56 protein-coding genes and 1 pseudogene (1 of these 57 running past the window's edge) are annotated in these 57,671 nt (G+C 57.0%); 19 read left to right on the forward strand and 38 right to left on the reverse strand.

The window, feature by feature from the left end:
* Positions 1–396, forward strand: a pseudogene (locus tag IE089_RS15740) (hypothetical protein); the annotation flags it as partial.
* Positions 397–544: 148 nt separating this feature from the next.
* Here the strand turns inward: IE089_RS15740 and IE089_RS14750 are convergent.
* From IE089_RS14750 to IE089_RS14845, 20 genes are all read right to left on the reverse strand, one after another.
* Entirely contained in the window at positions 545–2,290 is a 1,746-nt protein-coding gene (locus tag IE089_RS14750) for a hypothetical protein (RefSeq protein ID WP_189478624.1), read from the reverse strand.
* A gap of 188 nt (positions 2,291–2,478) precedes the next feature.
* Positions 2,479–3,525 (reverse strand): glycosyltransferase, encoded by a 1,047-nt coding sequence (locus IE089_RS14755; protein WP_189478625.1) that lies wholly within the window; start codon positions 3,523–3,525, stop codon positions 2,479–2,481.
* Positions 3,526–3,570: 45 nt separating this feature from the next.
* Positions 3,571–4,518 (reverse strand): hypothetical protein, encoded by a 948-nt coding sequence (locus IE089_RS14760; protein ID WP_189478626.1) that lies wholly within the window; start codon positions 4,516–4,518, stop codon positions 3,571–3,573.
* 39 nt (positions 4,519–4,557) lie between these two features.
* Positions 4,558–5,385, reverse strand: a complete 828-nt coding sequence (locus IE089_RS14765; RefSeq protein WP_189478627.1) for a class I SAM-dependent methyltransferase — start codon at positions 5,383–5,385, stop codon at positions 4,558–4,560.
* The gene (locus tag IE089_RS14770) at positions 5,386–6,183 is read right to left on the reverse strand and encodes a glycosyltransferase family 2 protein (RefSeq protein ID WP_189478628.1); all 798 of its coding nucleotides are present in this window, start codon (positions 6,181–6,183) and stop codon (positions 5,386–5,388) included. It lies immediately after the preceding gene.
* A 206-nt stretch (positions 6,184–6,389) separates the two neighbouring features.
* Complete coding sequence (locus IE089_RS14775) at positions 6,390–7,289, reverse strand: glycosyltransferase family 8 protein (protein ID WP_189478629.1); 900 nt, start codon at positions 7,287–7,289, stop codon at positions 6,390–6,392.
* A gap of 9 nt (positions 7,290–7,298) precedes the next feature.
* Positions 7,299–7,931 (reverse strand): class I SAM-dependent methyltransferase, encoded by a 633-nt coding sequence (locus IE089_RS14780; RefSeq protein ID WP_189478630.1) that lies wholly within the window; start codon positions 7,929–7,931, stop codon positions 7,299–7,301.
* Positions 7,932–7,961: 30 nt separating this feature from the next.
* Positions 7,962–9,287 (reverse strand): flippase, encoded by a 1,326-nt coding sequence (locus IE089_RS14785; protein WP_189478631.1) that lies wholly within the window; start codon positions 9,285–9,287, stop codon positions 7,962–7,964.
* Between the two features lie 45 nt (positions 9,288–9,332).
* Positions 9,333–10,625, reverse strand: coding sequence for an adenylosuccinate synthase (locus IE089_RS14790; protein ID WP_189478632.1), 1,293 nt, complete (start codon positions 10,623–10,625; stop codon positions 9,333–9,335).
* Between the two features lie 20 nt (positions 10,626–10,645).
* Positions 10,646–11,830: an ATP phosphoribosyltransferase regulatory subunit gene (locus tag IE089_RS14795; protein WP_189478633.1), complete on the reverse strand. Its 1,185-nt coding sequence runs from the start codon at positions 11,828–11,830 to the stop codon at positions 10,646–10,648.
* A gap of 10 nt (positions 11,831–11,840) precedes the next feature.
* Positions 11,841–12,032 carry a DUF2065 domain-containing protein gene (locus tag IE089_RS14800; RefSeq protein WP_189478634.1) on the reverse strand — a complete coding sequence of 64 codons (192 nt, stop codon included), beginning with the start codon at positions 12,030–12,032 and terminating at the stop codon, positions 11,841–11,843.
* A 157-nt stretch (positions 12,033–12,189) separates the two neighbouring features.
* Positions 12,190–13,065, reverse strand: coding sequence for a protease modulator HflC (gene hflC, locus IE089_RS14805; protein ID WP_189478635.1), 876 nt, complete (start codon positions 13,063–13,065; stop codon positions 12,190–12,192).
* A 1-nt stretch (position 13,066) separates the two neighbouring features.
* Positions 13,067–14,224: an FtsH protease activity modulator HflK gene (gene hflK, locus IE089_RS14810; RefSeq protein ID WP_189478636.1), complete on the reverse strand. Its 1,158-nt coding sequence runs from the start codon at positions 14,222–14,224 to the stop codon at positions 13,067–13,069.
* A gap of 65 nt (positions 14,225–14,289) precedes the next feature.
* Positions 14,290–15,561: a ribosome rescue GTPase HflX gene (hflX, locus tag IE089_RS14815; protein ID WP_189478697.1), complete on the reverse strand. Its 1,272-nt coding sequence runs from the start codon at positions 15,559–15,561 to the stop codon at positions 14,290–14,292.
* A 56-nt stretch (positions 15,562–15,617) separates the two neighbouring features.
* A complete protein-coding gene (hfq, locus tag IE089_RS14820) occupies positions 15,618–15,866 on the reverse strand; it encodes an RNA chaperone Hfq (RefSeq protein ID WP_189478637.1) in 249 nt (82 codons plus the stop codon).
* Positions 15,867–15,970: 104 nt separating this feature from the next.
* Positions 15,971–16,945 (reverse strand): tRNA (adenosine(37)-N6)-dimethylallyltransferase MiaA, encoded by a 975-nt coding sequence (miaA, locus tag IE089_RS14825; RefSeq protein WP_229802799.1) that lies wholly within the window; start codon positions 16,943–16,945, stop codon positions 15,971–15,973.
* Entirely contained in the window at positions 16,946–18,784 is a 1,839-nt protein-coding gene (gene mutL / locus IE089_RS14830) for a DNA mismatch repair endonuclease MutL (RefSeq protein ID WP_189478638.1), read from the reverse strand.
* 9 nt (positions 18,785–18,793) lie between these two features.
* The gene (locus IE089_RS14835) at positions 18,794–20,101 is read right to left on the reverse strand and encodes an N-acetylmuramoyl-L-alanine amidase (RefSeq protein WP_189478639.1); all 1,308 of its coding nucleotides are present in this window, start codon (positions 20,099–20,101) and stop codon (positions 18,794–18,796) included.
* 49 nt (positions 20,102–20,150) lie between these two features.
* A complete protein-coding gene (tsaE, locus tag IE089_RS14840) occupies positions 20,151–20,612 on the reverse strand; it encodes a tRNA (adenosine(37)-N6)-threonylcarbamoyltransferase complex ATPase subunit type 1 TsaE (protein WP_189478640.1) in 462 nt (153 codons plus the stop codon).
* The gene (locus IE089_RS14845; RefSeq protein ID WP_189478641.1) at positions 20,612–22,096 is read right to left on the reverse strand and encodes an NAD(P)H-hydrate dehydratase; all 1,485 of its coding nucleotides are present in this window, start codon (positions 22,094–22,096) and stop codon (positions 20,612–20,614) included. The genes tsaE and IE089_RS14845 overlap by 1 nt, the downstream gene beginning before the upstream one ends.
* 70 nt (positions 22,097–22,166) lie before the next feature.
* Here IE089_RS14845 and queG point away from each other — a divergent pair, with 70 nt between their 5' ends.
* The 3 genes from queG (at position 22,167) to IE089_RS14860 (ending at position 25,042) form a co-directional block, all read left to right on the forward strand.
* A complete protein-coding gene (queG, locus tag IE089_RS14850; protein ID WP_189478642.1) occupies positions 22,167–23,234 on the forward strand; it encodes a tRNA epoxyqueuosine(34) reductase QueG in 1,068 nt (355 codons plus the stop codon).
* A gap of 67 nt (positions 23,235–23,301) precedes the next feature.
* Positions 23,302–24,162 (forward strand): PP2C family protein-serine/threonine phosphatase, encoded by an 861-nt coding sequence (locus IE089_RS14855; RefSeq protein ID WP_189478643.1) that lies wholly within the window; start codon positions 23,302–23,304, stop codon positions 24,160–24,162.
* Between the two features lie 7 nt (positions 24,163–24,169).
* Complete coding sequence (locus IE089_RS14860) at positions 24,170–25,042, forward strand: serine/threonine-protein kinase (RefSeq protein ID WP_189478644.1); 873 nt, start codon at positions 24,170–24,172, stop codon at positions 25,040–25,042.
* On the opposite strand, the gene IE089_RS14865 is transcribed toward IE089_RS14860, so the two are convergent.
* Both IE089_RS14865 and orn read right to left on the reverse strand, forming a co-directional pair.
* A complete protein-coding gene (locus IE089_RS14865) occupies positions 25,039–25,764 on the reverse strand; it encodes an FHA domain-containing protein (protein ID WP_229802800.1) in 726 nt (241 codons plus the stop codon). The genes IE089_RS14860 and IE089_RS14865 overlap by 4 nt on opposite strands.
* Before the next feature lie 179 nt (positions 25,765–25,943).
* Positions 25,944–26,489, reverse strand: a complete 546-nt coding sequence (orn, locus tag IE089_RS14870; protein WP_189478645.1) for an oligoribonuclease — start codon at positions 26,487–26,489, stop codon at positions 25,944–25,946.
* Between the two features lie 79 nt (positions 26,490–26,568).
* Between orn and rsgA the strand changes: the two genes are divergently transcribed.
* Positions 26,569–27,582 carry a small ribosomal subunit biogenesis GTPase RsgA gene (gene rsgA / locus IE089_RS14875; RefSeq protein WP_189478646.1) on the forward strand — a complete coding sequence of 338 codons (1,014 nt, stop codon included), beginning with the start codon at positions 26,569–26,571 and terminating at the stop codon, positions 27,580–27,582.
* On the opposite strand, the gene asd is transcribed toward rsgA, so the two are convergent.
* The gene (gene asd, locus IE089_RS14880) at positions 27,579–28,430 is read right to left on the reverse strand and encodes an archaetidylserine decarboxylase (protein ID WP_189478647.1); all 852 of its coding nucleotides are present in this window, start codon (positions 28,428–28,430) and stop codon (positions 27,579–27,581) included. The genes rsgA and asd overlap by 4 nt on opposite strands.
* 41 nt (positions 28,431–28,471) lie before the next feature.
* On the opposite strand from asd, the gene IE089_RS14885 reads away from it, so the two are divergent.
* Positions 28,472–29,539: a hypothetical protein gene (locus tag IE089_RS14885; RefSeq protein WP_189478648.1), complete on the forward strand. Its 1,068-nt coding sequence runs from the start codon at positions 28,472–28,474 to the stop codon at positions 29,537–29,539.
* Between the two features lie 16 nt (positions 29,540–29,555).
* Here the strand turns inward: IE089_RS14885 and IE089_RS14890 are convergent, their stop codons facing one another.
* Positions 29,556–30,992 (reverse strand): PhoH family protein, encoded by a 1,437-nt coding sequence (locus IE089_RS14890; RefSeq protein WP_189478649.1) that lies wholly within the window; start codon positions 30,990–30,992, stop codon positions 29,556–29,558.
* A gap of 420 nt (positions 30,993–31,412) precedes the next feature.
* Between IE089_RS14890 and IE089_RS14895 the strand changes: the two genes are divergently transcribed.
* Positions 31,413–33,401, forward strand: a complete 1,989-nt coding sequence (locus IE089_RS14895; RefSeq protein WP_189478650.1) for a VacB/RNase II family 3'-5' exoribonuclease — start codon at positions 31,413–31,415, stop codon at positions 33,399–33,401.
* Positions 33,402–33,478: 77 nt separating this feature from the next.
* On the opposite strand, the gene IE089_RS14900 is transcribed toward IE089_RS14895, so the two are convergent.
* From IE089_RS14900 to IE089_RS14915, 4 genes are all read right to left on the reverse strand, one after another.
* Positions 33,479–33,787, reverse strand: coding sequence for a hypothetical protein (locus IE089_RS14900; RefSeq protein WP_189478651.1), 309 nt, complete (start codon positions 33,785–33,787; stop codon positions 33,479–33,481).
* A 176-nt stretch (positions 33,788–33,963) separates the two neighbouring features.
* Positions 33,964–35,361, reverse strand: coding sequence for an asparagine--tRNA ligase (gene asnS, locus IE089_RS14905; protein WP_189478652.1), 1,398 nt, complete (start codon positions 35,359–35,361; stop codon positions 33,964–33,966).
* A 58-nt stretch (positions 35,362–35,419) separates the two neighbouring features.
* Positions 35,420–35,989, reverse strand: coding sequence for a BPSL1445 family SYLF domain-containing lipoprotein (locus IE089_RS14910; RefSeq protein ID WP_229802801.1), 570 nt, complete (start codon positions 35,987–35,989; stop codon positions 35,420–35,422).
* Positions 35,970–36,929 (reverse strand): SDR family NAD(P)-dependent oxidoreductase, encoded by a 960-nt coding sequence (locus IE089_RS14915; protein ID WP_189478653.1) that lies wholly within the window; start codon positions 36,927–36,929, stop codon positions 35,970–35,972. The genes IE089_RS14910 and IE089_RS14915 overlap by 20 nt, the downstream gene beginning before the upstream one ends.
* A gap of 90 nt (positions 36,930–37,019) precedes the next feature.
* Here IE089_RS14915 and IE089_RS14920 point away from each other — a divergent pair, with 90 nt between their 5' ends.
* The gene (locus tag IE089_RS14920) at positions 37,020–37,403 is read left to right on the forward strand and encodes a PPOX class F420-dependent oxidoreductase (protein ID WP_189478654.1); all 384 of its coding nucleotides are present in this window, start codon (positions 37,020–37,022) and stop codon (positions 37,401–37,403) included.
* Positions 37,404–37,406: 3 nt separating this feature from the next.
* Here the strand turns inward: IE089_RS14920 and IE089_RS14925 are convergent, their stop codons facing one another.
* Complete coding sequence (locus IE089_RS14925) at positions 37,407–38,648, reverse strand: transglutaminase-like domain-containing protein (RefSeq protein ID WP_229802802.1); 1,242 nt, start codon at positions 38,646–38,648, stop codon at positions 37,407–37,409.
* A 77-nt stretch (positions 38,649–38,725) separates the two neighbouring features.
* On the reverse strand, positions 38,726–39,199 hold the full coding sequence (locus IE089_RS14930) for a GAF domain-containing protein (RefSeq protein WP_189478655.1): 474 nt from the start codon (positions 39,197–39,199) through the stop codon (positions 38,726–38,728).
* 101 nt (positions 39,200–39,300) lie between these two features.
* Here IE089_RS14930 and IE089_RS15800 point away from each other — a divergent pair, with 101 nt between their 5' ends.
* A complete protein-coding gene (locus IE089_RS15800; RefSeq protein ID WP_268248009.1) occupies positions 39,301–39,432 on the forward strand; it encodes a hypothetical protein in 132 nt (43 codons plus the stop codon).
* Between the two features lie 33 nt (positions 39,433–39,465).
* Here the strand turns inward: IE089_RS15800 and IE089_RS14935 are convergent, their stop codons facing one another.
* A complete protein-coding gene (locus IE089_RS14935) occupies positions 39,466–40,095 on the reverse strand; it encodes a phosphoadenylyl-sulfate reductase (RefSeq protein ID WP_189478656.1) in 630 nt (209 codons plus the stop codon).
* Between the two features lie 194 nt (positions 40,096–40,289).
* Here IE089_RS14935 and IE089_RS14940 point away from each other — a divergent pair, with 194 nt between their 5' ends.
* Positions 40,290–41,417 carry a nitronate monooxygenase gene (locus tag IE089_RS14940; RefSeq protein ID WP_189478657.1) on the forward strand — a complete coding sequence of 376 codons (1,128 nt, stop codon included), beginning with the start codon at positions 40,290–40,292 and terminating at the stop codon, positions 41,415–41,417.
* Between the two features lie 93 nt (positions 41,418–41,510).
* Here IE089_RS14940 and IE089_RS14945 read toward each other — a convergent pair whose 3' ends face one another.
* Complete coding sequence (locus IE089_RS14945) at positions 41,511–42,314, reverse strand: ParA family protein (RefSeq protein WP_189478658.1); 804 nt, start codon at positions 42,312–42,314, stop codon at positions 41,511–41,513.
* Positions 42,315–42,399: 85 nt separating this feature from the next.
* The gene (locus IE089_RS14950; protein ID WP_189478659.1) at positions 42,400–43,560 is read right to left on the reverse strand and encodes an iron-containing alcohol dehydrogenase; all 1,161 of its coding nucleotides are present in this window, start codon (positions 43,558–43,560) and stop codon (positions 42,400–42,402) included.
* A gap of 140 nt (positions 43,561–43,700) precedes the next feature.
* On the opposite strand from IE089_RS14950, the gene IE089_RS14955 reads away from it, so the two are divergent.
* Entirely contained in the window at positions 43,701–44,309 is a 609-nt protein-coding gene (locus IE089_RS14955) for a DUF924 family protein (protein ID WP_189478660.1), read from the forward strand.
* Positions 44,310–44,326: 17 nt separating this feature from the next.
* On the opposite strand, the gene IE089_RS14960 is transcribed toward IE089_RS14955, so the two are convergent.
* Positions 44,327–44,788 (reverse strand): NUDIX domain-containing protein, encoded by a 462-nt coding sequence (locus IE089_RS14960; RefSeq protein WP_189478661.1) that lies wholly within the window; start codon positions 44,786–44,788, stop codon positions 44,327–44,329.
* Between the two features lie 233 nt (positions 44,789–45,021).
* Here IE089_RS14960 and IE089_RS14965 point away from each other — a divergent pair, with 233 nt between their 5' ends.
* Positions 45,022–46,308 carry a CinA family nicotinamide mononucleotide deamidase-related protein gene (locus IE089_RS14965; protein ID WP_189478662.1) on the forward strand — a complete coding sequence of 429 codons (1,287 nt, stop codon included), beginning with the start codon at positions 45,022–45,024 and terminating at the stop codon, positions 46,306–46,308.
* Here the strand turns inward: IE089_RS14965 and pdxH are convergent.
* A complete protein-coding gene (pdxH, locus tag IE089_RS14970) occupies positions 46,286–46,924 on the reverse strand; it encodes a pyridoxamine 5'-phosphate oxidase (RefSeq protein ID WP_189478663.1) in 639 nt (212 codons plus the stop codon). The two genes, IE089_RS14965 and pdxH, sit on opposite strands and share 23 nt — an antisense overlap.
* 68 nt (positions 46,925–46,992) lie before the next feature.
* Here pdxH and IE089_RS14975 point away from each other — a divergent pair, with 68 nt between their 5' ends.
* Entirely contained in the window at positions 46,993–47,604 is a 612-nt protein-coding gene (locus tag IE089_RS14975) for a GNAT family N-acetyltransferase (protein ID WP_189478664.1), read from the forward strand.
* Between the two features lie 3 nt (positions 47,605–47,607).
* Here the strand turns inward: IE089_RS14975 and IE089_RS14980 are convergent, their stop codons facing one another.
* Both IE089_RS14980 and IE089_RS14985 read right to left on the reverse strand, forming a co-directional pair.
* A complete protein-coding gene (locus tag IE089_RS14980; RefSeq protein WP_189478665.1) occupies positions 47,608–48,162 on the reverse strand; it encodes a DUF4136 domain-containing protein in 555 nt (184 codons plus the stop codon).
* 33 nt (positions 48,163–48,195) lie between these two features.
* Positions 48,196–48,495 (reverse strand): hypothetical protein, encoded by a 300-nt coding sequence (locus tag IE089_RS14985; RefSeq protein WP_189478666.1) that lies wholly within the window; start codon positions 48,493–48,495, stop codon positions 48,196–48,198.
* A gap of 96 nt (positions 48,496–48,591) precedes the next feature.
* Here IE089_RS14985 and ggt point away from each other — a divergent pair, with 96 nt between their 5' ends.
* A complete protein-coding gene (ggt, locus tag IE089_RS14990) occupies positions 48,592–50,340 on the forward strand; it encodes a gamma-glutamyltransferase (protein WP_189478667.1) in 1,749 nt (582 codons plus the stop codon).
* A gap of 94 nt (positions 50,341–50,434) precedes the next feature.
* On the opposite strand, the gene IE089_RS14995 is transcribed toward ggt, so the two are convergent.
* On the reverse strand, positions 50,435–51,229 hold the full coding sequence (locus IE089_RS14995; RefSeq protein WP_189478668.1) for a thioesterase family protein: 795 nt from the start codon (positions 51,227–51,229) through the stop codon (positions 50,435–50,437).
* Positions 51,230–51,374: 145 nt separating this feature from the next.
* Between IE089_RS14995 and IE089_RS15000 the strand changes: the two genes are divergently transcribed.
* The 5 genes in view from IE089_RS15000 to IE089_RS15020 are tightly spaced (at most 28 nt apart) and all read left to right on the forward strand, a layout consistent with a single transcriptional unit that may run on beyond the window.
* Complete coding sequence (locus tag IE089_RS15000; RefSeq protein WP_189478669.1) at positions 51,375–52,781, forward strand: hypothetical protein; 1,407 nt, start codon at positions 51,375–51,377, stop codon at positions 52,779–52,781.
* Complete coding sequence (locus tag IE089_RS15005) at positions 52,762–54,036, forward strand: hypothetical protein (protein WP_189478670.1); 1,275 nt, start codon at positions 52,762–52,764, stop codon at positions 54,034–54,036. The genes IE089_RS15000 and IE089_RS15005 overlap by 20 nt, the downstream gene beginning before the upstream one ends.
* Entirely contained in the window at positions 54,033–55,247 is a 1,215-nt protein-coding gene (locus IE089_RS15010; RefSeq protein ID WP_308428851.1) for a hypothetical protein, read from the forward strand. Before IE089_RS15005 ends, IE089_RS15010 begins: the two co-directional genes overlap by 4 nt.
* Positions 55,248–55,275: 28 nt before the next feature.
* Complete coding sequence (locus IE089_RS15015) at positions 55,276–56,829, forward strand: tetratricopeptide repeat protein (RefSeq protein WP_189478671.1); 1,554 nt, start codon at positions 55,276–55,278, stop codon at positions 56,827–56,829.
* On the forward strand, positions 56,829–57,671 hold the beginning of the coding sequence (locus IE089_RS15020) for a PEGA domain-containing protein (RefSeq protein ID WP_189478672.1). 1,227 nt of this gene lie beyond the right edge of the window; 843 of the gene's 2,070 nt are visible here — the first part of the coding sequence; the start codon lies at positions 56,829–56,831; the stop codon falls past the right edge of the window. Before IE089_RS15015 ends, IE089_RS15020 begins: the two co-directional genes overlap by 1 nt.

Raw genomic sequence — 57,671 nt, forward strand, 5'->3', positions numbered from 1 at the left:
GCAACCGGACCACAGGGTGCAACAGGCGTTGCCGGTCCTACAGGTGCGGCAGGCGTCACCGGTGCGACTGGCGGCTTCAGCCAAGTTTACTTAGCTGGCGAGACGATCGTCTCGGCAGATGATGACGGCAACCGCAGCTTCGCACAGGTGCAAGTGATATGTGACGATGCGGCCGACACTCTTATAAATGTGTCCTATCAAGTGACAGACAATACCGGCACAGCGGGCAATGTGAACGTAAGGGCGGCCATTACCGGTAGCTATCCAGACTTCACAGCTAACCCGCCCAATTGGACAGTGGAAGCAACGTCTACATCGCAAGTGTTCGGTACAGGATTTGGTGGGCCGGGAGTCAATTGGCAATTGCGAGCGTCGGCAGTTTGCGCGCGGCCATGAGTGATGCGAAGCGTGGTTTACCGTCACAAAATATTGGAAGCCATCCGGACTCACATCAGAGTAGTTATGGCCAAGCCCTTGAGGAGTTTTCGTATAGGTGGACATGAGCGCAGATTAACCCCTCTGTGTATGCGTGATTCTGGTGTCCTTAATTTCCTGCTTCAGCACGCGTGAGCTTACAACTGTTCTCAACACCGACGTGATTGTGAGGCTTTAGCAACACCTGCGTATACCTTCGGTAGTACCCCCCAACATACGGCTGCGTCTGCCATGCAGCTACCACTGAGTAGTCTGAAAACTCGACACCCACGCTAGTGAGCACGCTGAAGTCTATTCTGCGTGGCCCCTCAGGCTCCAACAGCACCCAGGACCGAGCAACTCTGTCACAGGACTCAAGTGCAAGGGTTGCCACTGCTAGTCGATGGGATCCTTTATAGCCTCCGATAAACCAAGGTTGGGCAACCGAAGCCGCGCCCAAGTGATATAGCAAACCAGGTGATCGACCACTTAAATCGATCAAAGGGGTACCTGATAGAAAACCAGAACGTATCGCTTTATCGTGCGCTTCTTGTAAATAATCGGCGCTAACGGGTGACAAGAACAGAGGACCGCCTTTTCCCGCCAAAACCACTTCCTCCGCTAAGCCGGCGGAAATTGACGGCTGTCGATACGGCAAACTCAGTGTTTGGTTTAACAAGCCCGCCGTAATAATTTGAGCCCCTAAAATCACCGGGGTGACGAGGTTCCAGCCTCCGTCTCGGTTCACAAGAGGCTGAAAAAGCACAATTGCAGCGAACACCCAGAAAAGTGAGGCTGCTCCAGCCGACCACCAGTAGTTATTATTGCTACCAAAAGCCGCCACCCAAGGGAGGAAGGATAACAGTGCCAGATCGCTCCAGCTGACTACCGCAGAGGTGTTGATGTTCCTCACCAAACGGCCAAGAAGGAGAATAACTACGCTAGTGGCGGGAATCGCCAACATTAACGCCCTGCGATGGAAGCCTTGAAATGATGAGGCATCGAGCCAACCCCCGGCAAAAAGTAGGCAGATGCTACTCATAACGCAGCAGATGATGAGAGATAGACCTGAAAACAACTTCGAGCCCGCAAGTTGCAAGAACACCGCCAGCGAGCAGATGGTAATCACTGCTGCTGCTATCAAGAACTGCGAACTCGTTAGAGCGATGTGATCTATACGCAGCGCCGATATCAGACCATGCCCACCCTCTAGAAGTGTTGCAAGACGCATGCCCTCTGAGATCTTCGCATAGAATTCAATTATTGAAACACCAAACAGATAGGGAGCGATGGCTAGTATTCCGGATGCAACCGCGATCGAAAGAAGCACTCCTCGCGAGTTCCATTTCCCTGACAACCAGAGATAAGTCAACGCAGTGGGTGCAAGCGCAGCTGCCGAACTTGGCTTCGCCAAAAATACGAGTGCACCGGCGAATCCCAAAAGCATGTATGCGTTACTGCATCTTCTTGATAAGCCCTCAAATTTTTCAATCAAGATCAAGGCCACAGCAGCTAGGGTCAGCCCTTGAACAGCAAGAGTGTTGTAGTTAGGCGTGATGAGCCAACCATCAAATAACGCGAACGCAACGGTCGCCGAGGCTGATGCGATAACATGACGCCTTAAACGCGATGTGGCGGACGTAGGTGGATCAAGTGCGATAAGCGAGAGAGCCAGCCAATAAGCCAGTCCGAAGGTGACGCCGATATTCGCAACTCTCAGGAGATGAACGTCGCCCGCAAAAACTGTGTATAGCGGATGCCATACGAAACCAAAGTAACTGACGAGCCAGTCCCAGGCGAACGGGGTCGATATCCAGTTGAGGTAAAAACCTTCGTCGGTGAAGTCAAAGCCATGAGCGCTATAACGAGTCATCACCCACAGTAGCGATAGTGACGAGACAAGCAGAAATACGGGTGGGGCGGCAAAGTGAAGCGGAGGAAACCTCAATCTTCCCCCTTGAACTTAAATTTTATAGCGTATTCAGTCACCAAGAATCCCTCGCCATTAGATGGTAACAGTAACTATATGGGGCTTATATGTTAGGCGCGTTCAAAAAGAGACCATCAGTAATACTTGAGGTTTTCCCTGATGCGGTCTTGATGGCCGCTAGGCGCATTCTCCAGTGCGCGCATACAGAATTCCCTCAGAAGCTCATGCCGTTCACCCGCGTAATACCCCGCCACCGCTAGCGCATCCCATAGCCGCCAATCGTAGATCGTCCTATCAACAAACAAAAGATCACCGTTCGGATCGGTGACTATACGGCGATACAGCATATAAGCGGTGTTGTGCTGCCCTTTGTTACGGTATCGCTCGGCCAGATCGAACAATGCTTCCGCCCTCAAAGGCCTGAATTCAAAGGCGGCGAGGTAGTCGTCGGTAGCGCCTGTCAGCTTCGCGATCTGGTAGTACGACCAGTAAACCTCTTCCTCCCAACCCCCAAGCGCAATGCGCCCACGATAGGCTTCTATCGCCTTATCCTTTTCACCACAGTCCCGATAGCTCTCGCCCAAGTAGAACTGATACCTATTACGCAGGCGTCCGGGATCACCAGCTAACTCTCTCTCAAGAATCGCAGCGTTCTTGGCGTACTTTTCCTTAACATTGTCCCATCGAAAACCATCTTTGTAGTGCCATGCTTTTACGCCATCCAACGTCAACCGAGTTTGTATTCCGTCCGCCGCGGGATAATTGTGCACAACAGATTCAAATCGCCAGCCCAGTTTGTCAGATAGAATGCCCGGTCTAGCAAATGCCCAGTTCTCACTGAAGTAGACCCAGTAACTGATCACATCAGCGTGGGCGGTGATGTGGTCAGACAATCTGCCGCTAATATCGAGAACTTCGTCAGCATCAATGCAGAAATGATAGTCAGCACTACCCTTAGCAGCGTTGATCACAAGCGACCGATTTTGAGCGAAATTCTGCCAAGGATCTCGGAGCAATTGTCCAGGAAGATGCCCAAGCACCTCCTGAACGATTTCTGATGATCGATCGCTACCGTTACAGTTCACTACCCAGGTGTCGATATGGTTGACGACAGACTCAAGGCAGCGGCGGATAACTCGCTCCTCGTTACCAACCACCATATTCAGGCATATGCTGACCATATATGCGTCGCTCCGTTCCCCAGCGGACATCCGTCTGCTTAGTAATCAATCAGCTCTATTACTTGGAGAGCCCACCAGATCTTGAGCTCTTCGCACCCGCCTGCGCTCGGCGAGTGAAGGACGAAGTGCATAGAACAATACTTCCAAAGCCCTAACGACGAAGAATCGTACCCTACCAACGAAACCAAGATAGCGCGTGTGTTCTGTATTCCCTCCAATTATCAGTCTAGGGCATATGAACAATTTACCGCCAGTCGATTTAATGGATTCATTGAAAGGCACATGTTCGCAGATATCGACCCCTGCGTAAGAACCGGCATATCTTGAGTTACGAATGGCTTCCCTGCGATAAAGGGCCAACCCACCAAAAGCACTATCAACGCTAATCCATTCAGAATCCGCTGGTATCGATTTCATTCTTCGATGCAAGGCCCTGTCTAGGGCGGAGAGATGGCTGAACCCTTGCGATTCCAGGCGCGCCACATCTACTCGATAGTCATTCGGGCACCATTCTTTGTGCCTTAGCGCAAAAATATCGTAGTAGTATTCATGATGATTTGCGAACAAGGCGTCCCAACCTACGCCACTCAGTAGCCGCCTCATGTCACCAGAATCAAGGTGTTGCACTACCCCATCAAAGTCGGCTACGCATAGGTGCTTAACGTGGTCGTACCCGGAATAGTCATCTAATTCCTGTAAGTAACGATTACGACACTTAGCTAGCCGACCTGTTCTTGAAGGAAGGCTATCCGCGAGATTTCCAAGCGATACGAAGCGAAAGTTTTCATCTATCTCAGCCAACTCACTTAATAGAACAACCGTATCGTCTGTACTATCCGATTCAACAAGGAAAACACAAACACTCACTCCAAGAAATGCACTTCGCAAAGCGTCGAGGTCTTCGAGCAATGTGCGCATTACGTTTCGAACACATCCGACGATCAACACTGCAGGTTCGTCATTATTGGGGCTGTGCATTTCTTCAAGCTTCAAATGTTCTATGCCTCGTCAGCTCGGGGATATCATCAATATCTACTCTTTCCTGCTGTGGCTTACTTGCGAGTGCCGCTGATGATCTTCGAGTATCAGCGACTCATGCCGCAGCGTTACTAACCATGCGATGGGTTTACTGAGCCAAAGTACCGGCTTCCAGAAAATTCGGTTAATTGGCCGCTCTGTCAATGCGTGATAACTCCGTCCATCAGAAACTACATGCATACCCAGTTCCCGAGCTAACCATTCTAATGTTCGCAATGAGAAAAAGCCGATGTGCTGACCATGCTCTGCTCCCAAGTACCACCAACTTTGTGGGGGAATACTATTTTCAGCTCGTAACTGTGTTGAGAACAGAACGAAGGATGAGATCTTGACCATTTGCCTTATCTCTTCCAGTGGGTTCTCCAGATGCTCGAATACTTCAAAAGCGGTTAGGGCAAGGTGCTCTCGGGACTGTTTGCTGTCGTACTCAAACCCTCTCGCGAACAAGTTGTCTGAATACTTGTCCATCCATCGTGCATCGACACCGCGATCTCGCAGGAGACGGACTAGCACACCCCATCCACCTGCAAAATCGACAGCTTGCTTTTCTCCACCGGCGAAGACGCTCAACACTGCGATCGTGACATCAGTGTTTCTAAGATTTCGCTCCATAATGCCTGTATCGGAGGAATTGATGGGGTGTTCGTAGGCTATGCCCAACCATGTGGGAGTCTCGGTTTGCAGATAATCGCATGTTTGGCACTTGTAATACGCGATCTCAAGATCAAGCAGCGGTCCTTTGAAGACGTATTGAGACTGGGCTCCGCACAGCCGACATTTACACGACACTTTCTCAACAGTATTATCGGACGTTGTGGCCATCTAGTGTTTCCGCGCCTTTTTTCTAAGGCTTTCTAACCACCTGAAAAGTCGAATGCTTAGAGGACGCTTTGAATTGAACATCGTTGCAAAAACATACTCGTCTGCGACTTGAGAGGCCTGCTGTAGCCGGGGAGCCTTGCACTCTCCCATACTTCCAACTGACATATTCGCGAACGCACTGTCTTTAGAAACCGTATGGGTAGCATCAGCTCCGAAACCAATGTTACTCACTAAATTTACTTGCGGAGTCACGACCAAGCCCTTGTTCCACCAGATGGAGGCCGCCCAAGAGTAGTCCCATGTATCAATCTTATTCCCGCGAACACGGTGCAGAATTTTCTCCCAGTATGTCCTTTCCCTTTGATTTGGGTGGAGTGAAGCCCATTCTGCAGAGGACAGAAGCTCGGGCAGGAAAGTCAGATTTCCATCGTATGAACGCCAGGCCCGGCGCCAAGTCGCCCAACCCCATACATGCATGTACTTCGAATAGTAGTAGGTGCTAGCGTCGGGAAGCCAGTCGTTCTGGAAATTATTTCCTGTAATAGCAAACACTTGCTCTACATTACGATATCTCGACAGCATCTGCTCACAAAAGTGAAAGAAGTCCCGACCAGGTATACAGTCGTCTTCAAGTATTATTCCTTCTTCTTCATTATCAAAGAACCAATCGATAGCTGAAGCAACGCCGGCTTTACAACCTAGATTTACCTCACTTATCCGCTTCTCGACTCGGCACGGCCAATCCACTGTCTCGATCTTGCTTCGCACGGTTTCGACGAGCGCTTCCTCACCATCCACGCCTACTCGAGGTCCATCACACGCAAAGTAAATTCTGGAGGGCTTCACATCCCGCAGCGCAGCAATAAGCCTTTCGAGGCAAGTGGGCCTATTGAAAGCAATTATCAAAATTGGCGGGACTAACATTCTTGAGCCAATCTCCGTGTTAATTCACTTGCTTTGATGGAGGGGGAGGTTCTGGTGACTCTGATAACTCGAGCCACTACTCATCTGAAAAGGCCGCTCAACTTTCGTAGTATTCTTTTGAAACTCTCCGGGGCATACCTGCCAAGAAGCGCTTTTAAACCGAAGTCATCGGGCAGAACTGCGCGATAGTCAGTGGTATTTCTAATTTCCCAGTAATCATGTCTGAACGGATGCCGGCTGGAAGTGTGCCAGGGTTTCACGCTACCCGAGAAATGGATGACGGTTGGATCAACCATCGCCGTCTCCAGAGCTTTTCTATCACCACAAGTTAATGATCGTCGGAAGGTTGCGTCAAAGAAAATCGATTGAAAGTTATACTTGGGCGCGATGTGTTTGAACTCCCCCTTCAAAACTAGGTTTAAACCGCATTGGTCGACGAATTCTATCTTCTCCGGGGTCTCCCGAATCTGATCGATGACTGTGCGCGAGAAATTGGATTCACGCATCCCAATAAGATCCATAACCATAACACCAGAGTTGAGGTAGCTCGCATGTGCGGGAAATCCGAGCTGACGAGGCCTGTCCGACCCATAATCGATACAAGCACCCACCAGCGCTCCCTCCAAGTCGATATTGAATAAGTCATCCAAAGGACCTCGCACGATAATATCTGAATCAAGGTACAAGACTCTCTCTACATCTATGAGCTCTGGGATCAAAAGTCTGAAATAGTTTTCCCGCTTAAAATGGTGCGACACTACCAAATCAGACAAAACAGAATCGGCTACCTTTACATCTGTGATCTCTACAGACAAACCAGCCGAAGCATGATTCAAGAATGCGAATAGCGAATTTTCAATGTCGGTATTTAAGATGTAAAAACATAATCTCGATTTAGTTTTTGCAGTCTGCAGAATAGATGCTATCGCGGTGGCAATATGAGCAGCATACGAATGGTTTCCGGCTAAGACGATATACATTGATGCAACCTAAGTCTTCCGCGCTACTGCCAAATAGTTCATTACATCACTTCCCTGCCTTCGTTCGACCTTCATAAAAAACCAGTTAATCAGCGGAACAACCCACCTTGTTACTATCGAGCCAGACAGCTCAGTAGCCAGGCGTCTCCCAATGTTAGCGGCGTTGGTTCCTTGCCTAGTAACTTGAATATCATCAAAGCCAGCCTTTCGCAGTAAATACTCCAGCCCATACTCGGTATACCGAAAAAAGTCTCGCGGCTCTTCATGTAGCTGCTCAGACATTGGTACCGTAATACAGATTGATCCGCCGCCTCTGAGAACCCGATACGCCTCCGAGAGTGCAAGATAGGGTTCTTCGAGATGCTCGAACACCTGAAAGCTGACCACAACGTCGACTGACAGTTCAGCCAGAGGAATGCTGTATGCAGACGCACAAATATCCAGGTGTATGTTCTCTAAGTCCGCATCAATGCCTATATACCTTACTGAACTATCGACTAAACCAGCATATGGCTTAGAACCACAGCCAATATCAAGTAGTGTTGAGCCGGCAGCAACGCAGTTTAAGAATGCTTCAATGTCCGAGGTTAGATAATAGAACTGAAGAAAAAGAGGATTGCTTAGCTTCCTCTCGTCACTCAATGATCGGTGTCTATACATTTAGTAGCACTTTTATTGTTTCGAAGCATTTGAGAGCGGTGCCCGACTACGGAATATGAAATGAAGATGCGCGCCTAACTCATAAACTTTCAAACTCTCATATAAGTATTCGAGTGTGGTACCACGACGGTATAGCAAAATAGCTATGGCTGTAGACAGGCTATACGAAACGAGTGTTGCCCAGGCGGCGCCCGCCGCCCCTGAGTCGGGGATCCATAGGTAGTTCAGAAGCACGTTCAAGAAGGCGCTAAACACTTGAGCGATGAGAACAACCTGAAGACGGTTTTCCAGTAACAACCACCTGCTCCACACCAATCCTATTGCGATCGAAATCCCTGAGAAGGCGTGTATCTGCAAGCAAATCACGGCGCTTGCATAATCATCTCCGAATAGGGTTAGTACAACCTGCTCCGCAAAGAGGAAAAGAAGAGTGGTGCAAACAATGGCAAGCCAAATTACTACTGAATAGAGGGCGATCCACCCCTTCCTGCCTTGCATGCTACTAGCCGCACTTAGTCTTGAAATCGTAGGGAACGCAGAGCCAACAATAATTGTGGGCAGAAAGACCCATAGCTCACTTAATGTGGCGGCAGCAGCATAGACCCCCAATTCCCTTTCATTACTTAGAAAAGGAATCATCAAAAGATCCACTTTCATGGACATGAAGACACAAATGCCGGCAATAAAAGCTGGCCAGCCGTCTTTCAACAAAGATTTAATGACAGTTGAATCTACAGTCAAGTTGATCTTGCCGCCGAGTGAGCGCTTCAAATAAAAAGAGACGAGCAGAGCAGACGTTACGGCAAACTCCAAGATAATCAGATAAACGAAGATCGAGAGAGTTGCCCCGCTTAGAACTGCCAAGAGTTTCAGGATTCCAACGAATATAGCGGATATGCTCGCAGCTATAACCGATAGCCTTGAATTGGTGTTTGCTTCGTTGTAACAGCGCATCACTGCAGCCGGTAGAAACGGAATCACAAACGCTGCCCACAGCCATGGCACAGAAAGAACGTTATCAGCTAATATTCCGATCGAAGCTAAAACCAAAATGGCCAACAGGATTATCGCCGCACCCAGCGCTTGCAATGCTAGCGCAGAGCCCAAAACAGCACCAACCGCTCGTGTTCGCAGAGATAGCTCGCGAACAATAATCCCGTCTAAACCGAGAGAGCAGAGAACGGCGTAGAATGCCGTCACAGCATACACATAGGAATATCGGCCATACTCTTCAGGACCAAGATGCCTGGCCACTAACAACCCCACCACGATACCAAGCAGAACTTTGATAGCCCTTTCTACTAACAACCAAGCGCTATTACGCAGGACTCGGTTCATAGGGCTAAACAGTCATACGAGGAAGGAAGCGGAAAAGATAGGTGCCTAAGCAAACGGCTGTCTAAGCACAATAGTCTCAACCCGATCGGGGCCGGTAGAAATGATATCGATGGGCGCTCCCACCACTTCTTCGATCTTGAGAATGTAGTCGCGCGCTGCTTGCGGTAACGCCTCCAGCGACTTAGCGCCCAGTGTCGAATCCTGCCAGCCCGGCACCATTTCATACACCGGCACCAAGCCTTCGTAATCGTCGGAGTCAACGGGGTTGGGCACCGGGTTGCCGTCCTGATCGGCGTAGCCCACACAAATCTGAATAGTCTCCAAGCCGTCCAGCACATCCAGTTTGGTGAGGCACAAGCCGCTCACCGAGTTGATGTTCACCGCGTTACGCAGGGCGACCGCATCGAACCATCCGCAGCGGCGCGGCCTACCGGTGGTTGCGCCAAATTCGTGGCCTTTCTCGGCGAGGTGGGCGCCGGTCTCATCAAACAGCTCTGTCGGGAATGGCCCTGAGCCCACGCGAGTTGTATATGCCTTGGTAATACCCAACACGTAGTCCAAAAACAGCGGGCCAAAACCTGAACCTGTTGCAGTACCGCCCGCGGTCGTATTGGAGCTGGTCACGAAGGGGTAAGTACCGTGATCAATATCCAGCAGCGAGCCCTGAGCACCCTCAAACAGTATCTTTGCGTTGGTCTGGCGATACTCATGCAGCATGGCGGTGACATCTGCCATCATCGGCAGCAGCTGCTCGCCCATCTTCAGCGTGCTGGCCAGCACCTGATCGACATCCAGCGGTTCTAACTGGTAGTAATGCTTGAGCTGAAAGTTATGGTACTCCATGACCTCGGTGAGCTTACGTGCAAATCGTGCCTCGTTCTGCAAATCGCCCAGACGCAAGCCACGCCTCGCAACCTTGTCTTCGTAGGCCGGGCCAATGCCTCGCCCGGTAGTGCCGATCTTTGCATTGCCACGCTTGGCCTCGCGAGCCTGATCCAGGGCCACGTGATACGGCAAGATTAATGGGCAAGCGGGAGACAGTTTCAGACGCTCTCGCACCGGCACACCGGTTTCTTCCAGCCCCTCAATCTCCTTGAGCAGTGCATCGGGCGCCAAAACAACACCGTTACCAATCAGGCACTGCACTCCATCGCGCAAAATACCCGAGGGTATGAGATGCAGAACGGTTTTCTCGCCGTCGATCACCAAGGTATGACCAGCATTATGGCCGCCTTGAAAGCGCACAACTGCGCTAACCTGCTCAGTCAGCAAATCAACAATCTTACCTTTGCCCTCATCACCCCATTGGGTGCCCAGGACGACGACGTTTTTACTCATGTGGTGTTGCTCGCACTCGATTAATCATTAATGGGCTTCACAACCCATTGTGTATTTTCTGCCACCAGCCGCCGATCGCATCGCGGATCAGCCTCGCTGCCCAGCATATTGATCACTACCTCGCCCTGCGCCCGCAGCGCAGCTACGGCACGAATCAATTCTGCATCGTCTACTGCCGGAGCGCTGATTGCCCCCGGCTGCGCTTGCTCGTCTTGCGTCAACAGCCGAACGACCGCCTTAAGGTCTGTGGCAAAACCGGTTGCGGGTCGGGCGCGGCCAAACACTTCGCCGACATTGTCATAGCGCCCGCCATTGGCCAGAGCCTGACCATGTCCGTCGACATAGGCCGCAAAGACGATCCCTGTGTGATAGTGATAGCCCCTGAGCTCGGCGAGGTCAAAATAGATGCCGATGTCGTTATGTTGGTTTCTGATGATGGCTGCAATCTGCTCGAGGGCACCAATGGCAGTCACCGCAGCAGGGGCCACATCGGCGAACGCCTCTCGCGCTCGCGCCAAAACAGTGTCATCCCCATGCAGTTCTAACAGGGCAAGAATCATTTCTGCACTGTCAGGAGAGACGCGCTCCAGGATCTCTTCCAGATCAGGCTTGGACTTGCGCTGCAGGGCGTCAAACACCTGTTCCTCGGTGGCGTCATCTAATTCCGCAGCCTTTAGCACGGCTTCATAAACGCCAACATGACCAAGATCCAAAGTGAGAGTCTTGTCCGCCTTACACACCCCCGCGGCTCCCAGCGTCGCCAGCATCAGCCCGATCACTTCAGCATCAGCGGCGAGACTGCCATCACCGTAGAGTTCAGCACCCAGCTGAATGGGCGAACGCGAGGCCATGGGCGTCTTGGGCCGCGTGTGGAGTGTAGATCCGGCGTAGCACAGGCGTGTCACTGCATCGCTGCCCAGGCTGTGGGCATCTATGCGAGCCACCTGCGGTGTGATGTCAGCGCGCACGCCCAAGGAGCGCCCACTAAGCTGGTCTGTCATCTTAAAAGTGAGAAGGTCGAGATCCGCGCCCAAGCCAACGAGCAGCGACTCGGTGAATTCCACAAGCGGAGGAATCACCAGCTCGTAACCCCAACTACAGAAGAGGTCCAGCAAATCCCGACGCAGTTGTTCCACACGGGCAGCCTGTCCGGGCAGAACTTCCTCGATGCCATCCGGCAACTGCCAGCGATCAGTGCTCGTCATAACCGGCGTCCTAATTCACCAGATAGAGTAGAAACAAGCCGAACAGCATACTGCCCAACCCAAAATTTCGAATGTGCCTGTCTTCCATTTGCGCGATGGTAGCAATGGCCTGACGCCACCGGCGGGGGCTGAGAAACGGCAGCACGCCTTCGATCACGAAAACCAGTGCGACGGCCACGGGGAGGACATCCCAAAACGTCATAATTGCCCTCTCAAGGAAGCGCCACAAAAAACCGCGGGTCCACGCCCTCCTGCCGGAAGGAGCAAAGCCCACGGTTGACGGATTCTACCACAGGGCGCATGCCCTGCATGGGAATTATTTGGATGCAAATCGGGGCGCCATAGCGCCCCGCTTGTGGCTAGCTGCCGCCTTTCGGATCCTTCAGATAGCGGAAGAACTCAGAGTCAGGCTGAATCAGCAATACATCCCCGGACCCCTGGAAGGCATCCTGATAGGCGCGCAAGCTGCGCGTAAAGGAGTAGAACTCGGGATCCTGATTGAACGAGTCAGCGTAAATGCGTGTCGCCTCTGCATCCCCATCACCACGTATCTGTTCAGCGTCTCGGTAGGCGTTGGCGGAGATGACAGTCACCTCGCGGTCTGCTGCCGCCTGAATACCCTCAGCCAGCTCGCGGCCCTGGGCGCGGTGCTCTCGCGCTTCCTTCTCACGCTCTGCGTTCATACGACGATACACCGACTCCGACACATCGGGCGGCAGGTCGATTTGCTTTACGCGAACGTCTACAACCTCCACGCCCAGCTCGTCTCTCGCAACAACGTCCAGCTGGGCCGTAATGGCCTCCATCAGCTGGTCACGCTCACCGGACACAACCTCCTGAATAGTCCGCACCGCAACCTGGTTGCGAAGGCCGTCGTTGATGCGCTGCGATAACAGGCCCATGGCACGGCTCTCTTCACCGTTTGTCGCGGTATAGAACTTGGCCGTGTCGGCCACGCGAAACTTGGCGTAGGAGTCAACAATGAGTGCTTTCTTCTCCTGCGTGAAGAAACGCTCTGGCTGGGAGTCTACGGTCAGCACCCGGCCGTCGAACTTACGAACGTTGTTCACAAAAGGCACTTTGAAATGGAGGCCCGGCGTGATGTCGGGATCCACAACCTCACCAAAACGCAAGAGTACGCCGCGCTCGGTTTCCTTGATCACATACAGCGAGTTGCTGAGTACAAACAGACCCAACACAGCCACCAGGATGATCGTTACATTACGTCCAGACATATCAACGGCCTCCTCTGCGAGAGTTGCTTGCGGCAGCGTCGCGACGAATCTGCTCGGTAACCGCATCGGTCAGCTCGCGAATGTTGGAGCTGTCGACGCTCAGTCCACCGGCGCTACCGCGCGCCGCCGCGGCACCACCTGCCAGCTTGTCCAACGGCAGGTACATCATGTTGTTACCACCCTCAACATCCACCATAACCTTGCTGGTGTTGCTGAACACGCCCTGCACGGCCTCGAGGTATAAACGCTCTCGGGTGACGTCTGGCGCCTTGCGGTACTCCGCAAGTAGCTTGTTGAAACGGTCGGCCTCACCCTCAGCATTAGCGATGACCTGTTCCTTATACGCGCTGGCCTCCTCAATCTGGCGCTGAGCCGCACCACGCGCCTCGGGCACGATGCCGTTGGCGTAGGCTTGGGCCTCGTTCTTGACCCGCTCTTCGTCTTCTCGCGCCTTGATCACATCGTCAAACGCAGCCTGTACCTGTGACGGCGGCTTGGACTCATCCACGTTCACTTTGCTGATGAGAATACCTGTCTGATACATGTTGATGTATTCCTGCAGGCGCTGCTGAACATCGACCGCTATCTGGGCACGACCTTCTGTAAGAACACGGTCCATGCTGCTGCCACCGACCACATGGCGCAGTGCGCTCTGGGCGGCATGCTGCAGCGAGTTCTCGGGGTCGCGCACTTCCAGCACGAACAGCGTCGGGTCGTCGATCACGTATTGCACCGACAGGCTGACCTCAACGATGTTCTCGTCTTGGGTCAGCATGATCTCGCGGAAGCTCGCGGCACGCACTTTGGTTGTGTTGACCTTGATGACCGTATCGATCAGCGGTGGATTCCACTGCAGACCCGGGCGAACGGTCTCGTGATACTTGCCAAAACGCAGCACAACGGCACGTTCCTGCTCATCAACCTGATAGAAGCCCATCGCGCCCCAAACCAGCAGGCCCACAATGACAATAACACCCAGCATGGCGGCAGAAACGCCGCCGCCAGTGCTCCCGGAGCCACCCGAGCGACCGCCAAACAGCCCCCCCATGCGCTCCTGAAATTTCTTCAGTACTTCATCGAGATCGGGCGGTCCTTGATCACCGCCGCCCCATGGATCGCGTGGCTTGTTGTTGCCGCCACCCGGCTCGTTCCAAGACATACCTAACTCCTGGTAAATAGTCGCGAAATTCTAACAGGTTATACGAATGAAGGGGTTGCTTAGGCCTAAACCGAAGCACGATGCTCGCTGGACATAAGTCGGTCCCAGTCGGCCCTGGGTAATCGCACACTGATATGCGCCAGTCCATCCTCAGAGTGCCTCTCCTGTTCCACGGCACCCAGCTGATACAACGCAGCGCGAAGCTTACCCTGGGATGGTGAGAGCGTGAGCTCTTCGCTCACCATATCGGTGCCAACCAATTCGGCCACCGCATCCAATAACAGCGCCTGACCCTCACCAGTCACTGCACTCAGCCACACGCGCTCAGGTTTGCCGTCGGGGCTTCTGTCGATACGCGGTGCCTGCTCCAACAAGTCGATCTTGTTGTACACCTTCAATTGCGGAATCTTGTCTGCGCCGATCTCGGCCAGCACTTCCTGGACCTGAAACACGGCCTCGTCACGCTCCTCGCTGGCTGCATCAATAACGTGCAGTAGCAAGTCGGCATTGAGGGTTTCTTCCAAGGTTGCCTTGAACGCCTCAACGAGTTTGTGGGGCAAATGAGAGATGAAACCCACGGTGTCTGCCAGGATTATTGGCCCTGCGTGCTCAAGCTCCAGGCGGCGAAGCGTCGGATCCAGCGTGGCGAACAGTTGGTCGGCGGCGTAAACGTCTGACTCGGTAAGGCGATTAAACAATGTGGACTTGCCGGCATTGGTGTAGCCCACCAGCGACACTGTGGGGATTTCTGCACGGCGTCGGGAACGCCGACCCTGATCGCGCTGGCGACGCACTTTCTCCAGTCGCGCCGTAATCGACTTGATGCGGGCGCGTAGCAAGCGACGGTCAGTCTCAAGCTGGGTTTCACCCGGGCCCCTCAGCCCGATACCACCCTTCTGGCGCTCCAAGTGTGTCCAGCCACGTACCAATCGCGTGCTCATGTGCTGGAGCTGCGCCAGCTCCACCTGCAACTTACCCTCATGGGTTCGGGCGCGCTGTGCGAAGATATCGAGGATCAACCCGGTGCGATCCAGCACACGACACTTCAACTCTTGCTCTAGATTCCGCTCCTGACTGGGACTGAGCGCGTGATTGAACATCACGACTTCCGCCTCCCGTGTACGCACTTCATGCGCAATCTCTTCCAACTTGCCGGCACCCACAAAGGTTCGCGGGTGGGGTGTTTCACGCTGCCCCATGACATAGGCCACGGGGTCGCCACCGGCCGACAACACGAGCTCCTCGAATTCCCTGGGGTCTTCGCGCTCACTCTCGCTGTAGAGATTCAGATGGACAAGTACTGCCCGCTCTCCCGAGTCGGGACGATCAAAAAACAAGGCTACCTCGGTCGAACAGGCATTGTGGCGGCCAAGGGCCGCCACAAGTATTCAGATCAGCTACCGGATTCATCTTCCGGCGGATTTTGCATGGGCATGCGGACCACACGGGATGGGACCACCGTGGAAATCGCATGCTTGTAGACCATCTGGCTCACGGTGTTCTTCAATAGCACGACGAATTGATCAAAAGACTCGATCTGCCCCTGCAGTTTGATGCCATTGACCAGATAGATGGAAACGGGAACCCGTTCCTTACGCAGTATATTCAGGTAAGGGTCTTGTAGCGTGTGCCCCTTTGACATAATTAGCTCCTATCAGGCTCAAATCGAGCCAAAAAAAATAAAACTGGCCTCTTACAACGGGCCCTCGGTACGACTGCTATCCAGTATAGGACAGTTTCAGGGACCTAAGTGGGGTTGATACCCAAATACTTCAAGAGCGGATTCACTGGGTCGCCAAATTTCTCTTCACTGTCAGACAACGTGGTGTACACAACGTTCCCTCGCTCATCGGTGTGAATCCACTGAAGATCGGGCCACTGCCTGAGCCACGTGAGTTGTCGTTTAGCGAGTTGCCGGGTTGCGGCGATGCCCTTATCAATAGCCTCGTCCAGTGTGCATCGCCCTGCCAGATGTTCCCATAACTGCCGGTAACCCACCGCGCGAAGGGCCGGGGCCGAATCACCAATATCATCGCGGGCATACAGGGCAGCCACCTCCTCCAAAAAACCCTGACGCATCATGATCTCGAAACGGGCTCGAATCCTGTCATGCAGCACTGATCGTTCTGTGGGCGCAATGGCCAGTTGGAGTGTGCGATACCGATCCAACAGGGGAGCGACCGCGGGCTGGCTCTGCCATTGACTAATAGGGACACCGCTGGCGCGATACACTTCCAGCGCGCGAGAAATTCGCTGGGAGTGATTCGGGTGGATCTGCGCAGCTGCCACCGGGTCAACCGCAGCCAATTGCTGATGCAGCGCAGGCCAGCCAATGGCCTGGGCCTCCTCTTCCAGAGCACGCCGTATATCCTGATCCGCCTCCGGCATGGGCGACAAACCCTGCAGCAGCGCCCTGAAGTACAGCATGGTGCCGCCCACTAGCACCGGCAAGCGTCCGCGGCCAACACTCTCTTCAATGAGCTTCAGGGCATCGGCGGCAAACTCCGCTGCTGAGTAGACCTGCGCAGGATCGCGAATATCTACGAGTGCGTGGGGCAGGTCAGGACGAGCCGCGCCGATGTCCAAACCGGTATAAACCAGTGCGGAATCCACGCTGATCAAATCGCACTCAAGATGTCGAGAAAGGGATTCGGCGAGGGCCGTTTTACCCGAGGCCGTGGGCCCCATAATGCACACGACATCAACGGGAAGCGTGGCCATCTAGCGCCCCCGAAGAAAGAGCTTATCGAGCTCGTCCAGACCCAGTTGAGTCCAGGTTGGTCGCCCATGGTTGCACTGCCCGGAGCGCTCAGTGGCTTCCATGTCGCGCAGTAAGGCGTTCATCTCAGGAATCGTGAGACGGCGATTGGCTCTCACGGAGCCATGGCAGGCCATGGTTGAGAGGATCTCATCCATGTGCGCATCAATGCGATCCGAGCTGCCGTATTCAGCAAGGTCCGCCAATACGTCCCGCAGTAACTGCTCCACATTGGAATCGCGCAGCGCGACGGGCACTTCTCGGATGAGCAAAGACTCCTCGCCGGCAACATCGACCGCAAGGCCAATCGCCGAGAACAGCGACTGATGCTCACTGGCAAGGGCGACCTCGCGTGCGCTCACCGCCACGGCCTGAGGGACTAACAACGGTTGACTACGAATACCTTCCTGAGCTCTAGCCTCCTTGAGCCGCTCGTAAGTAATGCGCTCATGGGCTGCATGCATATCCACCAACACCAGCCCGTGAATGTTTTCTGCCAGAATATAGATGCCCTTCAGTTGCGCCAACGCATAACCCAGCGGCGGTGCCGACTCAGGTGATTCGGACTCGGGCATCGTGGGTGCCGGTGACGACGGATGAACTCCGGCGTAGCTGCGCATCTGTGCCTGCCCCAGGCTGCCAGCGGCCACGCCCGTAGGGCGCATCGAGTAGGCCGGCTCAGCCTCCTGTGTACCCCAGGCCAGGCCACCCTGGCTGCGAATTTCCCCGGTGGTCAGGTCAACGGCACCGCCCTCCGGTAACGCTGCAGCTCCAGGGGACTCCACCTGATCAGCCGGACGCACATCCGCCAGGGCGCGGTGCAAGCTGCTAAAAATGAAGTTGTGCACATCACGGCCGTCCCGGAAACGCACCTCATGCTTGGTGGGATGGACGTTCACATCCACTTTGGCCGGGTCTAGCGACAAGTACAGGACAAACGCCGGATGACGTCCGTGATAGAGCACATCTCGGTAGGCCTGCTTCACCGCATGCGCTATCAGCTTGTCCCGGATAACCCGCCCGTTAACAAAAAAGTATTGAAGGTCCGCCTGGCTGCGGGAGAACGTGGGAAGACCTACCCAGCCCTGCAGTTTGAACTCGGGCAGTTCGCGCTCTATGTAAATCGCCTGTTCCATAAAGGCTGGGCCACAGAGCGACGCCACCCGCCGCTTCTGCTCAGGCTCGTCCAGTGCAGGCCTTAGCTGGTGAATCACACGACCGTTATGCCGCAGGCTAAAAGCCACATCAAAACGCGCCAGCGCCAAGCGCTTAACCACCTCTTCCAAGTGGGAAAACTCGGTTTTTTCCGTGCGCAGGAACTTGCGGCGGGCCGGCGTATTGAAGAACAGGTCGCGCACTTCTACCGTTGTGCCCCTGGGGTGGGCCGCCGGGCGCACCTGGACTTCCATGTCGCGTCCCTCAGACTCTGCCTGCTGCCCTTCGCTGCTGTCATCAGCGGTGTTGGATATGAGGCTGAGCCTTGATACCGAGCCGATACTGGCCAGAGCCTCGCCGCGGAATCCCAGGCTGCTCACGGCCTCGAGGTCTTCAAGGGACGTAATTTTGCTGGTTGCATGGCGCGCCAAGGCCAAGGGTAAATCCTCAGCGGCAATACCCTGGCCATTATCGCGAATGCGTATCAGCTTGGTGCCGCCACTTTCCACATCAATATCGATACGTGTACTACCGGCATCCAGACAGTTTTCCAACAGTTCTTTGACCACGGACGCGGGGCGTTCAACCACCTCGCCGGCGGCGATCTGGTTGGCCAATCTGGTACTGAGCCGCTGTATGCGGGGCATGAAGACCTGCTAAGTTGTCGGGATTTTGAGGCTCTTACCGGCCTGAATGGAGTTGCTGCGGAGGCCGTTGTGGGTCTTGAGCGCGTCTACAGACACGTTAAAGCGCTGAGCGATACCGGACAGTGTATCACCGCGGGCAATCACGTACTGCTCACCCTCCTGCTGCCGTCGCCAGGCCAGCAAGGTACCCGGCGTTGGGTTAGCGCTCCACCAGTCGCGAATACCGTAAAAAATCTGTTTCGCCATACGCCGCTGATAGCTGCGTGTGCCTAGCTTTTTCGCTTCCCCAGGGTTGGAGATAAAGCCAGTCTCCACAAGGATAGACGGGACATCAGGGGATTTAAGGACGGCAAAGCCGGCCTGCTCTACCTGCTTCTTATGCAGGTGGGCAATATCATCCATTCGCCGTAACACCGAGGAGCCGATTTTCAAACTGCTATCCAGAGTGTTGGTCATGGACAGATCAGCCAAGACGCCGGCGAGCACATCGTCTTTGTCAGAAAGGCTGGTGCCGCCCACCAAGTCCGAGGCGTTCTCACGCTGTGCCAGGTGACGGGCCGCCGTACTGGTGGCGCCGCGTAGCGACAAGGCATACACAGATGCGCCGTGGGCCTGCTTGCGATCAAAGGCATCCGCGTGGATGGAGACAAACATATCGGCCTGGCGTTTTCGGGCCAGATCACGTCGCCCCTTCAAGCTGATGTAATAGTCGCCACTGCGAATCAGTGTGGGCTTGAAACCGGGTTCCTTCGCAAACAGCGCATGCAACTCCTTGGCAATGGCCAGAACGACATCTTTCTCCCGCAGCCGCTTGGGCCCAAGAGCGCCAGGATCTTCACCGCCATGACCGGCGTCGATCGCAATCACGAGATCGCGCTTACCATTGGTGGTCGGCCTCGACACTTTCTTCGGTTGCGTGCGCTCACTTTTTTTGTCGTACAGATCCAGCACTAACCGATCATCCGCCTGTTCATTGGCTTTGAGGGCAAAGCTGCGCGGATTAACCGTGGTGCTCATGTCGAGGACGACACGCAGATCGTCGCCGTCGCGCACACCGGAGCGAATATTTTTAATTGGGGTATTGCCAAGCTCCAGGTCATTCAGCGGGGTTTTTAATGCGGTATCGCTGACATCCAGAACGATGCGTGACGGGTTTTCCAGCACGATGAGCTTGTGTGAGGTCGGCGCTGTGAGGTCAAACACAATACGAGTATGGTCAGGTGCTCGCCATAGACGCACATCGCGCACCTCCACCGCACTGGCTGCACTTGCCAATACCAGCGCGATAACCGGCAAGATCCGGATACCCTGTTTCATCTCACTCCCGCCCTGCGTCGATAACGCGAACGATGGTTTTTGGTGGCAACTACCAGGCCATCCCCATGGCCTTCTCCCGCACCGCGCCCCCTGCGTCAGTTTGGGCCTGCAACACGATGCTGCGCCCGTCGCCTTCTCGGCTTATGGTAATCACTAAATCCGCCGGGGGCAAAACCCCATCACCCCGCTGAGGCCACTCAACGAGCAGCAAATTTTGACCATCGAGGTAATCGCGGATACCCATAAATTCCAGTTCTTCAGGATCACCCAGGCGATACAAGTCGAAATGGTAAACGGGAGGACGCGTGTGTTCGTAGGGCTCCACCAGCGTATAAGTAGGGCTTTTCACGGCGCCGTCGTGCCCAAGACCGGTCACGATGCCTCGACTCAACGTGGTTTTACCCATGCCCAGATCGCCCACCAGATGCACAACCAGCCCCGCATGCAGCAGGCCTGCCAACTGCCTGCCAGTTGTAACCATGGCATCCTCACCATTGGCGACAATGCGCATCAGTCCAATAGCTCCCTCATCACCGGTATCAGATCGGTAGCCAACAGGCCTCGCTCGCCGTCCAGCGCGGCAATATCTGCCGCTGCAGAATGCAAGCAAACCCCCAGAGGCGCGGCATCATCGGCCGCGAGGCCCTGGGCGATCAATGCACCCAATACGCCACTAAGCACATCGCCCATACCGCCACTGGCCATGCCAGGATTACCGTAGTCGCACAAGCCAATACCCTTCTGGCTGGCAACCAGCGTGCCATTGCCCTTGAGCACAACCGTCGCGCCCAACTTACTCGTGAGCGCAGTGGCCGCCGCAAATCGATCAGTTTGAATCTCACCGACCGCACAACCCAACAAGCGAGCCGCTTCACCGGGGTGAGGTGTCAACACGCTGTCGGATAAGTCAGCGCTTTGAACATCGCCCGACGCCAACACATTCAACGCATCTGCATCCAGCACGCAGGGCTTTTGCGCTTGCAGCGCGACCTGCAGGCAGGCTTTTGACCACTCGCTTTGCCCAAGACCAGGCCCGACCACAAGCACGTCAGATGCGTCGATGAGTTTACGAACGTCGGTCGCGCCAGCCACACCGTGGGCCATGATTTCGGGGATACGCGCGATGGCCGCTGCAACGTGTTGTTCCCGAGTCGCCAAGCGCACTAACCCGGCACCGCATCGCAACGCCGCCTCGGCAGCCATCAATGACGCTCCACCCATGCCCTCATCGCCGCCAATGACAAGTACCGAGCCACAGTGCCCTTTGTGCGCGGTGGCCGGCCGGGGAGGCAACTCCGCCAGCAGGGTATCAAGATCCAGACGCCAGACGTCCGGCGCCACGCAATCGTGGGCAGTGTCAGGCACTGCCAAATCCGCGAACTCCAGTTCGCCAACACAGTCCGGGCCGTCCAGCGTGAACAGACCGCGCTTTAGGGCAATGAAGGTCACCGTGATATCAGCGGTGACCGCAGAGCCCAGGATTCGACCCGTATCGGCGCAGAGCCCCGAGGGCACGTCCACTGCCAATACAGGCAGCCCGGCGGCATTAACGGCTTCAAAGGCAGATGCGTAAACCGGGCGAACATCACCACCCAGCCCTGTTCCTAGCATCGCATCCACCAGAATGCCGTCGCCCTCCAAACAGCCGTCAACGTAGGGAACAGAAGGCACACCTGCATCCAGTGCCAGATCGCGAGCCTTGCGAGCATCGCTCTGTATCTTTTGGCTATCACCCAGCTCAAGCACCTGTACGGGTATTCCTCGCTGATGGAGGCGGTGTGCGATCAAGTAACCATCGCCCCCGTTATTGCCTGTGCCGCACAGCACCTGAACCCGCGAGGGCTGACCCCAAACTGCAGTCATCACTTCACAACATGCCTGAGCCGCTCGCGCCATGAGGATCGACCCGGGGATACCACAGCCCTCTATGGCAGCGGCATCCATTGCCCGTGTTTGAGCGGCAGTGAACAAGGGTTCTAACAACGCAGTTTTCATAACGGCAGTATACCCTCAAGCCGCCGGCTTTCTGGCACACTTACGCCCAGTGAATGCCAAGACCCACGCTATGCCCCCCGAACTGTCGCAGCAAGAACTCTCGGCCCTGCGCGCCCAGTTGAACGACTGGGCTTCAGAGCTTGGCTTTCAACAACTGGGCGTGACTTCCATTGATCTGGGAGAGCATGAGGAGTATCTGCAGCGGTGGCTGGCAGCGGGTTACCACGGCTCCATGGACTACATGGCGGCGCATGGGACCAAGCGAAGCCGTCCCGAGGAATTGCTGCATGGCACCTGCGCCGTGCTGTCTGTGCGTATGGATTACGTCACACACGATACCCAGCCCCTAACGGTACTAGACTCGCCCGAGCGTGCGTATGTGTCACGCTACGCCCTGGGAAGGGATTACCACAAGCTCATTCGTAACCGCCTGGCCGCTTTGGCTAAGCGGATCGCGAAGGAAGCCGGCGGTGGGCAATACCGGGCCTTTGTCGACAGTGCACCGGTGCTCGAGCGGGCTATTGCAGAACGAGCCGGTCTGGGGTGGATCGCCAAGAACACCATGCTCATTAACGACAAAGCCGGCTCCTGGTTCTTTCTGGGGGAAATCTACACAGATCTGCCTTTGCCCACCGACCCACCACAGCACAGCAAGCACTGCGGCAGCTGTACCGCCTGTCTAGAGATCTGTCCCACACAGGCCTTCACAGGTCCGTTTGAGCTTGATGCCAGACGCTGTATTTCCTATCTCACCATTGAGCACAAGGGCAGCATCGACCCAGAACTGCGACCATTAATGGGCAACCGGGTATTCGGTTGCGATGACTGCCAGCTGGTGTGCCCATGGAACAAGTTCGCCCAGCTCACCAACGAGTCAGATTTTGCGCCGCGGCACGGTCTGGACTCCGCAGATTTGGTCAGCCTGTTCTTGTGGGACGAGGCCACCTTTCTCAAGAACACCGAGGGATCTGCCATACGCCGCATCGGCCATGAACGCTGGCTCAGGAACCTCGCCGTGGCACTCGGGAATGGTCCCCCAAGCCAATCCGCGCGCGAGGCACTGGCAAGCCGAGCCGACCACCCCTCGGAGTTAGTACGCGAACACGTCGTCTGGGCATTGGCGCAATTCAAGGCTTGAAGCGAAAACACGCTTTTGGGTTACACTGATTCCATCGCCGAGGAACGGTGAACGCACAGGAACACGGATGACACAGTTTGCTGCCAGTACCCACCCGGGTCTGAAACGCGACCACAATGAAGACTGCTATGACGCCTCACCCGAGTTAGGCTTATGGTTAGTCGCGGATGGCGTCGGGGGACATGCCCACGGCGAGGTCGCCAGCGGCATCGTCAAAGAGACTGTCAAATCAGCGGTGGCAAGCGGCAAGTCGCTAACCGATGCCATCACCAAATCGCACCAGGCCATACTGAAAGAAATAGACCGGCGCGCCGACGGCAGCAACATGGGATCCACCGTGGTTGTACTGCACCTGCAAGGCAGTGATTTCGACCTTGCCTGGGTAGGCGACAGTCGCGCATACCTTTACCGTGACGATGGGCTGGAGCAGCTGTCTCGTGATCACAACCCGGTCAGCGAAATGCTGCGCCAGGGCATTCTCACGCCTGAGCAGGCCGCGGTGCACCCCGAGCGGCACGTCCTTAGCCAATCCCTGGGTGTCTCCTCCAACGTGGTCGTGAACCCGGACTCAGCGAGCGGAACGCTTGCCGCTGGGGAACAGATCATTCTTTGCAGCGACGGCCTCTCTGACGAACTCACAGATGCCGGCATCGCGGCCATTATGGCGCGCGAAGCAACACCACAGGCTCAGGTTGATGCGTTGATCCACGGCGCACTGAATGCCGGTGGCAGTGACAATGTCACGGTGGTCGTGGTGGGCACACCCTCAGCAAGACCCGCGGCACCGCACGGCGGCATCGATCTTGAAACCACACAGAACATCGGGCACGCAGTGGCCACGAACAAAACCGAACGCGTGAGCCACACCGGCAAAGTGTGGCTGCTGGTTGGTGCGTTGCTGCTACTTGGGCTGTGGTTACTGCTATGAGCAGGCAGTGACGAACAAGGCGGAGACGCTGGGTCGATTCACACTGCTGCACCATCTGGACGATGGCGGCAGCTCTGACGTTTACCGGGCACACAGCGATGAGCTGGGCACCGTTGCACTAAAACTGCTGAAACCCGCCGCCAGAGAAAACCCTGATGAAGTAGAGCGCTTCCTTCGGGAAGGGCATCTGCTGGAAGAACTCTCCCACCCGGCGCTTCCGAACGTCGTCGATGTCGGGGTCGAGGAAGATACCCCCTACATCGCCATGACGCTGCTCCAGGGACAACCTTTGGATGCGTATTTGCAGGCCAAAGGAAAACTGGACAGCCAACGGGTGCTGGCCATCGCTGAAGATATTGCCGCCGCACTGGTGGTTGTGCATACCAGCAATACGGTGCATCGGGACTTGAAACCCCACAATATTTTCATCTGCGACGATGACGAACGTGCGGTGCTAATGGACTTCGGTGTCGCACGACCCATGAATCATCGTACGGAAAACCGCGCCACCCCGCGCTATATGTCACCCGAACAAGCCAGCGGCATGACGCTCGATGGCCGCTCAGACCTGTTTTCACTGGGCGCGATCCTCTACGAATTGCTCAGCGGCTCACCGCCTTTTCCCGGTAAAACGCTGGATGCATTGATAGAGCAGGTTCGGACTCATCACCCTGCCCCGCTGTCAGATGCGGGGGCAGCACAACCCATCGTCGAAAAGCTACTGCGCAAACAGCCAGCGAAACGCTACCGCTCAGCGGGCACGCTGCTGCGGGATATTCGAAAAGCACGCGCCAAAGCCCAGCGCCAACCTCTGAAGAAGCTGGAGGTGGTGGCGCTAATCGCGTTGGGAATCGGCGTGATTGCCTGGCTGGTCAGCTAGCGGTCGTCGTCGACCGCAGGGGCCTGAATAAAGGTGGTCTTGTTAGCGGCATCGAGCTCCGAGCGGCGAGCGGAAAACATTTCCGTGACACGGAAAATGATGTCGTGGAATCGCAGCTCATCTTCATTGCGCAGTGCCTGACGCTTGCTGATTGCCTTGCCGTTCACCACGGTCCCGTTTGCTGAACCCAGGTCTTCCACGTACAGCTGGTCATCCACCATACTCAGGCGTGCGTGCTGACGAGATACATGCGGGCTGACCACGGCGAGGTCACATTCGAGAGAACGGCCCAAGACGATGTCCTTGGTAACACCGAAGCTCAGTCCCGCCAGCGGGCCTGTTTCCGCCGTTAGCGTCCACTGATAACCCGGCTCACTGTCGCCCTTACGAAAATAGTGAGTGACACCCCCGGTGCGCCTATCATTAATTGGCGGAATGTTGGCCAGGACACGACGCTCTACAAAGGAAGTGGTGCGAACAATCCCCTGCGGCGTAATCTGAAAAAACCAGGCCAAGGCAAAGTTCACGGGGAAGCCAATGACAGCACCGTAAAGAAAGTAGCGGGATCCGAGGTCGGCATCGAAGCCCAATGCCGGAAACAGAATGTCACCCACCTGCAGGGCACCCCAGCAGACAAGGATATACAGGATACACGTGCGCGTGACCTTTCGACGCTTTAGCTCTCGAAAGAACGACCAGGATTCTTCAGGTGATGCTTCCATAACTCCCACAGTCTAGCTCCGAGGAGTCATTATTCAACTCCAGATAGGCAGCGATAGAGACGGCGGGGCATTACCGGCAATCTGACCGATGCTACCCGCTCCCTGGGTAAATGCCCCGCCGTCAATAAGACTTACAAGAGGGCGGCGGAATAGTTGGAAACTTTTTTTACTTTTTCTTCTCAGCCCATATTCAGGAAGTGTTTACGGTAGTAGCGCATCTCCGCGATAGACTCTCGAATATCGTCCAGAGCAAGGTGAGTGCCGGTTTTGGTGAACCCCGTCTCTAGCTCAGGTCGCCAGCGCTGCATCAGAATTTTCAAGGTGCTCACATCCAGATTGCGGTAGTGAAAGTACGCTTCCAGCCTGGGTAAATGCCGCGCCATGAAGCGTCTATCCTGGCAAATGGTATTGCCACACATCGGCGAGGCGCCTGCCGGCACCCAATGCGAGAGAAAAGCGATGGTGTCCTCGGTTGCATCGCCTTCATCGGCATCACTGGCACGCACGCGATCGACCAGCCCTGAGCGATTGTGGTGCGTCGTGTTCCACTCATCCATGCCCTCCAGAACTGCGTCCGGCTGGTGGATAGCGATCACAGGGCCTTCTGCCAGGGTATTCAGGTCACTGTCCGTCACAATCGTGGCGATCTCTATAACCACGTCTTGATCCGGATTCAGACCGGTCATCTCCAGATCTACCCAGATGAGGTTGCTCGGATTCTGCATGATGTCGTCCTGCTGCGATGGCCAGTGCAGTGTAACAAATGCCTCGACAGTACGACCCGCCGACTTCGATAATGTCTGTATGAGTAAACGTAAGCTCAGCCGGCGTCAGGCCTGGCGAGTCAACAAAATTCAGGAAGAACGAGCCAAGCGTGCCGAGCAGCGGCAGGCGCGGGCAGAGCAAGCTTTGGGCGCGGGCGAATTAGGGCCGGAGCAAAATGGGCTTGTTGTCGCCCACTTTGGCACCCAAGTTGCCGTTGAGGACGAAGATGGCACCGTGCTGCGCTGTCATGTTCGCGCTAACGTGCAGACACTGGTCACCGGCGACGCAGTTGTATGGTGCCGTGGCGAGCCCACAGGCGTCATCGTTGCCCGCTTGCCGCGCCGCGGTGAACTTTGCCGCCCGGACCCACATGGCGCACTGAAACCGGTGGCGGCGAACATTGACCAGATCATTATCGTGTTCGCGGCACTGCCCCAGCCCCACGCAAACCTCATCGATCGCTATCTGGTGGCCTCAGCGATCTCCGGCAGCGAGCCAATCCTGTTGCTCAATAAAACCGACCTGCTGGAAGAAGATGCCGAGTTAGCAAGAAGTATGGAGGCACTGGTGTCGCCCTACGAGTCACTGGGCTATCGGGTACTTCGCAGTGCTATTGGTAGCAGTGGCATGACAGACTTGGAAAGCGCGCTCGCTGACCGTATCAGTGTGTTTGTAGGCCAATCCGGTGTAGGTAAGTCATCCATCATCAATCGGTTACTGCCCGAGGCGGGGCTACGCGTGGGGGCGCTATCAGAGGCTCGTGCCAAAGGCACTCATACCACCACGACAGCACAGCTACTACACATGCCCAGCGGGGGCAGCCTGATTGACTCCCCTGGAATTCGGGAATTTGGTCTTTGGCACATGAGCCGCGCAGAGGTTGAGCAGGGCTTTGTCGAGTTTAAACCCCACCTGGGTCACTGCCGATTCCGCGACTGCACCCATGAGCACGAGCCCGGGTGCGCCATACTCGCCGCCGCCGAACGCGGCAATATCAGCCCGCAGCGACTGGACAGCTATCGCCGAATCGTCGCTAGCCTGGAAGGCGCCTAGCCCTGACGCTGGGCCAAAGGTTGGCCCAACACCGTAGCCGTGCCCGGCTGGTAATCTGCGAGCCAGTCAACGGCACCTTCAGGGAACAGCAAAATCACTGTGGACCCCAGTTTGAAGCGCCCCATCTCTTCACCCTGCGCCAGAGTTACGGGCTCGGGTAGCGCCGAATAGTCTTTCGTCTGGGGTACCTTCAGTGGCGGGGCCACCTGGCCATCCCACACGGTCTCGATACCTGCAACCACCATCGCGCCAACCAACACCATTGCCATTGGACCCAGGGCGGTGTCGAAATAACAGACCAGCCGCTCGTTACGCGCAAAAAGCCGATCAACATTCTCTGCCGTGGTGCCATTCACGGAAAACAGTTTGCCCGGCACATAGCAGCTGGCTGTGAGTGTGCCCGACACGGGCATGTGCACACGGTGATAGTCCCGCGGCGACAGGTAAATAGTGGCGAAGTTGCCATCAGTGAACTGTGCTGTGCGGGTTTCGTCACCGGCAAGCAAGTCACTGACGGTATAAGTCCGGCCTTTGGCTTGCAATACGCTGCCGTCGGTAATCGTTCCAATCTGGCTCACTGCACCATCCGCGGGATGGACCACATCGGCTTCGGCAATAGGCCGCATGCCGGGCTTTAACTCGCGGGTGAAAAAGTCATTGAAGTTAACGTAGTCCTGCGCCCGTTCGTGTACAGCCTGATGCAGTTGCACATCAAAGTGGCGCACAAACTGTTCTATCACCCAGTTTTTCAGCCAAAGGGGGTAACGCAACTCCGCCAGCCAGCCGGTGAAGCGGGATAGCAGTTGCTGCGGCACAACATGTTGAAACAAGATAAACAGCGATTCCATGGCGCGTAGTGTATCCTCTGCTGAGACAAAGGAAAGCGCGCATGCCAACCCACAGGTCGCATCACCTGCTGCCAGTTATTGCGCTGGCAAGCCTTGCCGTCGCAATGCCGGGGCGTTGCGAGCAGACTGCGGCCGCTCCCGAGCAGAGCCCCTCGTCCACCACCATTGCACCGGTCTCCAGTGAGGCGCTGGAAGATACACTGGGTGCCTGGGAACCCACTGTACCCGATCCCAACGAATTCGATGAACAGCCTGCTGTGAACTGGGTGGACGACAGCCATGCCTACATGGCCAATCAGGCTCAGTCCCTGACCGAATGGATGGACGAGTTTTTTGGCGACCCTGAGTACAATCTGGAACAGGCGGAGTCACTGCTACGACTGGAACTCATCGACGACTGGGAAACCGAAGACGGCCACGACTTCAAGATACGGCTGCGTGGCAAGGTGCAGCTCCCCAAAATCTCTAGGCGCTTGAACCTGGTGTTTAGCGGCGAGGAATCGGATCTGGACGATGAAGAAGACAGGCGAGTAGACGACGAGATCGGGCTGCAGTACGAGGTGAGGGAAGGTAGCCGAAGCCGGCTGGATCTCACCATGGGCATCTCTGGTAGCAAGCCCAAGCCGGGCATCAAGTACCGCAACGAGGGCCCTATCGATGATAAGCACAGTTATCGCTTTATTGAGCGGGTCCAGTACTCGGACAAGGAAAAGTTCTTCACCATCACTCAGGGCGACTTGAACAGGGTCATCGACGACAACAACATTCTTCGGTGGAGTAATCGCGCCATCTGGGGCGAACGCACAGACGGGGTGGAATGGCGCACCCGGCTGAGCCTGCGACAGCGCCTGGACCCCGAAGCTCGCCGGCCGATTGCACTGAACTATTTCGCCGCCATCAGTGGTGAGACCGAACCCAGTAGCTACGTTAAAAACTACCGGCTGGGCGTGTTGTGGCGGCGACAGGTCTACCGCGATTATCTCTTTGTTGAGCTGGAGCCGGCGTACAATTACCGGCGCAAGGAGTTCGAGGATAACCGGCGCAGCGTATGGAGCATGGTGGTGAGACTTGAGATCGCGTTACAGCGCGATCTCATTCGCAAGCGCTAGTCCAACACGGCAAGCGCTAGAGGTTTTCCTCCGCAAAAGCTGCCAATCGGGAGCGAACGATTCCATTCACATGCATCATGCCCGCATGCGGGTAGGCCTTGGTTTTCTCGACTAGATAGGTGAGGCCTGATGTCAGAGGCGAGATGTACTTATTGTCGATCTGCGCAAGGTTACCCAACACAACAATCTTGGAGTCTGCCCCCACACGGCTGATCACCGATTTGAGCTGAAACTGGGTTAAGCCCTGACTCTCGTCAATGATGATGTAGGCATTGTTGAACGAGCGACCCCGCATGAAGTTCAACGACTTGAATTGAATATTCGCGCGCTCCTTCACGTAGTCGATACTGCCATGGCAGGATTCATCCGTGCCGTGCAGTATCTCCAGGTTGTCGTCGAAGGCGGCCAGCCAGGGCGCCATCTTCTCTTCCTCGGTACCCGGCAGGAACCCGATATCCTCCGCGATCGGTGGCGTCGATCTGGCCACAATGAGTTTGTTGTATTTCTTCTGCTCGAGAATGGCATGTAAACCGTATGACAGCGCCAGCAGGGTTTTGCCCGAACCGGCGGGTCCTGTCATGACCGTCATGTCTACGCTGTCATCCGCCAGAAGCGCCATCGCCATGGCCTGCTCCAGGTTCCGCGGCGTCAAACCCCAGAACTGACGGTGCATCAGGTTGTCGCGGCTGTCGCAGCGCAGGTAGACGAAATCCTGATCCACGCGTTTAACGAAGGCCATGAATTCCTGATCGTCATACAGGAACATGTTGGGATAGGCCTGCGGCAGCGAACGGCGCGGAATCCGGTGGAGCGTGCAGTCCCCCTCCCTGAGCGTATCGACTTCGGAGATGGTCGACCAGAAATCACCCTCAATGTGTTCGTAGCCTTTTGCGAGCAGGTCGATATCGTCGAGCACGCGGTCGCGGCGATAGTCTTCAACACGCTGCAGACCTGAACCCTTGGCCTTGATGCGCATGTTGATATCTTTGGTGACCAGGCAAACAAAGGCCTCCGGGCTTTCCGCCTGCAGCTTCAACGCCACATTGATAATTCGGTTGTCATTGGCCTGATCCTGCGTGGCATCCAGAAATGGCACCTCACTGTCATCGGTCAGTAGCTGATCGGGGTAAATCGCCAGGGTCCCCAGCGGGCCCTCGGCCACTGACCCGGGCACCTCCACACCGGCCTGAATCTCCTGGGGTGACGCCGCGTCAACGACTTTGTCGATCATGTTAATGGCGATCCGGGCCTCTCGGCTGACCGTTTTATCGTGGCGATCTTTAATATGGTCCAGTTCTTCCAGCACGGTCATGGGAATAACGACCTGATGCTCGTTGAAGGCGGTAATAGCGGTGGGGTCATGCAGGAGCACGTTCGTATCCAGAACGTAGATTTTCTTAACGACGGGTTTCAGGGTGGTTTTTTCTACGCGCAGGGTAGAGCCTGATTCCATAAAGCAATCCTCGTGGGGCTGGGGTGTGGGAGCTGTGTGTCTCGATGATGACGCCAGCTAACGGCGTCCGGTCTTGCGATGTCCCCGACTCTGGCGGCCGGCTGGATTTTAGGGGTTAGGCTGCTCGAGGCCTCAGTCATTGGCGGCCTGATGATTGCGAGGCAGCGTGGGGGCGCCACCGCTAAAATGACCTGTGCGGCAAGCGCTGGGCGCCTTACTGCACATGGCGAAACCTGTATGAATCAACCGTCCTTCCGTACCTGATTCAACAATTGCACGCCTTGATTATTAAGGCGGCATTGGCGCCGTGTCAACGCCCTCTGTCTATAAGTTTTGCGCTGCGGTTTTTCGACTGACACGGGATAGTAATTCCGTTAGAGTTACACGCTTGTCTGCCTATTTTTCCAAGCTGTAACCATCATGCTCGACCAGAATGCCCTGACTCAACTCAAGGGCTTGAAAACCCAAATGGAAGCCGAAAAAGAGCGCGCCGAAGCCGTTATCAAAGGCACTCAGGCGCGCTACGGCTTTGCGGTTCTTGACGATGGTCGCGAGATCTTTGTCCCACCTGATGAGATGCTAAAGGTCTTCCCGGACGACCGGGTCAAGGTGTGCATCCGCCCGACCAAAGACAACAAAACCGTTGCCGATGTTGAAAAGCTTGTCGACAGCGCCCTGAGCGAGTTCACGGGACGCTGTATACGAAAAGGCAAAGCCGTCTTCGTCCAGCCCGACCTCAGCAACATGAGCCGGTGGCTGTTCCTACCACCCCACGCGCGTAACGGGGTCAAGGAAGGCGACTACGTTCGCTGTGCAATCCTGCGCCATCCCATTCGGGACGGTAAACCGCAGGCCAAAATCCTGGAGGTGCTAGGCGATGACAGCACACCCGGCATCGAGAACATGTACACCGCCGCCAAATACCAGTTGCCTGGCGAATGGCCAGCTGCCGCACGCAAAGCACTGGATGAGCGCATTGCAAGTTTTAACCCACTGGAAACCGGAGCGCGCCGCGACCTCACAGATCTTGAGTTTGTGTCCATTGATGCGGCAAGAACGCAGGATATCGACGACGCGCTTTACGCCGATATCAGCAGCGACGGCTGGACCCTGTATGTAGCCATTGCCGACCCCACCGCCTACATCACGCCGGACTCGCCCCTGCTGCAAGACATCGCGGCACGGGCAACGTCGGTTTATTTCCACGGTGACCAGCTACCTATGCTGCCGGAGCCACTGAGCCAGGATACCTGCGCGCTGACAGAGGGTGACGACAGACCTGCTCTGGTGTGCAAAATCTCCGTGAGCGACGCTGGCGAAGTCGGTGACTTTGAATTCATGGAAGCAACCATTCGCTCCAGAGCGAAGCTGTCGTATTACGCGGTCGACAAATACCTGAATGGTCAGGCCGATGACCTGATGAGCCACGCCACACCGCTGGAAGCCCTGCTTCAGGTGTATCGGGCGCTGCGCAGCCACCGGGAGACCCGCGAGTTAGTGATGGAAGACCGTCGCGAATACCGCTGGGTGCTGGGCGATGACAAGCAAATTGAGTCGGTGGAGCCCAGCGAGAAACTATTGTCACAGCGCCTGGTGGAAGAATGCATGGTGGCCACCAATCGCTGCGCTGCCAAGTTCCTGGCGAACAATGGCGCCAGCGGCCCGTTCGTAAGACACCCCGGATTCCGCAAGGACCGTATCGAAGAGACGCGGAAATTCCTGCAGATGCATGTGCCCGAACTGTTAACACAGGATTTGACGAGCGTAGCGGGCTACCGCGCCATCATGAAAGCGCTGACCGCCAGCGGGGCCGCCCTGCCCTTACGCTCCATGGTGAACCGCTTGCTCACGCGCGCCGAGTTAAGCACCGAACCGGGTCCGCATATGGGCATGGCCTTGGCCGGTTACACCAATTGCACGTCACCACTGCGCAAGCTGGTTGACTTCATGGTACATCTGCAGATCAAAGCGATTTTGCACAGCCAGCCCGCCAGCCTGTGTCAGGCAGCAGACACGCAGGCACTGGCTCAAAAGCTCGCTAATTGCCGAGCCGCCACCCAGGAGGCCGAGCGTTGGCTTGCCAGTCGCTACATTAAGCGTCTGGCGGACGGTGGCACTACGCGCTTCACTGGCATCGTCGCTCACATTAACAGCTCAGGTTTTACACTGAAGCTGGATGACAACGGGCTGGAAGGGTTGGTCGATCTTCGAAAGGACCCCGAGAAGTTCAGTTACGACAAGTGGACCGCCAGTCTCACCAGCACCACTCGTCGCTTCCAGTTAGAGCAGACCGTCGAGGTCGACTTCAAGGGCATAGATGACAGCGGTAATCACACAGTACTGTTTGAACTAGTCCCGGGGTGCGGCCTCAAACCGGCAAAGGTAGAAGCCAAGAAAGCTAGCGAATAAGTCGCAGCATGGCGCGGGGCCAATGCCCTACATGGTGCGTCTCTTTTGCTAATGCGTATATTGGATGTTTAGCAGACTCACCAACGGCGTGCTGACTGTGCCCCGGCCGAGTGCATGGGGAACAGGGTTACTGAGCGCGCCATACTGGCTTGGACGCGCGCCACCAGCCCTATCATCTCCCGGACACCCAGTGCTCGCAGGTACACGCCCATATCCTTTTGGCTATCCAGGCTAACATTGCTGTCGGTACGCCTAAGCGCCTCTATGATCATGAGCTCCTGACCACTGTAGTCGTTAGCCTCGCCAAAAATCAGCTTGGTGAAGGTGTCTACTATCGCCAGCTCTGTGGGCGCATCCTGCGAAAACTGACCTGTGTAGCGCTTCATTGCTGTGCCTCGCGGCCCTGTTTGGGGGGCCATCACTGATATCCCTACTTTTAGTATGGGTGATACCTGAGGCTGAACTGTACAAAAAATAGGCAATTTTTCACAAAAACGGCGGAAAGGCGTGATGAGGGGGCCGAATGGCCGGCTTACAGCCCCCTTGTCGGGCAAAAAACGACTTAGAAGTGCGCGTTGCCGGGTGTCCTCGGGAAGGGAATGGCATCGCGCACATTCTCCATGCCAGTGACATAATTGAGCAGGCGCTCAAAACCCAGGCCAAAGCCGGCATGCGGTACCGTGCCGTAGCGGCGCAGATCGCGATACCACCACAGCTCTTCCTTGAGGTGCTCATCCATTCGAGCTTCCAGCACATCCAGGCGCTCTTCGCGCTGGCTGCCGCCGATGATTTCCCCAATGCCCGGCGCCAGCACATCCATAGCTGCTACCGTACGCTCATCATCGTTCAAGCGCATATAGAACGCCTTGATGTCCTTGGGATAGTTCATAACAACAACAGGACGCCCGATGTGTTTTTCAGACAGGTATCGCTCGTGCTCGGATTGAAGGTCCGCACCCCAACTCACGGGGTACTCAAAGGACTCCCCGCAGTTTTCCAGAATCTTGATCGCATCGGTGTAATCGATGCGCTCGAAGCGGTTATCGATCACGGCCCGCAGGCGATCAATCACCGTTTTGTCGATACGCTGCTGGAAAAACGCCATGTCATCTTCGCGCTCGTCCAGTACGCGCTGCAGCACGTGCTGCAGTAAGTCTTCCGCGAGCTGTGCATCATCGTTCAGGTCAGCGAAGGCGATTTCCGGCTCCACCATCCAGAACTCAGCGAGGTGGCGACTGGTATTGGAGTTCTCAGCACGGAACGTCGGCCCGAAGGTGTATACCTTGCTCATGGCCAGGCAGTGAGACTCCACCTCCAACTGGCCCGACACGGTCAAAAACGCCTCGGAACCGAAAAAGTCCTGTTCATAGTCCACACCGCCACCGGGCGCCTGCGGCAGATTTGTCATGTCCAGGGTGCTGACCCGAAAGAGCTCTCCCGCCCCCTCGCAGTCACTGCCTGTGATGATGGGCGTGTTCACCCAGTAAAACTGGTTGTCGTGAAAATAGTTATGGATGGCATTTGCCAGCGTGTTGCGCACGCGCGTGATCGCACCGAAGGTATTCGTGCGCACTCGCAGGTGCGCCTGAGTGCGCAGGTACTCGAAGGTATGGCGCTTCTTCGCGATCGGGTAGCTCTCGGCATCGTCCACCCAGCCCACAACCTCCACAGTCGCGGCCTGTATCTCTACGTTTTGGCCTTTGCCCTGAGACTCGACCAGTTGCCCGGTAACCACGACGGCGCAGCCCGTGGTGAGCTTTAGAATTTCACTTTCGTAGTTGTCCAACGTGTTGGGAACGACGGCCTGAATCGCGTCAAAGCAGGTGCCGTCATGTACCGCGAGAAATGAGATACCCGCTTTGGAATCGCGCTTGCTGCGCAACCAGCCGCGCACGGTCACAGTTTTATCGACGGCAACTTCGCCTTTCAGCAGTGCCGATACAGTCGAAATAGAGGTCATAGGAGAACCCGGTCCTGTCCCATCAAAATGCAGGCGCGGAGGATACCGAAAGCCCGGATCATCGCGCAATGCGCGTGATCTTTCCGCCCTCAAGGGTAAGGTTGTACATCAGCCCCTTGTTGGAGAAGACAAAGCCAATAACGGGGGCCGCCAGCTGCCGCGTATCCAGCTTACCGCCAGCACCTGACTGAATAATGGCAACGCTGCCGTCCACACCGACTTCCCAGCCCTGGCTATTGCGAAAATTCACCAGCGCCTCATCGGTCATGAACAGTAGCACTTCCGATTTATACTGCGCACCCAGTTGTAAGCCGAAGGAGGCGCCGGCAGTTGCGTAGTAAGCCACTGGCTCATCATCCACCAGCAGCACGCCCTCGCCATACTGTCCGCCCACGCCGAACCCCATTTTTACAACATCAGGAAACACCAGCACCCCCTTGGCCTTCCCCAGTAGGTCTTCGGCAGAGGCATTGTGAGCTAAGAGGCGCTCCAGTGCCTGGGCGCTCTTGCTATCGATGGCCTCGCGGGAGTCTGCCATCGCTGCGGTGCAAACCAGCAGCAGCACGGTGCCTAAGCACAACAACAGCCACCGGCTGGTCACAGGCGAGCTATAGATCAAAGCGCTCACCCACCAACTGCTCGCTCAGTGACCACAATTTCTCCGCCGCCTGGGCATCCAAAGCATAAGCCTCCACCCCACCCTCTAACTGGGTTTCCTGCCCGGGTTGGGCCACTTCTCCGATATGGCAGTCTTCCAGGTACAGACCACCCTGCCCGTCCAACTCGGCCGCCGTGGCTGCCCATACGCTGGTAGCGGCCCCCTGCGGAATCGTCTTGAAGCGCATTTCCTTGCCTTCGGGCTGGTTACTCATCAGCAAGTCGAAATCGCTCTGATCCATGTAGCGACTGAGTTCCGTCATGATGACGCCCGGATGGACGGCATAGGCATGGATTCCGCGTTCCGCCAGTCGCGCCTCCAAGGCAACCGTAAACAGGGCATTACAGGTTTTTGATTGTCCGTAGGCTTGCCACTTATCGTAATCACGCTGCTGGTAATTCGGGTCGTCAAAATCGATGTTCGCAAACCGGTGCCCGGCAGAGCTCAGGTTTACAATCCGTGCATGCGCACCTGCCAGTAATGCGGGCATCAGCAAGCAGGTGAGCAGGAAATGCCCAACATGGTTGGTGCCAAACTGCATCTCAAGCCCCTGCGCCGTACGCTGCAAGGGCGGGGCCATCACGCCCGCATTATTGATCAACGTGGTAATCGCCGGCAGGCGCGCTATCAGGTCTGCGGCGCAAGCGCGGATCGAATCAAAATCGGCAAGATCTACAATCCCCGTCTCGATGGTGCCCGCCAGGTCCTCCGCCTGCAGGCCCTCTGCTGCGGCAGCCAGCTTCTTCGCGTCGCGCCCAAGCATGATCACTTTTGCTCCCGCAGAGGCTAGGGCACGGCTGGTTTCAATACCCAGCCCGGCAGATGCGCCTGTGACCACAGCCGTCATCGCGCTCAAATCTTGCCCGGCCACAATATCTGTGGTGCTGGTATCGAACCCCAATGTTGCCATTCCATTTCTCCAAGGCGATCGCTGACGCTTGACAGCATAGCCCGTTTGAGCGCGAATGTGTGCCACGGTTGAACCACGGTAATTGGCATAATGAATGACGAGATCGAATTCATGGAGGGCGGTGCCTACTTCAGTCTGGCAACCCGCAAACGCTCCGGAGACTTTGTGCCCACACCGGTCTGGTTCGCTCCCGCTGGCGGCAGTTATTACGTGTTTTCGGCCGGCAATGCCGGAAAGGTGAAACGCCTGCGTAACTTCGCGGAGGCCCGGGTAGCCGCCTGTACCGTGACCGGCAGCCTTACCGGCCCCTGGCATGAAGCTTCCGCTGAGCTGCTAACAGACCCGGCCGACCAATCAACGGCGCTGGCAGCATTGCGCAACAAGTACGGTTGGCAGATGACACTGGGGGATGTGTTATCTCACCTCACGGGCAAGTATCGTAAGCGCGCCTACATTCGGGTGACACTAGCCTAGGGCTCACTCGTTCACGGTTGCAGCGGCCTCCATTTCACGCTGCACGGCCTCCAGCTGGATGCGGTACCCCTGAACGTCGGTGAGATAGGTAGCCGCCTTCATGGCCTGCTCAATGTAATCACTGGCCGAAGCCAGATCGCCCAGCTCATAACGAATCAACCCAGCGCCGTACAGTAATTGCGCATCCCCGGGAAGTAGCTCCAGAGCTTCGTCATAATGACCCCGGGCACTGACCCAGTCGCCACTCTCGGCGGCGGTATCGCCGAGCCAGCTGTGGTAATACGGGTTTGCCTGACGGTAGCGATCGACGCGATCGACCCAATAACTTCGCTCGGACTCCCGCCCCATTTGATCGTACAGAATCACAAGATTATTCATGGCCGACCGGTCTCCACCGCTATGCGACAGGGCCCTGAAATAAGCGCGCTCCGCCGCCTCAAACTGGCCGCTTCGCCGGTAGGTTGCGCCCAGATTCACCCATAACTGGCCCATAGCAGGACTGAGCTGTAGGGCCTTCACTAAATGCAGCCAGGCTGTACTGACTTCATCATTGGACAGGGCGTCCATCGCAAGGTTGTTGTGATAAAGCGCGACGGCGTCTTCATCCCGCAGGGTGCGCGAGCCAGCTATGTCCTGCGACTCCAATGGGTCAATATCAACCATATAGCGGTCGCCCCGGCGCGTCTTAACCAGCACATTGACATGCAGCCGAACCGCCACTCTGTCCCCCATCCGCGTCCACTGGGGTCTGACCTCCAGCCACTGGTAACGGGCATCCAAGCCCGCCTCTCTGGCGAGGGCCACGAACATATGCGCGTAAGACAGGCAGTTGGCTGAGCCCTGTGCAAACACCTGCTGGGCGCTGCCCTCGGCAAAGGCGTCATAGCGCATATCCAGAATGCCGGGGCTCTTAACAGCCTGATGGAGGTTTACCAGGCGACCTCTCTCACTGGCCCGTTCACCACTGTAGGTCGCCACGAAACTACGCATGTCATCATTCAGCGCCAGCAGATCAGGCGCATCCAGCGTCGCCTCTGCATCTTCCAAGGTGAACAGTTGACCATCAATCTGCAGGGGCTCGACATGACCCAGGGAGGCCGCGCCAAAGGGATGACCGGCACAACCGGCGAGCAGCACAAACAGACTCAACGCGACCGCCTGTGCGGCCCGCGGGTTTACCCTAAAGGGCTCTGCATGGCGCGCCTTGGTAGACCACGCCAGCATTGACTGCAGCGTCGCGTGCATTGCTCGTGCCTCAGCATCTCAATATGCCGACGACACCAGTATAGCGGGTTAACCCGCCGGTCATCAGGGTAGCGGCGTCAGCCGAACTGTTGCTGGCAGAACTCTGCGGCGAGGCGCTCCAGGAAAACCACATCATCAGCATCAAAGCGCTCGGGCGTGGGGCTATCCACATCCAGCACCCCCACAATGCGCTCACCATCGCGCAGCGGTACTACAACCTCAGAGCGGGAGCGTATATCACAGGCGATGTGCCCGGGGAATGCGTGCACGTCGGGGACACATTGGGTGACCCCCGTTTCTACCACGGTTCCACAGACACCGCGCCCTATCGGGATGCGCACGCAGGCTGGCCTACCCTGAAAGGGGCCAAGGACTAACTCATCTCCCTTGAGGAAATAAAAGCCCAGCCAATTGATATCCGATAACTGCTCGGCCACCAGTGCAGAGAAGTTCGCAGCATTGGCGACCAGATCGGTCTCGCCTGCCATCAGCCCACGCAATGCGGACAGCGTGTCGTCAAGACTCATCGGGTGCTCACTGGCCTGAAACATTCATCTCTCCTATTGGGTGGATTTGATACACAGCAATGCGGCAACTCCTGTGCTGATACAGGATGCACAGGCGCAAACAAACTAACAATGAGGAGCACAACATGACACAGCACATACTGGAACAGGACACGCTGGAAGACCGACAGACCTCGCAGCGCCTGGGTATCGTTATCGCGGGGTTCGTTGTGGCTACCGCCGTTATGGCCGTCATCATCACGGCGGTAATGGGCTAAGCCTTACTGTCCCAAACCGAATGACGCTGCGGCTCAGGCCGCAGTGTGCAGACCACACTCCCTACCATCAAAGACTTTGGTGGGGTCGAAGTAATGCCGGCACGTTGGCAGCTTGTGCGCTTCCATGTAGGCATCGACCTGATCATCGCTCCAGTAGAATATAGGCGCCACTTTCACGATGCCACGGTTATCTATTGAGACCGTGTCTAGCGTCTTGCGATGCTCTGTTTCTTCCCGGCGGATGCCTGTCAACCAGAAGTCAGGTTTAAACTCTGCCAGTGCCCTGTCGAATGGCTCAAGCTTGACCTGCCGGGTGAACTGGGTGTGCCGCTCTTCGTCATCCACCGTGGGAATACCGCCCATGATGGCATTGCGGCGCTCCGAGGTCATAAGTGGCGAGTAAACGTGGATGTTCAGCCCCAAATCGTTGATCAAGCGCTCTGCTACGACATAGGTGTCTCGCAGGTTGTAGCCCGTGTCCACCCAAATCGTGGGCACATCCGGGTCAACCTGACTCACCAGATGCAACATCACCGCTGCATTACGACCCATGCTGGTTGTTGCAATGGTTTTACCGCCCTGCGCCAGAGCCCAACGCACGACGTCCGGCGCAGCGGCATCGCGCAGCGCCTCGTTCGCTTGTTGCAAATCCAGTTCAGGCACGGTGTCCTCCTCAGTTGAAGTTCGGAACTTTAAAGACTAAAAAGCTGCCTCACAAATAACGATGTTGCATATGGTTATGCACAGCCGAGTTCCATTGGCTGTCATAAAGCGCCAGTTTCCATGGCACTGCGCTGCCATTGTTCCTCTTGTGTCCGCCGTAAATACTCTGCTCTTCACTGACCAAGGAGAAACCCATGGCAAACGACCTCTGTGAAAAGCTGGGTATCGACTACCCGATTTTTGCGTTCACCCATTGTCGCGACGTGGTAGTCGCCGTCAGTAAAGCCGGCGGCATCGGCGTGCTTGGCGCGGTGGGCTTCAGCCCGGAGCAGCTTAAGGAAGAACTGGATTGGATCGACGAGCACATCGGCGACAAATCCTACGGTGTCGACGTAGTGATACCCCAGAAGTATGAGGGCATGGGCGAAATGAGCCCCGAGGAAATGGAGGCGCAACTCTGGAAAATGGTGCCCCAGGAGCACATGGATTTTGCCCAGAAGCTACTGGCCGATGCGGGCGTCCCGGAGTGGCCAGACGGCACTAATACAATGGGACTGATGGGCTGGACCGAGGCAACCGCCACACCCCTTCTGGAGGAAGCGCTCAAGCGACCCCAGTGCCGCATGATTGCCAATGCACTGGGCACTCCGCCGGCGGACAAAATCAAAATGGTGCAGGATTCGGGCCGCTTGATCGGAGCGCTGTGCGGCAAGGTTAAGCAGGCTGTTGCGCATAAAGAGGCAGGGCTGGATTTTGTGATCGCACAGGGCGGAGAAGGCGGCGGTCACACCGGCGACGTTGGCTCCGTCGTTTTGTGGCCGCAGATTGTGGATGCACTGGGCGATACTCCCATGCTGGCCGCGGGCGGCATCGGTAACGGACGCCAAATCGCCGCGGCAATGGCCATGGGTGCAGCCGGTGTCTGGACCGGTTCGCTTTGGCTGACGGTCGAGGAGGCGCATACGCAGCCGGCACAGAAAAAGTCGCTACTGGAAGCTACCAGCGAAGACACGATTCGCTCAAGGTCCTGGACTGGCAAAACCTGCCGCATGCTGAAAAACGAATGGACCGAGGCCTGGGAGCGAGAAGATACGCCCAACCCATTGGGCATGCCGCTCCAAGGCATGGTGACGTCCGATGGCATGCGCCGCACATCCACCTATGCCGATGTCGGCGACTGCCAGAAAGTGGCCTTCAATCCCTGTGGTCAGGTCATCGGCCAGATCAATGAGGTGGAATCCTGCCGCCAGGTGATTTACCGGCTGCTGGATGAGTACGTGGACGCGGCTTCGAAAGCCGGCGGTATGCTACCGGAGGTCTAACACCTGTCGCAGCGCATCCGCCTATGCACGGGTGCGCTGCAACCATTCCTCAAAAAGGCGAAGGCCCATTGAGGCCAAAGAAACGACAGCCGTCTACTTGCGCGCTCGCCGGCGCAAACCCTTCTCCAGTTCCGCGTGCAGATCAAGGTATTGAGTGGTTAGATTATGGCTGGGCGCCAGGTCTACCAGAGGCCGATGCTCCCGGTGCGACTCTTTCATCTTCACCGAAGTGTTTAGGAAGGTCTTGAGTACCGGATAGCCCTCATCCTTCAATTCGGCAACCAACTCGCCCGGGAGTCTGGCCTGGCTATTGAACTGGTTGATAACCACACCTTCAATTGAAAGATCGGGGTTATGGTCTTCCTGCAGTTCGTCAATGTTATCTGTCAGCGCGTACAGGCTCTGGCGGGCGAAGCTATCGCAGTCGAAAGGAATAAGTACGGTGTCCGCGGCGATCAAAGCGGACTTGGAGTAGAAGTTGAAGTTGGGCGGCGTATCGATGTACACCCGATCGTATTCTTCATCGAGCTTCGTCAGCGCATCGCGCAGTTTGTAGATTTTGTAGCGCGACTCCAGTTCCTTCTCCATATCGGACAGCGCCGGGCTGGCCGGCATCAGAAACAGGTTTTCGTAGGGTGTCTCCCAGACAAAAGAGTCCGGGTTCTGGCGCATTTTGCGTGAGCCAACGGTCTGCTTGAACAAGCCGGCAACGCCCTGGGCCTCGGCGGGAAAGGCATCCGCATCGATCTCGCCTACCAGGTAGTGGGTGGTATTGCCCTGCACATCCAGATCAATCACCAGCGTGCGAAGGCCCTGGGATGCACTGATTGCAGCAAGATTACAGGTGATGCTGGTCTTGCCAACACCGCCCTTCTGGTTGAACACCACACGCTTCATTTACGCACTACCTATCAACTGGGCCGGGGGCAGCGAGTGTAAACAAAGCCAGAATCCAATGTAAGCAATTCCCGACCAGGACACGTCAGGCGGCCCAGACCCGCTCATACAGCGCAACGATATCAGCGGCCTCGGGAATTCTGGGGTTGTTCGCCGGCGAACCCGAGGCCAGGGCCTGCTCGGCCATCACAGGCAGTGCTTCAAACCAGGCAGCCTCCTCAATGCCATACGCTTTGGGGCCCGGCACCGACAGATCGCTGCACAGCGCGCGCAGCCCATGTACCAACTTCTCGCAGGCGGTATCGTCGTTGTCAGCGGTGGTGGCCATGCCCATATGGCGGGCACAGGTTGCGTAGCGTTCTGTGGCAGCAGGCACAGTCCATGCCGTAACCTCGGGCAGCAACATGGCATTACTGAGGCCATGCGGCACATGGTAGAACGCACCGATGGGGCGGCTCATACCATGAATCAACGTGACGGATGCGTTGGCAAAGGCCATACCTCCCTGGGTTGCAGCCAGCATCATGGCTTCTCTGGCCTCACAATTGTCCGGCTGCTCGCAGGCTGTCCTCAGGTGGGTAGCTATGGTGGTCATCGCTGTTAGGGCGATGCTGTCGGTAAATGGGTTAGCACGCCGGCTGACGTAGGCTTCAAGGGCATGGCACAAGCTGTCTATCCCGGTATCTGCCGTCAGCCGGTAGGGCATGGAAAGTGTCAGCTCATAATCAACCAGCGCAGCCACAGGCATCATTCCCAGACCCATGCACAACATTTTCTCGCCGGTTTCCGTATCAGTGATCACCGCAGCACGCGTGGCCTCAGAGCCGGTGCCAGCGGTCGTTGGAATCGCCAAAACCGGCAACCCGCTGTCCACCACAGCAGGCACTTTGTAGTCCCGCATCTTGCCGCCGTGAACGCCCAACACCGCAACGGCCTTGGCGGTATCCAGTGAGCTACCGCCACCCAGAGCCACCACCGAGTCATGATTGCCTGCATCCAGAACCGTCAACGCCGCCTGAACACTGTCAGTGGTTGGGTCCGGGACGCAGTCCGAGAAGATGCTATGAGCAAGACCCGCCGCGTCCAAGTCATCGATTAACAGCCCCGCGTAGCCGCACTGCACCATAAAGGGATCAGTCACCACCAATGGACGGCTGAGGCCTAGGGACTTCAAGATTTGTGCGATTTCACGGCTGGCGCCCGCACCCACGCGGAGCACTCTGGGCAAATTGATATTGGCTGTCACAGGTCTCTCCCGATAGAGCGCTGTTGATAGACTGCGCCGCAATTACTGCGCGCTGCGGCGACGAACTTTATCACAGGCATACCGTGTCGCGCGGGACCGTGTCAGACTGCAGGTTGATACTTCCTTTTGACATCCCTGCCATGGCGACCGAACCATTACAAACAGCACCGATACAGGCCATTCATGACTTCTGGTTTGGGCCGCTGTCAGATCAGGGATTCGCAGCTCCCGAAAAGCACAACCTCTGGTTTACTACGAGCGATGACACCGACGCTCACTGTCGGAATAACTTCGGTACGTGGGTGGATCAGGCGCTGGCGGGGGCGCTCGATCACTGGCAAAGCAGTGCCGCAGGCCGGGTAGCGCTGGTGCTGCTACTGGACCAGTTCACCCGGAACATTTATCGCGATACACCGAAAGCCTTCGCTGGCGATCCCGCTGCTCGCTTGCTCAGTAAAGCCGCACTGGATGACGATGAGTGGCAGGGCCTGCCAAGCATCCACAAGGTCTTCCTCCTGATGCCCCTGGAGCACAGCGAGTCAATCGCTGACCAAGCCCTGTGCGTAGAGCAGTTCACCGCCATCACCCAAACCAACGAGCACCCCCAAATCGCGAATTTTCTGCGCTATGCCCAGGCGCACAAGGATGTCATTCAGCGGTTTGGACGCTTTCCCCATCGCAACGCCATTCTGGGCAGGCCCTGCACCGCCGAAGAATTGTCGTATCTGGAGACAAACAGCGGCTTTTAAACCCGCAGCAGCGACGCCTACGATTCCTTGACTACCATCTCGCGCAAATAGCGATCCGGGGTCATCTGGGTTTCCCAAACATCAAATCGACCGGTTTCGAGGTCATCGTAGGCTTGCCTAATCGCGTCGTTAACCTCTGGGTAGGCGACGTCCTCCCACGGGCACTCATGGCGATCGTAAAAGGCAGCCGCCAATGACTCTGGCCCGGGATTCACCGCGCCACTGTCCACGGTGGCCCTGAAACCCAGAAATACCTGATCAATGAAGGTGATCGTGCCCGTCATGTATAGGCTCATGGCATCAGGGTCTACCAAAACACCCGCCTCTTCGCGCAGCTCCCGAGCTGCGCCTGCGGCCAGTGCTTCACCCGATTCCAGAAACCCGCCCGGGATCGCCCAGCGCCCGCGTTTGGGCTCGATGGCTCGTTGAACCCAGAGCAGTTTCTGGCCCCAGGCAACAAAGCTGGTTACTACCACCATAGGATGCTGGTAGCGCGGCTGTTCACAGGTGGGGCAGTACCAGTGATTACGCGGCTCACCCGCAACAGTATGCGTGGTAACGGCGGATCCGCACTGGGAGCAAAAACGCATAATGTATTAGGAGCGCTCGCGTAGGGCGTTGAATTCCCAACATAGCATTTTGCGGGTGCCGGGGCATAGGCGCTATGCTTTGCGCCTCGCACACGCAAGATCAAGCCTGCTAGGAATCGCGCATGGATATACAGCTGTTATTGACCGGAAACGAGATCATGAGCGGCGACACCGTCGATTCGAATTCGGCGATGATGGCTCAGCGTCTGGCGAGCCTTGGCCTGACTGTGCAGCGCAAAATCACTGTGGGCGACGATAGCGCATTACTGGAGCGAGAGCTGGCGAACATGACGCGCGAGGCGGATCTGGTAATCGTCAATGGTGGCCTTGGGCCCACCATTGACGATCTCACGGCGGAGATCCTCGCGACGGTGGCGGACCTTCCCATTGCTGAGCATCCTGAGGCGCTGGCACACCTGGAGCAATGGTGTGCCAAACGAAATCTCACGCTCAACGCCGCCAACCGCAAGCAAGCCCTGTTGCCTGCCGGTTGCACACTGATTCCTAATGAAACCGGCAGCGCAGTGGGCTTCAGCCTGGAGGTCAATGACTGCCTGGTGCTTTGTACACCCGGCGTACCCAGTGAACTCTCACACATGCTCGAGCACGTTTTGGATCTACTGCGCCAGCGTCTCGGCAACCCGCAGCAGCACAACATCTTGCGCCTGCAGACCTTTGGCCTGGGGGAGTCCAGTGCCCAGCAGATAATCTCTGACGGCGTTCCAGACTGGCCACCGGCTGTCGACCTTGGGTTCCGCGCTGGAGCACCCCAGATGGAGATTAAACTCACGGTCACCAACGATGATGATCTGGCGCTGCAGCAGGCCTGCAGGCACCAGCTGGAGGATTTGTTTGGCGATCACATCATTGGCGAGGGCGACACCCTGCTGGCGGAGCGGGTGCTTGAGCTACTGGTTGAACGGGGCAAAACGTTGGCCACCGCCGAGTCCTGCACAGGCGGGCTGATTGCTTCCATGTTGACGCGTATCGCCGGCTCATCTCGTGGTTTTCACGCGGGCTTCGTCACCTATGACAATGACATCAAGCACCGCGTGCTAGGCGTGCCCGAGGCATTATTGGAAGAGCACGGCGCCGTTAGCGAACCGGTGGTGGTGGCGATGGCAGAAGGCGCGATGCAGCGTGCTGGCGCCGACTACAGCATCGCGGTCTCAGGTATTGCAGGACCCGGTGGCGGCAGCAACGAAAAACCCGTGGGCACCGTTTGGCTGGCTTGGGGCAGCCCGGAAAACATTGAGACCTGCTGCCTTAACTGGCCGGTAGAGCGCACTCTGTTCCAAACCATGGTTGCCGCTGCCGGACTGGATATGATTCGGCGCACACTGCTGGGGCTCGATTCGCAGCCTCGCTACTTCGACCAGCGCCGGGTCAGGGCTGGAGCTGCTCAATAGCCCAGCCACCCTCGCCGTTGGCGGTGTACAGGAACCGATCGTGAAGGCGATGCTCACCACCCTGCCAGAACTCGATACGCTCAGGGCGCACCCGGTAGCCACCCCAAAAATCCGGCATGGGAATATCACCGTCGGAGAATTTACGTTTGATCGCCTGAAACTGTTCTTCCAGCAATGCACGCGTTGATACCGGCCGGCTTTGGCGCGATGCCCAGGCCGCTATCTGGCTGTCCCGTGGTCGGCTGAGGAAGTAAGCGGTTGATTCCGCTAGCGTCATTTTACGGGCGGTGCCGGCAACGATCACCTGGCGATCGAGGGCATTCCAGGGAAACAGCAGGGATACGCGAGGATTACTGGCAATAGCCTGGGCTTTGGCGCTGCCTAGATTGGTGTAAAACACGAAGCCCTCTGCAGATAGCCCCTTGAGCAGCACAATACGCTGCCAGGGCATGCCGCTGGCATCCACGGTACCAAGGGCCATGGCCGTAGGGTCATCCAGCCCGGCATCCACCGCCTGCTGCAACCACTGTTCGAACTGCTGAAAGGGGCATTCGTTAAGCATGTCCCGGCGCAGACCGCCGGCTACATACTCTCGCCTGTATTGCTCGTATCGCACCTGAAATCCCTGCTAGTCTTCCCGTTAATGGTAGTGATCACCGCCAGTACACGCAAAAGGAACCGGCCATGCATACCGCACCTCACATTCGCGAGGCTACGCCTGAGGACTTGGACTTACTGGTTGATACGCTCAGTGACGCCTTTCACGATGACCCGGTAATGAACTGGGTGATCCCCGAGCGGTCGCTGTATGCGGACTTTTTCCGGATCATCATTCGCGATCTTTACTTCCCAAAGGGCATCATCCACCTGGATGACAAAGGCCGCGGTGCAGCGCTCTGGCTGCCTCCCGGTATCGCCTTCGAGATCCCGCCGCGCCTGGGTATGCTCTCGCTGGTCGTACGTTTAGTATTGAAACGTGGGTTTGGCACCCTGATACGGATGCGGGACCAGGGCGCGCTGTTTGATACACATCACCCAACGTCACCGCACTACTACCTGCAATTTATCGGCTGTCGCCGAGATGCCCAGGGCATGGGTGTGGGTTCGTCGCTGCTCAAGCAGGGCACTCGGCTTGTCGACGCTGAGGGCATGCCGGCCTACCTGGAGAGTTCGAACGAACTGAATGTGCCGCTGTATCAGCGGCACAGGTTCGAGGTGACTACGCAAGATAGAGTGAGCGGCGATGGGCCTCAGGTGTGGTTTATGTGGCGCGAGGCCTCACAACCCGACTCCTAGCACTCAATAAGGCGGGAAGTCCGCGAAGATTGCGCTGGCTGCCTCACGCCGATTTTGGGCCGACTTCTCGGGGTCCGGCTGCGACTTCAAGCGAGATTCGATCACTGCTCGCCAGACCGAGCGATTCCGCACAGGGTCGATCATATCCACAATGAGGGTACCCTGCGTGTATTGGCGCACGGAGACATCTGAAACATTGGGCCCGCAGCGCCAGCAATTGTAGTAGCTGGCCGAGTTGTAACTGCGTACGTCGGTTTTCTCCTGCGTGACCAGGTGCCAGATCATGTACAGATCTGCGTCCTTGTTGTCTCCGACCACCCGAATGCCCTTGCGCTCCAGCTCATCGGAGAGCGCCTCATCAATGCGATCGACCTGCATGTCTGATATCCGCACAGAATTTACTGTGGTTCGATCAAAGGGCTGAATCGCCACTTTGTCGACATTACGGAAATCAAACGACTGGTCGAAATCAGTCGTGGCGGTGAGCGGGCTTGCACATCCGCTGAGCACGGCAACGCTGGCCGCAATGATCACCGCAAGAACGGAACGTACACTCATAATCAAACTCCAAAAATCTGCGTGCCATTATAGTCAATCGTGGGTTGACGGATACACCGGCGCGCGCTGCATGAACACCGGAATCTCGGGGAAGGGGTGCATTTCGGTCCACGCCTCCCCAAGCCGCTGCTCCAAGGACTCGCCCATTTCGCGCGCATGTATAACGCTCATTTGCGATTGCAGGCCAGTCACAGTGTCCTGGCCCAAGAGCAGCAAGGCCTCCATCAATCCCTCAGCACGCAATTGCATGGCTGGCGACACATCGTCACCTGCCGCCGCGCGGCGAAACATTTCAAGTAGCCTGCGCTCCCACTCTTTTTTCACCGGGGACATAGCCTCACACTCCATTGGCAGTTGATCGGGCGCCGATAGCCGCACAGCGGTGCTTGCGTTACATTGCCCACACGCTTTTTAAAGGAACCCACGCCGATGTCAATTCGTCACCTGCGATCGCTGTTGATTCCCGCTCTGCTAATGGGGCTCACCACAATAGTCAGCGCCCAGCCGGCATCGGATGCCCAGCCGCCCATCATCAACTATGACAACAGATTTCTGCCAATTGCTGCAAAAGACGGCATGGTCGTGGGTCCCGAGCGTCTGGCATCAGAGGTCGGCCGGGATATCCTGGCGCAGGGCGGAAATGCGGTGGATGCGGCGGTTGCCACCGGTTTTGCGCTCGCCGTGACCTATCCCCGTGCGGGCAATCTGGCAGGCGGTGGTTTCATGCTGATTCATCTGGCGGACGAAAATCGCCAGACCCTGATCGACTACCGTGAAACTGCGCCTGCAACAGCTTCACGAGATCTTTTTCTGAATGAGGATGGCGAAGTAGACCGCATGCGGGAGTACTTCAGCCACCAGTCTGCCGGCACGCCAGGCTCCGTCGCCGGCTTGATTTACGCGCAAGAGAAGTACGGCACGCTGCCGCTAAAAAAGGTCCTGCAGCCCGCCATCGCCCTGGCAAAAAACGGCTTCCCTGTGTCCTTCGCGCTTAACTTTGAGTTCAATGCACGCGCAGAGCGCCTGAAACAGAACGAAGAAGCGAAGCGCTTGTTTTTTACACCCGCCGGCGAAACCTATGCCATCGGCGACAACTTTGTGCAGAGTGATCTGGCCTGGACTCTCGGACAAATCGCGGAGCGAGGCCACGACGGTTTTTACAAGGGTGAAGTTGCTGAAAAGATCGTGGCTGAAATGGAGGCCGGCGACGGGCTTATTAGCCTTGAGGACCTTGCCAACTATAAAGTTGTGGAGCGCACCCCCGTCACAGGCACTTTTCGCGATTACACCGTGGTCTCGACCCCACCGCCCTCTTCCGGTGGTTTACACATCATTCAGATTTTGAACTTGCTCGAGCCCTATGCGCTCAAAGACATGGGCCATAACAGTGCCGCCTACCTGCATGTGCTCACTGAAAGCATGAAACGCGCCTACGCGGATCGCAGCCGTTTCCTGGGCGACCCGGATTACGTGGACGTACCGGTAGCCGCACTGACTGACAAAGGCTATGCCGATCGCCTGCGCGAAGGTATCAACGAAGAGCGCGCCACACCGGCGAAAGACATTGTGCCCGGGGCTTCACTGCACGAAGAAAGCTCAGACACAACGCACTACACGGTAGCGGATGCGGCCGGCAATGTCGTATCCAACACCTACACGCTGAATTTCAGCTTCGGTTCCCACATTGCCGTGCCCGGGACCGGCATGCTGCTCAACAACGAAATGGCAGACTTTGCCGCCAGCCCCGGCAACGCCAATGCCTACGGCTTGGTGGGAGGTGAAGCCAACAGCATTATGGGCGGCAAGCGCCCCCTGTCATCCATGAGCCCAACCATGGTGTTCAAGGATGGCAAGGTGTGGCTGGCCACCGGCAGCCCCGGCGGCAGCCTCATCATCACCACCGTTCTGCAAACCATATTGAACGCCATGGTATTTGACGTAAATGTCGCCACCGCAGCAGCCTGGCCTCGAGTGCATCACCAGTGGCTCCCTGACAAACTGCGCATCGAGCAGGGTGTCAGCAAAGACACTGTGCGTCTGCTGGAAAGCATGGGGCACACGGTAGAGGTGGGTAGCCGGACACTGGGCCGCACCCAGTCGATAATGCTGGAAGACGGCTGGCTGTTTGGTGCGACCGATACCCGTCGCCACGGTGGTTATGTCGCGGGAGACCGCTGAGTCTTCGAAACTCACGCCAGCACGGGGGCGCGTTGTCGAAGGCACAGCGCCAAATCTCGTGCTGTCGCTTCGTGAATCCCTACGAACGTGAAAATCAGGCGCTTCGCGGTATTCTGACTTTGGCGGTCTGACGGCTGATAGCCACCAAGCGGCCCTCGCTATCCCAGTATTCTCCGTCCTCCTCGACCACTCCGTTAGTCGCATGACGGGAGTACAGCCTGGCCTGCACGGGGCCGGGTGCGGGCTTGGCCCGCACCTGCACTGTCAGTTCTACCGTCGGTACCCAGCCGACAAGTCCTACCACACTGAACGCGGGCGGGGGGAAAGCATCGGCGAACATCAACAGGCTGATAGGGTCGGGATTAGCGCCATCCTTATGGCGAATCCAGCCACGGAATTCACCGCTGCCGGAAGGTTCGCCGCCCTGAAAGACCTCGACGCCATCCAACAGTCGCAAATCCACATTCTGCCGGAACTCAAGGCCGCTATCCGCGCCAATCTCACAGTCTTCAAAACGCGGGAATTCGGGGCGCTCCTTCCCTACCCAACTGGGTCCAGACAGTGTGTCGAGGTCTGTGTAAACGGCCGTCGCCAGTACCTTGAGCTCACCATCCTGAGTTAGGCGGGCTGTGGCGTGGCTGGTGTTTCGGCTGCTGCGCAAGGGTTCAATACTAATCTCGGCATCCCCCAAAACTGTGGGGGCGAGGTAAAACGCATTGATCACCATAGGATCGCCGTGGACCAGGGCCTCAGACAGAGCGCGACCAATGATGGACAGCACATAGCCGCCATTGGGCACAGCGCCGATGCGCCACCCCTTGTGCAACTTCGCCTGCCATTGATTGTCCGACGTCTGTATGACCGCCGTGTCCTGCTCAAACTTACTCATGGTGTTACTGACCTCTGGTTTCGCGCGACGCAGTGTAAAGCCAATACTCCGCTAGATGCGTATTTTGGTAATGAAATTGCATCTGTTTATACTCACTCGGGTGGCTGTCAGACGCCTCTAAAACGAACTAACACGCGCTGAAAACATGTCGACATCATCGCAGTCACGCAAACGACTACATCTGCCCGGCCTAATTCCTGGCCTCATCGTGTTGGCTCTCAGCCACGAGACCTGGGCACAGGATAGCGCTGCGACCGTTACAGCGGAGGACATTCCGCTAGAGAGCGAACAAGCACCGATAGTGAGTGGGCAGGAATCCAACGACACTATCGGACAGACAAGCACCGCACCGGACCTTGACGACCCCCAAACTGCTGACACCCAGCCAGGGCCAGACGAGCCGGCACCGGCGCTTTCTGAGGCCGAGCAAGCGCAGGTGATCGCCGATAGCGTGGCAGTCAGTCAATATCGCGACGTGATAGACACGCTCGAAGTCGAGGGCGGTGCCTATGCGCAACAGTTACCCGAGCAGTTACTGGGATTAGGGCTCTCCCTTCAACAGCAGGGCAGGCACCCGGAGGCCATAGACGCCTTTAAGCGAGGTGTACACCTGTCGCGCATCAATGATGGGCTCTATGGCGCCGGACAGTTGCCATTGCTGGAAGCGCAAATCACCAGCCACGTCGCCCAGGGGGAATTTGAAGAGGCCGACGAGCGCCAAACCTACCTTTACCGCGTGCAACGCCGCACCATGGGGGTGGGCGATGCGCGTGTGAATGCTCTCATGCAACAGGCGCAATGGCAGCGCCAGGCCTATGAACTGGGGCTGAGTGAATACGGTTTCACCCGACTGCTGGCCATGTGGGATCTGTATCGCCAGGCACTCACAGATATCGCTGACCGGGAGGGTGAAAACTCGCCCAAGCTGCTCGAACCACTGTACGGCATGCTCCGTTCCCAATACCTGATTGCCGGGTTCTCCGGCGAGATGGCGTCAGGGGGCTTCACCAGTGAAGCCTTCGGCGCACGTCAGGAAGAGAACCGCTTCAACGCCTACAAGACCAGCGCCTACAAGCGTGGGCAGTCAGTGATCAATGCGATCTACAACCTTAACCAGCAGAACAGCGACGGCAATAAACTGCAGTCTGCGCGCGATCTGCGCATGCTGGGTGATTGGCAGTTCTGGCACGGGCGCAAAGACGGCGCATTGACGACGTATCGCACAGCGATCATGGAACTTGCTGAGCGCGACGATGCCCAAGAACAGACACAGCGCCTGTTTGGCAACGCTGAACCCCTGCCAAATTTGGCGGGTGTAAGGGCACTACCCGACACGGGCAGCCCAGAACAGGCCGATTTGCTGCTAGAATTTGGTGTGACAGCAGGCGGGCGAGTTGTGGATCTGGACAGGGTCGACGAGGGCCCGGAGTCATCCAAGATTAACCGCTTGATGCGCCAGCTACGCAACACCCGGTTCCGCCCACGATTTGAGGAGGGTGAGCCGGTAGACAGTGAGATCACCGGGTGGGCCTATGACACGTCAACATGGTAAGGCGATTTTTGATTCACGCAGCGCATTGAAGCTTGCGCTTGCCGTGAGCGCCTGCGCAGCGCTGACCGGGTGCCCTAGCGCCAGCAACCCGACAACTCCGCAGCCGCCCACACCCCCCAGTCCCAGCAGCTCGTCCAGCAGCTCTTCGTCAAGCTCCAGCAGCCAGAGCCAGAGCCAGAGCCAGAGCCAGAGCCAAAGTAAAAGCCAGTCGTCTCAGCAGTCAAGCCAGAGCCAAAGCTCCTCGCAGCAATCGAGTCAGGGGGGGCAGCAGTCAAGCCAGGGCCAACAACAGGCCAGCAGCGGCCAACCTCAGGGCAGCCAGTCACCCTCGGGCGCTTCATCGGCATCCGATAGTCAAAGCGGCAATCCGCCCGGTAGCGATCAACCCTCGGGTAATGAGGGGATGGGTGAGTTTCCACAAGGGGAGTTCCCCAACTCTGGAGATGGGCAGGAACAACAAACAGCCGAGGGCGGGGCCGCTGGAGATCCCAGCTTTGAATCCGGCCAGAGCGGTAGCGAAGATGCCGGCTCGGGTGGCGAGCCGGGATTTGAAGAGGTTGCCGGTGCAGCCGGTGAAGAACCAGGCTTTGGCGACGGCGCCGGCGGGTCTGATGCACTGCCTGATATGCGCGATGAACCCAGCTTTGAAGAGATTCTGGGCGCGATGGAAGACGCCATGGGCGAGGCCAGTGGCCAACAGGGACAAGGCAATCCCGGCGGCCAGCAAGGCCAGCAAGGCCAGCAAGGCCAGCAAGGCCAGCAAGGCCAGCAAGGCCAGTATGCGGGCGGCTTTCCAGGCGGCAACAGCCAGTCTGGCGGCAACGGCCCCCTGACACCGGCCGAGCAGGTAGCCATTCTCGACTCCCGTCTGGAGAGCAGTACGGGCGAGTTCGACGCCATGATTCTTGAAGAGCAGGCAGCCCAGCGCCAGGCTGCGCGAGAGCGTCCGGTGCCCACACAGCAAGAGCAAGCGGAGCAAGGCGGCGGTGGAAGCGGCTTTGGTGGTGATAGCCCCTACGCCAGCAACACCCCCGGCGATGGCGGCTACAGCGGTGGCGGCGGCATTGGTGGTGCTGCGCGCGGTGGCTCTGCACCCCAGAATCCGGCGAAATACCCCCCGCCCTCAGACATACCCTCGGGCGATGATGACGACGTTGTAGCGAGGCAGCTTCGAGAAGCAGCAACCCGCGAACCAGACCCAGCAGTGCGAGAAAAGTTGTGGGATGAGTATCGTAAGTACAAGGGCATTAAATGATGAGGCGAACGCTGCACTGCATTGTTGGCCTGGCCCTGGCTCTGACCCTCACCGGCTGCGTTAACCACACGGTAAAAAGCACCTCGGTTCCCGCCATCGAAACTGCCAGCACGGCGGTGCCGGAAGGTCAGTTACTGGACGTCGGTATCGCCGTGTTCGACCCGGGTTTGGACGATTACGATGAAGGGCAGCAGATCTACCCGGAGGTACGCAAGGCCGAAGCCCGGTACATGCCCAACCTGCTTGCAGAGGCCATGCAAAACAGCGGTGCCTGGGGTGCCGTGAGGGTGATGCCCGGCGAAGCGTCCATCACTGACCTGGTGGTCGAGGGCACGATCCTGGCCTCCAATGGTGAAGAGCTGCAATTAATGATCACCGCGACCGACTCCACCGGTCGTGTATGGCTAAATCGAAAGTACACCGGTAATGCCAGTCGCTACGCGTACAACAGCACAACCCGTACCGTTTACGACCCCTTCCAGGCGGTCTACAACACCATCGCTAATGACCTGTTAAAACAGCAGGAAGCGTTGGCAGGGCAGGACCGCGAGAAAATACGAACAGTGACCGAGCTGCTGTTTGCTCAGGACTTTTCCGAGGAAGCCTTTGCCGGCTATCTGAACAAATCACGTCGAGGTGAATACCAGATTCAGCGCCTGCCGGCAGAGGAAGACCCCATGTTGGAGCGGGTCAGGAGCATCCGAGAGCGCGATCTGGTTTTTATCGATACGCTGCAGGACTATTACGGCAGCTTTAACGGGCAGATGTACGGTCCCTATCAAGAGTGGCGCAAACTGAGCTACGAAGAAACCATCGCCCTGCAGGAGCTGCGTGCGGAAAGCACGCGTCGGCTGATCGCTGGCGGCATTGCTGTGCTGGCCGGCGTAGCAGCCGCCGGCGGCGGTGACTCAGCGACGCGCACCGCGGGCAATGTAGCGGTGATTGGCGGCGGCTATCTGCTCAAAAGTGGCCTTGAAAAGCGCGCTGAAGCAGAGATTCATGTTCAGGCCCTGGAAGAACTGGGACTTTCGCTGGAGGCTGAAATCACGCCCTCTGTGATCGAGCTGGAAGATCGTACTGTCATGCTCAGCGGCAATGTTGAAGACCAATATGACCAGTGGCGTGAGCTGCTCGCTGAGATTTATCGCGCCGAGATCGGCGAGCTGGCACTGCCGGAGGCCAATCAGGCCGACAATTCTTCCGCGCAGTAGGCAGTACGGCAGAAACCCAAGGACACGCATGTCTCCCGACAACAACCCTGTCAAACCGACGCCGTTTGAGGCCATTCCTGCAGCCGCGCCCACAGGTAGCGCTCAGGAAGGCAGTACCACCGCAGCTGATAAGTCACCGCCGGCCTGGGTTGTCCCCGCATTGGGCGCGCTTGTGGTGCTTGCCTTGGTTGTCGTGTTCCTGCTCCCGTCGTTGGTTGAGCCACGCTCTGCGTCCAGTCCGGCAACTGAAACAGAAAGCGCCAGTACAGAGCAAGACAGCGCGACCCCGCCGTCCAGCAGCAACAAACCCAAAACGCCCGTCGAGGAAGCGTCGCCGTGGTCGGATGCGCAACTGGCCAGACTCCGTAAGGAGGCGCAGGAGGTGCTCGGGGAGCTGCTGGACGTACAGGCGCGCCTCGAGGAGCGCGGCGTCGAGCAGTGGGCGCCGGAGCCTTTTCAATCAGCATTAGCCAGTGCACAGGCAGCCGACGAGCTCTACAAGACGCGAGAATTTGAACAGGCAACGCAAGGCTACCGCGAGGCTTTGGCTGCGCTGCAGGCACTGGGAAACGGCATTCCTGACGCGCTTGCCGCGCAACAGTCCGCGGCACTCGATGCCATTGAAGCGCTGGAACCTGAGGCCGCGGAGCAGGCATTAACCCTCGCTGAGCTGTTAGGGCCTGGCGATACAACCAACGCTGGCCTTCAGGCAAGGGTCAGTGTCTTGCCTCAGTTGATTGAGAGCATACAAACCGCGCAAGCTGCAGAGGCCGACGGTGACCTTGTGCAGGCGCTATCAGAATTAGACACTGCAGTTGGACTGGACGGCCAGCACACCTACGCGGCACAGGAGCAGACACGCGTCAGCCAGGCACTGCTTACGCGTAACTTTAACGACGCCATGAGCGACGGCTACACGGCCCTGGATGAGGGGCGCTTCGACACCGCACGCAAGGCATTCAATCGCGCCGCCGGGCTGGTTCCCGGTTCATCAGAAGCAGCGACCGCACTGGCAGAAGTAGCCAGTGCGCAGACCGCGAGCCGCCTCACCCGTTTAAGAGCCAGCGGAGAACGCGCTGAAAACAGTGAATCCTGGGCAGACGCGGTAAAAGCCTATGAGGAAGCACTGGCCATTGATAGCAACCTACTCTATGCCATCGAGGGCTTGCAGCGGGCCCAACCGCGAGCCCGACTGGACAAGCAGTTCCGCACGGCCTTGGAAGACCCCAACCGACTGTCTGACATCAATGTCGCAAATGCGACACAACAGCTGCTCGATCAGGCCAAGCGCCTGTCACCGCGCGGCCCGATACTGGCGCAGCAGATCAGCGGATTGGAGCAGGCGCTGGCAAAGGCAAACACTGAACTGCCCGTTACCCTTCGGTCCGATGGGGCAACACAGGTCACTGTGTTTAAAGTGGCGCGGCTGGGGACCTTTAATGAGCGACAGCTGTCGCTGCGCCCCGGCACCTATACCGCCGTAGGCACGCGAACCGGCTACCGCGACGTCAGGCGCACCTTCACTCTGAGCCACAACGGCGGCAACGACCCCATATTGATTGCCTGCACTGAGCCAATTTGATGAGGCAACCCTCCAAGGATCAAAGCGGGGCTATCGCGCCCAGCGCCTTCCAGCCCCTGTCAGACGCCAGTGCTGCGCCAAAAAAGCGGCAGAGCCCGCTGCGCTGGGGCGCGGGTCTGATCGCACTGGCCTTTCTGTTAGTGATGGGTTTTCTGTTCACGTCCCACTCGGTGCAAGTGACGGTCATCGCGACCAGCGAACCCGACATCAGTATCGATGGCCTGGCGGTCCCTTTTGGCAGCCGCTATCTGATGCGTCCCGGTGACTACGGATTGACCGTCAATGCGCCCGGCTATTACCCCTTTGCCGAGACGGTTAGCGTCACACGCGAGGATGTACAGGTATTCGAGGTGGTTATGCAGCCGCTACCGGGGCGGCTCACTATTTCGAGCGTGCCGGAGGGCGCACGTGTTCTCATCGACGGCGAGTCCATCGGGCGTACGCCCCTGGATCAGGCAAAGGTCGATGCGGGCGAGCACGAACTCACCCTTGAGGCTGAACGCTACCAGACGCTGACCATGGCGCTGGATGTCGAGGGCCGGGATCGCCAGCAACAGCTTTCGCTGTCGTTGGAACCTGACTGGGCTGAAGTGACGGTCGCGACCGCGCCAGCTGGCGCCACCCTATTGCTCGATGGCGAGCCTTCGGGAACAACCCCAGCGACGCTGGAGATCTTGTCGGGCGAACGGCAGTTGATGCTGCAGTTGGCAACTTACAGCGATGCAGTCATCGATCTATCGGTCGTAGCCGGGCAGCCACAGGATCTGGGTACGCTGACACTGGATCCGGCGGAGGGTCTGTTGCAGGTGAGCAGCAACCCCAGCGGGGCCAACGTGACGCTC

The sequence above is a fragment of the Parahalioglobus pacificus genome, assembly GCF_014652275.1.
In the GTDB taxonomy this organism is placed as follows: domain Bacteria; phylum Pseudomonadota; class Gammaproteobacteria; order Pseudomonadales; family Halieaceae; genus Parahalioglobus; species Parahalioglobus pacificus.

Bases quoted from the DNA above. Each gene is read 5' to 3' on its own strand.
- IE089_RS14925 (WP_229802802.1), bottom strand. From the start codon at position 38,648: ATGCACGCGACGCTGCAGTCAATGCTGGCGTGGTCTACCAAGGCGCGC.
- IE089_RS15000 (WP_189478669.1), top strand. From the start codon at position 51,375: ATGTCGACATCATCGCAGTCACGCAAACGACTACATCTGCCCGGCCTA.
- IE089_RS14920 (WP_189478654.1), top strand. From the start codon at position 37,020: ATGAATGACGAGATCGAATTCATGGAGGGCGGTGCCTACTTCAGTCTG.
- asnS (WP_189478652.1), bottom strand. From the start codon at position 35,361: ATGACCTCTATTTCGACTGTATCGGCACTGCTGAAAGGCGAAGTTGCC.
- IE089_RS14890 (WP_189478649.1), bottom strand. From the start codon at position 30,992: ATGGAATCAGGCTCTACCCTGCGCGTAGAAAAAACCACCCTGAAACCC.
- IE089_RS14795 (WP_189478633.1), bottom strand. From the start codon at position 11,830: ATGACGAGCACTGATCGCTGGCAGTTGCCGGATGGCATCGAGGAAGTT.
- IE089_RS14775 (WP_189478629.1), bottom strand. From the start codon at position 7,289: ATGTATATCGTCTTAGCCGGAAACCATTCGTATGCTGCTCATATTGCC.
- rsgA (WP_189478646.1), top strand. From the start codon at position 26,569: ATGAGTAAACGTAAGCTCAGCCGGCGTCAGGCCTGGCGAGTCAACAAA.
- IE089_RS14960 (WP_189478661.1), bottom strand. From the start codon at position 44,788: ATGGTGGTAGTAACCAGCTTTGTTGCCTGGGGCCAGAAACTGCTCTGG.
- hflC (WP_189478635.1), bottom strand. From the start codon at position 13,065: ATGTCTGGACGTAATGTAACGATCATCCTGGTGGCTGTGTTGGGTCTG.
- IE089_RS14945 (WP_189478658.1), bottom strand. From the start codon at position 42,314: ATGAAGCGTGTGGTGTTCAACCAGAAGGGCGGTGTTGGCAAGACCAGC.
- hflK (WP_189478636.1), bottom strand. From the start codon at position 14,224: ATGTCTTGGAACGAGCCGGGTGGCGGCAACAACAAGCCACGCGATCCA.
- IE089_RS14885 (WP_189478648.1), top strand. From the start codon at position 28,472: ATGCCAACCCACAGGTCGCATCACCTGCTGCCAGTTATTGCGCTGGCA.
- mutL (WP_189478638.1), bottom strand. From the start codon at position 18,784: ATGCCCCGCATACAGCGGCTCAGTACCAGATTGGCCAACCAGATCGCC.
- IE089_RS14965 (WP_189478662.1), top strand. From the start codon at position 45,022: ATGGATATACAGCTGTTATTGACCGGAAACGAGATCATGAGCGGCGAC.
- IE089_RS14975 (WP_189478664.1), top strand. From the start codon at position 46,993: ATGCATACCGCACCTCACATTCGCGAGGCTACGCCTGAGGACTTGGAC.
- IE089_RS15015 (WP_189478671.1), top strand. From the start codon at position 55,276: ATGTCTCCCGACAACAACCCTGTCAAACCGACGCCGTTTGAGGCCATT.
- IE089_RS14790 (WP_189478632.1), bottom strand. From the start codon at position 10,625: ATGAGTAAAAACGTCGTCGTCCTGGGCACCCAATGGGGTGATGAGGGC.
- IE089_RS14930 (WP_189478655.1), bottom strand. From the start codon at position 39,199: ATGTTTCAGGCCAGTGAGCACCCGATGAGTCTTGACGACACGCTGTCC.
- miaA (WP_229802799.1), bottom strand. From the start codon at position 16,945: ATGGCCACGCTTCCCGTTGATGTCGTGTGCATTATGGGGCCCACGGCC.
- IE089_RS14985 (WP_189478666.1), bottom strand. From the start codon at position 48,495: ATGTCCCCGGTGAAAAAAGAGTGGGAGCGCAGGCTACTTGAAATGTTT.
- hfq (WP_189478637.1), bottom strand. From the start codon at position 15,866: ATGTCAAAGGGGCACACGCTACAAGACCCTTACCTGAATATACTGCGT.
- IE089_RS14855 (WP_189478643.1), top strand. From the start codon at position 23,302: ATGACACAGTTTGCTGCCAGTACCCACCCGGGTCTGAAACGCGACCAC.
- IE089_RS14835 (WP_189478639.1), bottom strand. From the start codon at position 20,101: ATGAAACAGGGTATCCGGATCTTGCCGGTTATCGCGCTGGTATTGGCA.
- ggt (WP_189478667.1), top strand. From the start codon at position 48,592: ATGTCAATTCGTCACCTGCGATCGCTGTTGATTCCCGCTCTGCTAATG.
- IE089_RS15800 (WP_268248009.1), top strand. From the start codon at position 39,301: ATGACACAGCACATACTGGAACAGGACACGCTGGAAGACCGACAGACC.
- tsaE (WP_189478640.1), bottom strand. From the start codon at position 20,612: ATGCGCATTGTCGCCAATGGTGAGGATGCCATGGTTACAACTGGCAGG.
- IE089_RS14995 (WP_189478668.1), bottom strand. From the start codon at position 51,229: ATGAGTAAGTTTGAGCAGGACACGGCGGTCATACAGACGTCGGACAAT.
- IE089_RS14865 (WP_229802800.1), bottom strand. From the start codon at position 25,764: ATGGAAGCATCACCTGAAGAATCCTGGTCGTTCTTTCGAGAGCTAAAG.
- IE089_RS15010 (WP_308428851.1), top strand. From the start codon at position 54,033: ATGATGAGGCGAACGCTGCACTGCATTGTTGGCCTGGCCCTGGCTCTG.
- orn (WP_189478645.1), bottom strand. From the start codon at position 26,489: ATGCAGAATCCGAGCAACCTCATCTGGGTAGATCTGGAGATGACCGGT.
- IE089_RS15005 (WP_189478670.1), top strand. From the start codon at position 52,762: ATGACACGTCAACATGGTAAGGCGATTTTTGATTCACGCAGCGCATTG.
- IE089_RS14785 (WP_189478631.1), bottom strand. From the start codon at position 9,287: ATGAACCGAGTCCTGCGTAATAGCGCTTGGTTGTTAGTAGAAAGGGCT.
- IE089_RS14800 (WP_189478634.1), bottom strand. From the start codon at position 12,032: ATGACGTTTTGGGATGTCCTCCCCGTGGCCGTCGCACTGGTTTTCGTG.
- IE089_RS14845 (WP_189478641.1), bottom strand. From the start codon at position 22,096: ATGAAAACTGCGTTGTTAGAACCCTTGTTCACTGCCGCTCAAACACGG.
- IE089_RS14895 (WP_189478650.1), top strand. From the start codon at position 31,413: ATGCTCGACCAGAATGCCCTGACTCAACTCAAGGGCTTGAAAACCCAA.
- IE089_RS14915 (WP_189478653.1), bottom strand. From the start codon at position 36,929: ATGGCAACATTGGGGTTCGATACCAGCACCACAGATATTGTGGCCGGG.
- IE089_RS14955 (WP_189478660.1), top strand. From the start codon at position 43,701: ATGGCGACCGAACCATTACAAACAGCACCGATACAGGCCATTCATGAC.
- IE089_RS14755 (WP_189478625.1), bottom strand. From the start codon at position 3,525: ATGGTCAGCATATGCCTGAATATGGTGGTTGGTAACGAGGAGCGAGTT.
- IE089_RS14765 (WP_189478627.1), bottom strand. From the start codon at position 5,385: ATGGCCACAACGTCCGATAATACTGTTGAGAAAGTGTCGTGTAAATGT.
- IE089_RS14900 (WP_189478651.1), bottom strand. From the start codon at position 33,787: ATGAAGCGCTACACAGGTCAGTTTTCGCAGGATGCGCCCACAGAGCTG.
- IE089_RS14940 (WP_189478657.1), top strand. From the start codon at position 40,290: ATGGCAAACGACCTCTGTGAAAAGCTGGGTATCGACTACCCGATTTTT.
- asd (WP_189478647.1), bottom strand. From the start codon at position 28,430: ATGGAATCGCTGTTTATCTTGTTTCAACATGTTGTGCCGCAGCAACTG.
- queG (WP_189478642.1), top strand. From the start codon at position 22,167: ATGCCCCCCGAACTGTCGCAGCAAGAACTCTCGGCCCTGCGCGCCCAG.
- IE089_RS14980 (WP_189478665.1), bottom strand. From the start codon at position 48,162: ATGAGTGTACGTTCCGTTCTTGCGGTGATCATTGCGGCCAGCGTTGCC.